This window comes from Gordonia sp. NPDC003376 (genome assembly GCF_053589235.1).
In genome coordinates this window covers 118,636-176,306 of record NZ_JBSFRM010000008.1, presented here as the reverse complement: position 1 = coordinate 176,306, position 57,671 = coordinate 118,636, and the positions used below count along the sequence as shown (strand labels likewise).

Genomic DNA, 57,671 nt, shown 5'->3' with positions numbered 1-57,671 from the left:
GCGACAAGCGCGAGATCTGCGGAACTGTCTGTCGCATGGATGACGGGTGCGGTCGGAATACCGGGGGGCCGTCCGGCGTTGCTGGCAGACGGTGTCTGCGCCACGAGATCTGCTGCATCGAGGGATCTGTTGTATCGAGAGATGTCTGGCATCGAGAGATATCTGGCATCGAGAGATATCTGGCACGGAGAGATACGTGGCATGCAGAGATGTGCGGCATGGAACAGCCGGGCGGGCGACCGGCGTGCAGTGGTGAGAGGGCAGGAGCGAGAGTGCTGAGAATCGGCCAGGAGTTGGTGGACGCGATGATCGCGCACGCGCGAGCCGATCACCCCGACGAGGCATGCGGGGTGATCGCCGGGGCCGAGGGTTCCGACGACCCACAGCGGTTCATCCCGATGGTCAACGCGGAGCGCTCGCCGACGTTCTACCGCTTCGATTCCGTCGAACAGCTCACGGTGTGGCGCGAGATGGACCGTCAAGATGAGGAACCGGTGGTGGTCTACCACTCGCACACCGCCACCGAGGCGTATCCGAGCCGCACCGACATCTCGTACGCCGGCGAACCGAACGCACACTACGTACTGGTGTCCACCCGTGATCCCGAGGTTGCCGAGGTACGCAGCTATCGGATCGTCGACGGCGTGGTCACCGAAGAACCGATCGAGATCAGGAGCTGAGAATCCATGACGGTAACCGTGTCCATCCCGACCATCCTGCGCACCCACACCGGTGGTGAGAAGCGGATCGGCGCAACGGGTTCCACATTGGCCGAGCTGATCGACAACCTCGAATCCACCGCGCCGGGCATCCGTGACCGCCTGGTGGCGGACGGCAAGCTGCACCGGTTCGTCAACATCTACGTCAACGACGAGGACGTCCGGTTCTCCGGTGGCCTCGAGACCGCGATCGACGACGGCGACGAGGTGACCATCCTCCCGGCGGTGGCCGGGGGTGCCGTGGATGTCCGTGCCCTGGATGTCACGGCCCTGGATGTCACGGCCCTGGATGTCACCGCGGGATTCTGAGCGGTGGCACGGTATGAGTCGCTGATCGCCTCGGTCGGCAACACGCCCCTGATCGGCCTGCGGCGGCTCTCCCCGCGCTGGGACGACACGCCCGACGGACCGCACGTGCGGCTGTGGGCCAAGCTCGAGGACCGCAACCCCACCGGGTCGATCAAGGACCGCCCGGCGCTGCGGATGATCGAACAGGCCGAACGCGACGGTCTGCTCAGCCCGGGGTCGACGATCCTCGAACCGACCAGCGGCAACACCGGTATCTCGCTGGCGATGGCCGCCAAGCTCAAGGGCTACCACCTGATCTGCGTGATGCCGGAGAACACCTCCGAGGAGCGCCGCTCGCTACTGCGCATGTACGGCGCCGAGGTGATCTCGTCGCCGGCGGCCGGCGGGTCCAACACCGCGGTCCGGGTGGCGAAGGAACTGGCCGCCGAGCATCCCGACTGGGTGATGCTCTACCAGTACGGCAACGAGGCCAACGTCGCCGCCCACTACGAGGGCACCGGCCCCGAATTGTTTGCCGATCTACCCGAGATCACCCATTTCATCGCGGGGCTCGGCACCACCGGCACCCTGATGGGGGTGGGCCGGTACCTGCGCGAACGCAATCCCGACATCGAGATCGTCGCCGCCGAACCGCGCTACGGCGACGAGGTGTACGGATTGCGCAACATCGACGAGGGGTTCGTCCCGGAGCTCTACGACCCTGCGGTGCTCACCCGCCGCTTCTCGGTGACGGGCGTCGACGCGATCGCCCGGGTCCGTGAGCTCATCGACACCGAGGGTGTCTTCGCCGGGGTCTCCACCGGGGCGATCCTGCAGGCCGCGCGCGGGGTCGGGCGCGGTGCTCTCAAGGCGGGGCGACGCGCCGACATCGGCCTGGTGGTTCCCGACGCGGGGTGGAAGTATCTGTCGACCGGGGCGTACGACGGTAGCCTGGAGGACGCCGAGCAGGCCCTCGAAGGTCAGCTCTGGGCCTGACCCACGCAGTGGTGGGGCAGCCCGTCGAGAACGCGACCGGGTCGGGGAGCATCGCGAACGCCCCGGGCCGGGAACGACCCGAACCGAGAACGAAGAGGACATGACCGTCACCCCGCCGCCCACGAACCGACCGGCTCCCCGTCCGTTGTGGCAGCGGTCGATGATCGTGATGGCGTCGATCGTCGCGCTGCTGGTGGTGATCGAGGCGATCGACGCCGCGACCCGTTTCCGGCTCGACGACAACGGCATCGAACCGCGTCAGGTCGACGGCCTCGACGGCATCGTCTGGGCGCCGCTGCTCCATGCCGATTGGGAACACCTGTGGGCCAACCTGATCCCCGGTGTGGTGCTGGGCTTCCTGCTGTTGCTCACACGCCGGTTCCTGATCGTCACCGCGATCGTGTGGGTGGTGTCGGGGCTGGGGGTGTGGCTGTTCGCACCGCCGTACACGGTCACCGTGGGCGCCTCCGGGATCATCTTCGGGTGGCTGGCGTTCCTGCTCGTCCGCGGCCTGTTCAACCGTGACTTCTGGCAGGTCCTCGGTGGTGTCGTCCTGTTCCTGATCTACGGCTCGATCTTGTGGGGTGTGTTCCCCGGGGCGGTCGGCGTCTCGTGGCAGGCGCACCTGTTCGGCGCGATCGGGGGTGTGCTGGCCGCCTGGTCGTTGGCCGGCCGCGACCGTAAACGCAAGTCCGCACCCGCTGTCGGCGGGCCCACCCCGGGAGTTCCGTCATAACCGCATCCATCCGCCCCGACGCCCCGATCGGTATCTTCGACTCCGGCGTCGGTGGTCTCACCGTGGCCCGCGCCGTCATCGACCTCCTTCCGGACGAGGACATCATCTACATCGGCGACACCGGCAACGGTCCGTATGGGCCGTTGACGATCCCCGAGATCCGCAAGCATGCCCTGGCGATCGGTGACGAGCTCGCCGAGCGTGAGGTCAAGGCGATCGTCATCGCCTGCAACACCGCCTCGGCGGCCTGCCTGCGCGATGCGCGCGAACGGTATGCGCCGATCCCGGTGGTGGAGGTGGTGTTGCCCGCGGTGCGACGCGCGGTGGTCGCCACCAAGACCGGCCGGATCGGGGTGCTCGGCACCGAGGCCACCGTCTCCTCACGCGCCTACCAGGATTCGTTCGCCGCTGCGCGCGACGCCGAGATCACCGCGGTCGCCTGCCCCCGGTTCGTCGACTTCGTCGAGCGCGGCATCACCAGCGGCAGGCAGATCCTGGGCCTGGCCCAGGGGTACCTCGAACCGCTGCAGGAGGCCGACGTCGACACAGTGGTGCTCGGCTGCACGCACTATCCGTTGCTGTCGGGGGTGATCCAACTCGCGATGGGCGACCAGGTGACGTTGGTGTCGAGCGCGGAGGAGACCGCCAAGGATCTGTTCCGGGTGCTCACCGAGGCCGATCTGCTGCACCCGCACTCCAACCGCGACGCCCGCCGCGTCTTCCAGGCGACCGGTGACCCGGAGATGTTCGCCAGGCTCTCGCACCGGTTCCTGGGGCCGACGATCGGGACGGTCGGTCATCTGTGAGCGTCGACCTCACATCGCACCGATGACACAGTGAAGGACTTGTGACCCATACGTGGTCGACAGTGACCACGCGCATGGCAAGGTAGGGCTCATGCGTGTCACCGTCCTGGGTTGTTCGGGAAGTGTCGGCGGGCCGGGGGTCGCCTGCTCCGGCTACCTGTTCACCGTTCCCGGCGAGCAGCCGGTGCTGGTGGACTGCGGACCCGGTGTGTTCGGTGAACTCCAGCGGGTGGCCGACCCGGACTCGGTGGCGGTGGTGCTCAGCCACCTGCATGCCGATCATTGTCTCGACCTGCCGGCCATGCTGGTGTGGCGGCGCTATGCCCCGCCCGGACCGGCACCGGTGGCCGCGCCGCTCTACGGGCCGTCGGGGGTGGCCGCCCGGATCGGTGCCGCGTCGTCGGAGTTCCCCGGCGAGATCGACGACATCGGCGACACCTTCGATGTGCGCGAGTGGAGCGACGGCATGGAGGTGACACTCGGCGGGATGACCGTCCGGGCATTCCAGGTGGATCACCCGCCCGAGACCTACGGCCTGCGGATCACCTCGCCGGAGGGCAAGGTGGTGGCCTACTCCGGTGACACCGCGCTGTGCGACGAACTGATCGACCTCGCCGCCGACGCCGACGTCTTCTTGTGCGAGGCGTCGTGGTCACACGACCCGCCCGCCCGGCCCGAGCACCTGCACCTGTCCGGGATCGACGCGGGGGAGGCCGCCACCAAGGCCAACGTCAAGGCACTGGCGATCACCCATGTGGCGCCGTGGACCGACGCGGAGCTGATCCTGGCCGAGGCGCGCTCACGGTTCGGCGGGCCGGTGGAGCTGGTGCGACAGGGTCAGGTGTTCGATCTCTGAACCCGGCTGACTACAGTTGGCACGGTGACCACACGCGCTGACGGCAGGGCCGATGACGAACTGCGACCGATCTCCTTCACCCGCGGATTCACCTCACATCCCGCGGGCTCGGTGCTCGTGGAATTCGGTCAGACCAGGGTGATGTGCACCGCCAGCGTCACCGAGGGCGTGCCGCCGTGGCGGCGTGGTTCCGGTCTGGGCTGGCTGACCGCGGAGTACTCGATGCTCCCCGCCGCCACCCACGAACGGTCCCGGCGCGAATCGGTCAAGGGCAAGATCGGTGGCCGCACCCACGAGATCAGCCGCCTGATCGGCCGCTCGCTGCGGGCGTGTATCGATCTCGGTGCGCTCGGGGAGAACACCATCGCCCTCGACTGCGACGTGCTGCAGGCCGACGGCGGAACCCGCACCGCGGCCATCACCGGCGCCTATGTGGCCCTCGCCGACGCCGTCACGTGGCTGGGGGCGGCGGGCAAGCTCAACGATCCGCAGCCGCTGTCGTGCATGATCGCCGCGGTCAGCGTGGGCGTCGTCGACGGCCGGGTGCGGCTGGACCTGCCCTACGAGGAGGACTCGCGCGCCGAGGTCGACATGAACGTCGTCGCCACCGATGCCGGCACGCTGGTGGAGGTGCAGGGGACCGGCGAGGGCGCCACCTTCCCGCGCGCCACCCTCGACAAGCTCCTCGACATCGCCGAGGTGGGCACCGCCAAGCTGTTCGAGGCGCAGCGTGCGGTGCTCGCCGACCCGTACCCCGGCGTGCTGCCGACCGCGAACTGAGTCCGTCGCCGATGACGACACAACAGATCCTGGTCGCCAGCCGCAACGCCAAGAAACTCGCCGAGCTGCGGCGGGTGCTCGACGCCGCCGGGATCGTCGGACTCGACGTGGTGGGTCTCGACGCCGTGCCGGAGTATCCGGAGGAACCCGAGACCGGCGCGACCTTCGAGGAGAATGCGCTGATCAAGGCGCGCTCCGGTGCCGCCGCGACCGGACGGGTGTGCCTGGCCGACGATTCCGGGCTCGCCGTGGACGCGCTCAACGGCATGCCCGGCGTGCTGTCGGCGCGGTGGAGCGGTGGTCACGGTGACGATGCGGCCAACAACGAGCTGCTGCTCAACCAGCTCTCGGATGTGCCCGACGAGCGTCGCGGGGCGGCCTTCGTGTCGGCATGCGCATTGGTCGACCCGAGCGGCGACGAGACCGTGGTGCGCGGCGAGTGGCGCGGCGTGATGCTGCGGGCGCCCCGCGGCGACAACGGCTTCGGCTACGACCCGCTGTTCGCCCCGGACGACGCCGAGGCGGCCGGCCGGGCGTCGGCGGAGCTGTCGGCGTCGGAGAAGGATGCGCTGAGCCACCGCAGAAAGGCTCTGGCCCAGCTGGTTCCGGCGTTGCGGGTGCTCGCGGGACAGTGATGCCCGCCCGCTGATCCACCCGTTCGGGAACGGCCACGATACGAGAACACCGCCCTTCGGTCATCCCGGAGGGCGGTGTTCTCGGATTCGATCGGACGACCGGTGCGACTTGCTCAGAGGCTGCCGCCGGTCAGGCCGAACTGCTCCTTGACCTCCCTGGTCCGGATGTGTTCGACGTAGAACGACAGGAACGGAATGGTTCCGGCGATCGCGGTGAGGATGATCTTGCCGACCGGCCAGCGCACCTTGATCGCGAGGTCCACGGTCAGGATCAGGTAGATGAAGTACACCCAGCCGTGCGCGATCGGCACGAAGTCCAGCGAGTTGATGCCGAAGCCGTACTTCAGGATCAGCTCGACGACGAGCAGCAGCAGCCACAGACCGGTGATCCACGCGAGGACGCGGTAGCGCAGCAGAGCGCCCTTGACCTTCTCGATGGGCACGGCGGTGGTGGGCTGGGCGGTCTCGGTCACTGAGAATCCTCACTGGTCGGGGAGTCGGGGCGAGTCGATCCGACCCGGGCCCGGTGGTCGTGATCTGCCTCGGCGTGATCGGCTGCCTCGAGGTCGGCGAGGAAGCGGTTGTACTCACGCAGCGATGCGTCGTCGGGGGATGAGCCGTCGCTCGCCGACGAGGCACTCGGGGTGGACGGCCGGTCCGGGAGCAGGCCGGCGGGGATCTCGGTGATGCCGGTGTCGGCAGCCTTGGCGGCCTCGTCCGGGTTGCTCTCGAGAACCACGAAGCGCCGGTAGGCCCAGATCACGGCGAACGCGAATGCGGGCCACTGCAGTGCATAACCGAGGTTCTGGGCGGTGCCGGCCGAGGACTCGTAGGTGTCCCACTGCCACCATGCCAGGCCGAGGCAGGCGACGGCGGCGATCGCCACCAGCACCAGGAGCGCGGGCCGATGCCGGCGACGTACAGACTGCGGGGACATACCCTCGACGGTACCCAATCGGGGGGATCCGATCCCCGCCCGGGCCGGTGATCTGCGGTAACGGTCACATCGAGCGGGGGTCGGGGCGGTGGCGCGGGGATGGCCGACGGGCGGGATGGTGGTATAGGGCGGGTCGGTGGTGGCCGTCGGCGCGCGGTAGGGTTGTGCACGCACGCGCGAGTGGCGGAATTGGCAGACGCGCTGGATTTAGGTTCCAGTGTCTCAGGACGTGGGGGTTCAAGTCCCCCCTCGCGCACCACAGATGCCCTCCGGGAATCAGCACGTCCGTGGACGGATTCGAGAGGGTCATCGATCAGCGGTTCGGTACCGCCTGGCCTGGCGGAGTTGCGCCGCCGAGGTCGGCGGCACTGCGACAAAGTGCGTGCCGGACGCGTGCCTCGGTGTTCGACGCGTGCCTCGGTGTTCGATGCGTGCCTCAGTGTCCGGCGAACGCCTCCGCCAACCACCACGACCCGCCGTCGGCGGCGATCTTCGCGTCGATCAGCAGTGGGCCGACATCGCCACCGGTGGCGGCGGTGGCGACCCAGTCGGCGACCGCGGACAGGTCCGTCACCGACCGTACGGTGACGCCGGTGGCGCCATGACCCCGTGCGATGGAGGCGATGTCGACCTCGGGGAAGGTCACCGTCGTCATGTCGGCGTCGCCGAAGTGGTGCACCTCGGCGCCATAGGCGGAGTCGTTGTAGACCACGACCACCAGCGGAAGCCGCAGGCGCACCGCCGTTTCCAGCTCCGAGATGGCCATCAGGAATCCGCCGTCCCCGGTCCCGAGCACCGGCATCCGGTCGGGCCGTGCGGTGGCCGCGCCGATCGCGGTGCCCAGGCCCAGACCGATGGACTGGAAGGCCTGGGTGAAGCAGAAGCCGTTCTCGTCGGGAACGCTCAGATGCGTCGACGGATACCCCATGAAGTTGCCCGAGTCGATGGACACGATGCGCTCTGCGGGTAACAGATCGTCGAGCGCGATGGTGAGTGTGCGCGGGTCGATCCGGTCGGCGGTGGAGATGTCGTCGACAGGGACGTCCCGCCAGCGCGACGACGCCGCGATCCGTGCGGCGACATCGGGGGTGCGGTAGCCGGCGGTGCCCGGGTGCCGGTCGGCCTGGAGGGCGGCGACCGCGTCCGCCGCGGTCAGCGCACAGTCACCGATGACGCCGAGGTCGACGGTCCGATGCGCACCGATCGCATCGACATCCACATCCACCTGCGCGACAACGGTATCCGCACCGATCAGCTTGCCGTGACGTATCGTCCACATGTTCAGCGCGCAGCCCCAGCCGACGATCAGGTCGGCGCCGGCGACGAGTTCGGCGGTGGTCGCCGACGAGAATCCGCCCGAGATGCCCAGCGCGAACGGGTCGCCGGCGAACAGGCCGTTGGCCACCGCCGAGGTGGCCACCAACGCACCCGTCGCCTCGGCCAACGCTCCGATCTGCGGCCCGGCCTCACGAGCACCGCGACCGGCGATGAACACCGGGCGCTGCGCCGCCGCGAGCAGGCGCAGCAAGCGAGTCACCGAGTCCTGATCCGGGCGGACCCGTGGGCGCACGATGTCGGCGGTCACCGGGCCCGGGACCGACGCGGGGGATGCGGCCACGTCGATCGCGACGTTGATCACCACGGTCCTGCGCCGGGTGATCGCCGTCCGAACGGCACGGATCACGTCGGCCACGACGGTCGATGCACCGTAGACGCGCTCGCTGACCGCCCCGACGCCGGTGACCAGGGCGTCCTGGTCGATCCGGAAATTGGAACGCAGGTCGGCGGCCGGGGCGTCGGCGGTCAGGACCACCATCGGGGTGCGGCTCTTGGCGGCCTCGCCGATCCCGGTCATGGCGTTGGTCAGCCCGCATCCCTGATGCAGCGACACCACCCCGACCCTGCCCGACATCCGGGTGTAGGCGTCGGCCATGGTGGCCGCGCCACCCTCGTGCCGCGCGGCGGTATATCCCACGCCACCGGCGCGCAAGGCGTTGGTCATGGTGAAGTTGCCGCTGCCCACCACGCCGAACACATGGCCGACGCCGAGGTCGGCCAGCACCCGGCCGACGACATCGGCGACGGTGGGCCCGTAGGTGAGCGGGGCTGCGGCAGAACCGGATTCGGTTGTCGGAGTGGCTACTGCAGGAGTGGTCATGAGAAGAACCTCGTGGTCGGGTTACGGAAGGGCGGGCCCGCGGCGGGCTGGAGCGGCCCCACCGCACCGCATCCCGGCGAAAAACTCGGGCGCGAGCTCACCCGCCCGACTCGACCAGCGCGAGCACGCGGCACGGGCTGCCGGTACCGCCCACGATCGGCAGCGGCGCGACCACCAGCATGGCCCCGGTCGCCGGGAGCCGGCCGAGGTTGCGCAGCGAGGTGATGCCGTATTTGTCGTTGCCGAGGAAGTGATAGTGGACCGGGAAGGCGGGTTCGAAACCTCCGGCCATCCCCGCATCGACGCCCACGGTTTCCACACCCAGTCCGGCGATGGGGCGCCGGGTGGCGAGCCACTCGGCGCACTCGACCGCGACTCCCGGTGTGTGCGAACCGGTCTCGTCGGCGTTGAGGAACTCCTCCTGCGATCCGCCGCGCGCCTCCCAGCCGGTGCGCAGCAGTAGCCATGCCCCGTCGGGAAGGGCGCCGTGCTCGGCCTCCCACTCCTCGACGTCGGCCACCCCCAGCAGATGGTCGGGATCGGCGGCGACCTTGTCGGTGAGGTCGATCACCGCGGCGGGCCCGATCAGCCGGCGTGCGGGGATCTGTGACACATCGTGTCCGTCGCGTCCGCTGATCCAATGGATGGGTGCGTCGAGGTGGGTACCGATGTGCTCACCGGTGTGAATGTTGTTGTGCCGCCAGTAGGGTCCCGGCTCGTTGTAGGCACTGACCTCCTCGAGGCTGAAGTCGATCAGGTTGACGAACGGGTCGGGCAGGACGAGGGCGGGTGTCGCACTGCTCAGGGGAGTGGTCAGATCGATCACGGCCACCGAGCCGTCGATGAGTGCGCCGAGGAACGGTGCGACGGCGCCGGATGCGGGGGTGAGTGGCTCGGTCATGGAGAAGGCCTTTCGTCCGGTCGGGGAGTCGGATGCAGTGATGATCTGGATCGATTCCAGGTGCGTCCGGCGCGCCGACCTCGCGCTCGGGTTCTCTTCGCGTGGTCACGCGGATCATGGTCGGCGCGCGTACCCGCGAGGCCCACCTGGGCCTCCTCGATCACTCCGCGGCAGGTGCCCATACCGCGAGTTCGTTTCCGCCAGGCTCGCGGAACTGGAAGCGGCGACCGCCCGGGAAGTCGAACGGCTCGACGGTGATGACGGCCCCGGCAGCCGTGACGGCGTCGCGTGCCCGGTCGAGGTCGTCGACCTGGAAGATCGCCAGCGGTGGCGGCGGGACGTCGGCGGTGGTCGTCTCGAACGCGACGGTGAACCCGCCGCCCACATGGACGTCGACGTAGGAGTCGCCGTAGAAGGTGTGCTCGTGATGGAAGGCCTCGGCCATGAACCGGGCCGATGCTGCCGCGTCCGACGAATACAGCTCGACGGTGGTGAATGTCGCCATGACCACAACGGTAGCGGTGTGCTCGGATGATCGGCTGGTGTTCGGCGGGCCCACGACCGCGGCCCCGTGCGGTCGCCGCGCCGCCGGCCGGGTCGGTGTGCGGCCACGCCGTCGAAGAACGTGTGTCGGCCGACATCTCGGCTCGCGGACACCCACGGTTCGATCACGACCGCGAATTCGCTCCTCGGGTGACGTCGTGCACGGAAATCGGGAATGTCAACCAGAGACTGTTCACCGTCAATGAAATAGGGATAAACGCGGTATCGGCGTGGTTCGAAATGAACACAAATCTGGATGGTTTACCCCGCGAATACACGAACGCACCGCGGGCGAAATGCCGGCCCGCGGTGCGTTCGAATATCAGGTGATGCCGTCGAGAATCAGGCCTCGGCCTCGTAGGCCTCGATGATCTCCTTGGGTAGACGCCCACGTGGGGAGATCTCGTAACCCGCCTCGGTCGCCCACTGTCGGATCGCCGCGGTATCGCGACGTGCGCGATCACCGGAATCCTGCGGGGCGGTCGAACGAACCCGAGGTGCCGTCGACTGACGCCGACCGCCGATCCGGGTGGACACCTCGAGCAGCTTCGACACCGGAACCTTGCCGTTCTCGATCTTCTCGAGGTTGGCACTGGATACGTCGAGCTGGTAGTCGACGCCTACCCACGACCACGAAATGGTGTGCGCATCGTCCAGATCGAGCTCTTTGCCGTCGAGGTCGTCGACGAATGAGATCACTTCAACTTTGGCCACGTGTTTGACGATAGCTTATGCGCCGCGAAGTTTCGTGAAACGGGTCTCGTCACCGTTTCGTCAGGTGTGATTTTGCCCGAAATTCGCGGCCGCTGCCATATTCTCCGGAAGTTCTCAGGAATGGCCCGTCGACCTCGCTCAATTCACCCCCGGAATGCGGATCGGAAGACCGGGAACCAGTGGTGCCGGCGTCGAGGTGCTGGTCGACGGTGCGCCACTCGCCCTTGTGCGTCGGGTCGGCGTGGCCGGGCTGCCCGAACTCGGACGGGTCGAACCGGGGCGCGCCGCGGGCGGTGTGGTGGTGCTCGCCGACGGCAGGACCGCCCGGTCGCGGTTGTTCTGTGCGCCGCGTCCGGTGCCGGCGGTGTCGTCCTCGACGAAGCACATCGAGCGCACCACGTTGTGGAAATTGACGAGTCCGTACGTGAGCGGGATGTTCGCGAGGGTTCCGATGGCGCGGATGGGGGAGAGGTAGCCGACCTCCTGGCCGTTGGTGAGGATCTGTCCCTCGAGCAGCCCGCCGATGGTGGTGAACATGTGCAGCGACAGGTAGTACGTGAAGTATGCGGCGGTCAGCGACTTGGTGACGGTCAGATCCGCCAGCGGGACGGTCTCGAACATGTTGTCGCCCTGGCCGATGTTGTGGCTGAGACCCAGGACGATGTCGAGGGGTGCGCCGCCGATGTAGGGGATGAGGCCGCCGAAGGTGGACAGGAGTGACTCGGCCTGGGTGAAATCGGCCGGGTCGGCCGGGATCAGGTTGTGCGGCACCCGGGTGCCACGCAGGCCTGCCAGGATCTTCTTGGTCTCGGCGGCGATCGCCTTCTTCTCCTGCGGCGTCTGCACCAGGTTCTGGGCGTAGTCGCCGGTGCGGGTGACGATCCTGCTCAGCGGCACGTTACCGACGGCCGAGCAGTTGTCGTTGTCGGCGAGGGCGAGCTGGTTGGCCGTCTCTCGGACGATCGCCGGGATGTCCACGGGGTAGGTGACCGTGTCGCTGGGGCGGCCGGCCTGCGCGCGCTGTTCCTCGGTGACCCGCGCGATGCACTGGCCGACGATCGCATTCGAGATCGACTGGTACAGGTACTGCCCGCCCATGGTGGAGCCCTGCACCATCAACTGCAGGATGAGGTTGTAGGTCACCGAGTTCAGGGCGTCGGTACCCTCGAACGGGCGGCCGAGGAAGGGCGTCAGACCCACACCGATCTTGGCCGGGGTGAAGATCGTCGCGAAGAAGTAGAGCCAGACCGTCTCGACCGCCTGGGCCATGGTGATGTTGCCCAGCGGGATCGCCTCGGCCTCTTTGCCGTCACGGATCTTGAGCAGCTGGACGACCATCCACTGCGAGATGGCGCCGCGGTAGGTCAACGCGGGATCGTCACGATCGGCGCCGAGTGCCATCGGATGATCGGAGATGGCGAGGGTCGAGACGTTGAGCCGGTCCATGTCCCGGTGTGCGGCGGCTCGCGCGGCGTAGGCGTTCTGGTGCAGCTGCTCGGGCAGCGACGGCAGCACCGACTCGAACAGTGAGTCGTAGACGACGCGGAGGGTGGTGAACTCGCCACTGACGCAGACGGTCGGTTGGTCCCTGTTCTCCTCGAGGGTCGGCAGCATGGCCCGCGGGCTCTGCGCGATCCGGTCGATCCGCTCCTGGTAGGTCTCGGCCGGCTTCGGGGTCTGCGGCTTGGGTTTGGCCTTCTGTGCGATCGGCACCGGAGTAGGTGCCAGAGCCGGATTCAACACGGCCGCAGAGCCGTTCGTGCTCATCACGCTTGCCGAGAACGCGGTCAGCGTGGCTACGGCGGTGACCCGCACGAACCAGACCCGCCCCCTGTGCGACCCATGACCATCCGACGACCCGACCCTCATCGCACTGCTCCTTGACCCCGCTGTGTTGGACGTTGCGCCCGCCCTGAAACGAAGTGAGGTTAGCATACCCTTTGCATGCCCTCGTTGTGGGAACGGTCACTCGCGGAGATGGTAGCCGCTGGGCGGTCGGCACGTGCGTTTGACGCCCCCTTCCGAAATCGGGCACCATGAGCGGAAACCGGTGTCCTGCTGTGGATTCGATGCAGTACAGTGCACCGTCGACAACCGATGGGTGAGCTGATGGACGCGATGCCGCTGCGGAACGAGGCGGTCGTCACCGCGCTGGGGGTCGATCTCCGTGGTGCGGACTACACCTCCGACGGGGTGTCGGCGTTACTGGGTGACCAGGCGAACGAGGCTCTGGGACGCGGGACCTGGTGGCCCGCGCTGCGGGCCACGCAGGCGGCCGACCGGTCTGCGCTGGCCACCCTGGTCCGACTGTTCCTCCTCGGTTCGGACGAGACGGAGGCGGCGGTCGCCGCCGCGTTCCCGACCGTCGGGGTGCCCGCGCTCCTCGAGCAGGGAGTGCTGGCGCGGACCGCCGACGGCGTCCTGCGGGCGAACCTCGACATCCGGCCACATGCCGACGACGTGCGTGACCACCTCGTCGTCTCCGATCAGGACGCCGCGATGCGCAGCGGCGCCGTCGCCCATGATCACGTGCTGGGGATCGGTGGCGCATCGGTGTCCCTGGCCCGTCTGGTGATCCGCGACAAGGTCGGTGCCGCACTGGATCTCGGCACCGGGTGTGGGATTCAGGCGGTGCACATGAACTCGCACTGTGAGTCGATCGTCGCCACCGACACCAATCCCCGCGCCCTCGCGCTGGCCGCTGCCACCGCGCGGCTCAACGGGATGTCGTGGGATCTGCGCGAGGGCTCTCTGTTCGAGCCGGTGGCCGGTGAACGCTTCGACCTGATCGTGTCGAACCCGCCGTTCGTGGTGGGGTCGGGTGGGCAGGACTACATCTACCGGGACTCCGGGATGGCCGGGGACACGATCTGTGCCGACCTGATCCGGCACCTGCCCGAGCACCTCACCGACGGCGGTACCGCGCAACTGCTGGCCAACTGGATCGTCCGCGAGGGCGAGGACTGGCGCGACCGGGTGGGCGGCTGGCTGGCCGGTACCGACCTCGACGCCTGGGTCGTCCAGCGTGAACTCGCCGATCCGATCAGCTACATCTCGTTGTGGCTGTCGGACGCCGGTGAGGAGCCCGACGAGATCGCCGCACGTGGGACCGCCTGGCTGGACTGGTTCACGCAGGAGGGCATCGTCGGAATCGGGATGGGGTCTCTGACGCTGCGCCGCCGCCGCACCGGCACCCCCGATCGCGTCCTCGAGGAGATCACCGGGGCCGGCGAGGAGGTCACCGGCCACGAGGCGCGGGCCTTCCTGGACCGCCGGACCTACCTCCGCGACACCACCGACGAGCGCCTGCTCGGTGCACGGCTCGCGACCGCGCCGGTGTTCCTGGAATCGCAGTCGCTGCCCGGCGAGGACGGATGGCAGGAGGTCGGCGCCTCGGTGCGCCGGCCCGGCGGCCCCGGTGCCGTGCTCGGTGTCGACGAGGTGTCGCGCGCCCTGTTGGCCGGATGTCGTGGCACCGTGCCGCTCGGTGTCCTGATCGAACTGCTCGCCGGCTTCCACGGCGTCGACACCGAGGCCCTTGCACAGGCTGCGCTGCCGGTGGTGCGAGAGGCGATCGGTCGCGGAATCCTGTTCGAGGTCAGGTGAATTCGCGTTGCCGACGATGATCTGGCCGGGTCGCCCGGTGTCGGTCGGGGCCGGTCGGACCGGTCATGCGAACGTCGCGTCGAGTGCCTGACGCAGATCTGCGGCGAGGTCGTCGGCATCCTCCAGGCCCACCGAGAACCGTAGATGCCCGAAGGTGCGGAACGGGTCGGGGTAGGCCGCCACCCGCGGACCGTCGGTGCCGACGTGCACGATCAGCGTCTCGTCGTGGCCCAGCGACACCGCCGACGTGATCACCTTCAGATGCGACACGAAACGGTTCTGCGTCGCGGGATCCCCATCGACGGCGAACGCCATCATCCCGCCGAATCCGCGGCCACCGAACTGGCGGTGGGCGAGCTGATGCTGCGGGTGGTCGGGCAGGCCCGGATAGGTGACGTAGGCGATGCGTTCGTCGTCGGCGAGCATGCGTGCCAATGTCTCTGCGGTCGCCTGGTGCTGGGCCAACCGCAGCGGCAGGGTGATCGAACCGCGCGCGATCAGCCAGGCGTTGAACGGTGAGATCACCCCGCCGACGTCGACCATCGCCTGCCCTTTGATCTGCCCGATCAGCTCGGCGGCACCGATCACCGCGCCGCCCATCGCGTCGCCGTGTCCGTTGATGTACTTGGTCAGCGAGTGCACCACGAGGTCGGCACCGTCGGCCAGCGGCCGGTACAGCGGGGGCGGGGTGAACGTCGAATCCACCATCAGCAGCAGGCCGGCGCCGTGGGCGATCGCGGCCAGTTCGGCGATGTCGGCGACCTTCGTGGTGGGATTGGCGATTGCCTCGGTCACCATCATCTTCGTCGTCGGGCGGATCGCCGCACGCACCGCGTCGGGGTCGGTCACGTCGACGAAGGTGGCCTCGATCCCGTACTTCGCCGGCATCAGATCCGACCACAGCTTCCAGGTGGCCTCGTAGGTGACGTCGGAGACGACGACGTGGTCGCCGGTGGCCAGGAAGGTGAAGAACACCGCATGCAGGGCGGCCACCCCGGATGCCAGCACCACGGCGTCCTCGCCGCCCTCGAGTACCGCGAGCTTGTCCTGCAACGCAACCTGATTGGCGCCGGTGTTGCGTGTGTAGAACAGCTGCGCGGTACCCGACCAGTCGGCGGCCTCCGGCTCCGGCGGCAGATGATACGAGTTCGCCATGGTGATCGGCGTACGCACCGACGGACCGCTCGAGTCGTTGCCGGCGTGCACGCTGACGGTCATGTCCCCGGCCGAACGCAGGATCTCGGGCAGGTCGGCGTCGCTCATCGGGGCACTCCTACGGAAAGGTCCTCGGCGGACCGGGTGTCAGGGGGTGGTGGAACGGGATCCTCGACTCCGCGCGGCGGCGGGACCGGTGTCGCGGTCGCGATGTCGCCTGTGGTCCGGGAGTCGGCGGTGGTCCGGGAATCAGCGGTGGTCCGGGAATCAGCGGTGGTCCGGGAATCAGCGGTGGTCCGGGAATCGGCGGCGGGATACTGCCTTCCCGGGAGCGCGGCGTCGACGACGATCATCGGTAACCGGTGCAGCTTGTCGATCTCGCAGGCCCGTCGGAACTCCGCCCACACCCAGCAGCATCCGAACACCGTGACCGCGACCGCCGACATCGTCAGCGGGGTCCACGGCCGATGCGCCACGTGGATCGGGACGACGATCAACGCGATGGCCTGGATCACGTAGGAGTCGAGACTGCGGGTGCCGGTCATCACCAACGGTCGCAGCCAGTCGTGATGGCAGAACCTCAGCACCAGACGGAAGACGCCGTACACCGCCGGCACCAGCACCCACGCCCCGAGCGCACGCGCCGGACCGAACTCGAGTTTGTCGGCCAGCGTGACCAGATGCGGTGTCCACGGCCCGTCCTCGATCAGCAGGTGGAACGAGAGCGCCACTCCGAAGGCCGACGCCACCAGCAGTGGCAAGAGGCGGCCGATCCGCGCGGCGACATCCCAGCGTTGCCAATTCCAGCCGATCACCATGGCCGGGACGAACATGATCTGCCATCCGGCCCAGTTCTGAATGCGCGGCCCGGCCATGTCGGCAGTGAGGTAGAACCAGTCCGGCGCGGCGGCCTGGGACGTGACGTAGAGGGTGAGGGAGGCCGCCAGGACGAGCCACCACCCGCCCCGCATCAGCACCGGGAACAGCACGAATGCCGACGCCATGAACACCATGTACATCAGCAGGATGTTCCCGCCGCTGGGCAGGTAGGTCAGGCTCAGTGATCGCAGCAACCCGTCACCCCATCCGTCGACGGGCAGCAGCAGGGTCAGCCACCGGTGCCCGGCGAGCGCGGCGGCCACGGCGACCGCCGCGAGCAACACCTGGCACAGGTAGAGCACGACGAGCCGTCGGGTCAGGCGGCGGTACGCGAAGCGGAGGCCGTGACGGTCGATCCAGCGGTGGTACACCAGGCCGAGGACGAATCCGGACAGCAGGACGAACGCGCTCATCCCGTCCACGTACGGGAAGGCGTGTGTCGGTGAGGCGATGGCCGCGCCGGTGGCGAAGTGGGCGGTGATCATGCTCCAGATCGCCAGGCCGCGTGTGGCGTCGATCGCGAGATCCCGGTTCATCGAGAGAGAGCCTAGGGTGTCACCCACGGGTCAGGCACACCGACGCGCAGCCGAGTCCCAATTGTCACATAAGAAACACCCGTCACATGCCGGTGCATGCGACGGGTGCTCTCGACGTGGTCGTGTGGTGCCGGTCGGGTACCGGCCCGATCAGATGTACAGGTCTGCGATCGCCTGCTTGTAGGCATCGCCGACGACGTTGCGCTTGAGCTTCAGTGTCGGCGTCAGCTCACCGGATTCGATGGTGAAGTCGGTGGCCAGGACGGTGAACTTCTTGATCGCCTCGGCCTTGGAGACCTTGCCGTTGGCCTCGTCGACCGCGTCGCCGATCTCGCTCCGCAGGGCGGCGTTGTCCACGAGGTCCGCGATCGGGGTGTCCGCGGGCAGGTCATGACGCTCGAGCCAGCCGGGGACGGCCTCCGGATCGATCGTGATCAGGGCGCCGATGAACGGCTTGTTGTCGCCGACCACCATGCACTGGCTGATCATCGGATGGGCGCGGATCGCATCCTCGAGCGGCGCCGGCGACACGTTCTTGCCGCCGGCGGTGACGATGATCTCCTTCTTGCGGCCGGTGATGAACAGGAAGCCGTCGTCGAGGCGACCGATGTCACCGGTGTGGAACCAGCCGTCGCGGATCGCCTCGGCGGAGGCCTCCGGGTTGTGCCAGTATCCGGTGAAGACCACCGGCCCCTTGAGCAGCACCTCGCCGTCCTCGGCGATCGCGGCCGACACCCCGGGCACCGGGCGACCCACCGAGCCGACCTTCTGGCAGCCCTCGTAGTTCGCGGTCACCGCGGCGGTGGTCTCCGACAGCCCGTACCCCTCGTACACCGGGATGCCCACACCCCGGAAGAAATGTCCCAGACGGGCGCCGAGCGGGGCGCCGCCGGAGATCGCGCCTTCGCAGTTGCCGCCGAGCGCCGCACGCAGCTTCTTGTAGACCAGCGCGTCGAACAGGGTGTGCTTGAGCTTGAGTCCCAGTCCCGGGCCACCGTTCTCCAGGGCGGTACTGTAGGCGATCGCGGTCTCGGTGGCCTTGTCGAAGATCGAACCCTTGCCGCCGTCGTAGGCCTTCTGCTTGGCCGAGTTGAACACCTTCTCGAAGACGCGTGGCACCGACAGCACGTAGTTCGGCTGGAACACGGCGAGATCGTTGATCAGGTTCGGGATGTCGTTGGTGTGTCCGAAGATGACGCCGTTCTCGACGCAGCCGACCGCCACCACGCGTGCGAAGACATGCGCCAGGGGCAGGAACAGCAGTGTCGACTTGCCCTCCTCCAGGCCGGCGCCCACCGCGTCGCGGGTGGCGGCGCACTCGGCGAGGAAGTTCGCGTGCGTGAGGACCACGCCCTTCGGGCGTCCGGTGGTGCCCGAGGTGTAGATCAGGGTGGCGGCGTCGGTGGACAGCTGGTTGGCGTGGCGGTCGTCGAGCCGGTCGTCGCCGACGTCGGCACCACGCTTGGTCAGGTCGTTGATCGCGCCGTCGCCGGGGCCGCCCTCGATCACGAGGGTCTCGCGCAGCGCCGGTGCGGCGTCGAGTACCTCGCGATGCCGGGCGTGGTGGGTGTCGTTCTCCACGAACAGCAGCGTGGTTCCGGAGTTCTCGACGATGTAGCCGACCTGATCGGGGGCGGAGGTCTCGTAGATCGCGACGGTGACCGCGCCGGCGCGCCAGATCGCGTAGTCCAGCACGGTCCACTCGTAGCGGGTGGAGGAGAGCAGGCCGACCCGGTCACCGGCCTGGACGCCGGCGGCGATCAGGCCCTTGGCCACGGCGTCGACCTCATCGGCGAAATGCTTGGCGGTGACGGTGATCCACACGCCGTTGGAGCGTTTCTTGAACAGCGGCATCGTCGGTCGCTCGGCCCGGTACCGCAGGATCGCGTCGACCGTCGTGGCCTTGTCGTCGATGTTCAGGTCGGACGGGGTGGTGTAGTGCTGCAATGTCGCTCCTGATCCGAAAAGCGGGCAAATCGGGCGGACGTCGCCGTGCTGCGACGTCCCGGGTTTTTGCTGCGACCGAGAGTAGCAGTAATCGAGTGGTTTTGATCACACCATGGAGGCAGGGTGATGCCAGGAGCGGCGAACGGGGGTGCGCGTTGTGTCACATCGCGGTGCTCGCGTGACCGGTCGGGGCTCGGATGCGGCTTTCACGCGGTCCGCGCATTACAGTTGTCCTCGATGAATGGGAGACACAACGCATGACCGGACCCACAGACGCGGGTGATCCGTCGGCGATCACCTTCGACGATCTCGACATCGCACCCAAGGTGCGCAGCGCGATCGCCGAGGTCGGATACGAGAAGCCGTCACCGATCCAGGCGGCCACGATCCCGCCCCTGATGGCCGGCCGTGACGTCGTCGGTCTCGCCCAGACCGGCACCGGCAAGACCGCTGCCTTCGCGATCCCGATCCTGTCCCGGATCGATCCCTCGGTGCGGCGTCCGCAGGCGCTGGTGCTCGCGCCGACCCGTGAGCTCGCCCTGCAGGTGTCGGAGGCCTTCGAGAAGTACTCCGCACACATGCCCGATGTGCGGATCCTGCCGATCTACGGTGGGCAGAGCTACGGTGTCCAGCTCGCCGGGTTGCGACGCGGCGCCCAGGTCATCGTCGGGACCCCCGGTCGCGTGATCGACCACCTCGACAAGGGCACCCTCGACATCTCCCAGCTCGAGTACCTCGTCCTCGACGAGGCCGACGAGATGCTCACCATGGGTTTCGCCGAGGACGTCGAGCGCATCCTCTCCGACACCCCTGAGAGCAAGCAGGTCGCACTGTTCTCGGCCACCATGCCGTCGGCGATTCGCCGGCTCGCGCAGCGCTATCTGCACGACGCCGAGGAGATCACGGTCAAGGCCAAGACCGCGACCGCGCAGAACATCTCCCAGCGCTACCTGCAGGTGTCCCACCAGCGTAAACTCGACGCGCTGACCCGGTTCCTCGAGGTCGAGACGTTCGACGCGATGATCGTGTTCGTGCGCACCAAGCAGGCCACCGAGGAACTCGCCGAGCGGTTGCGTGCCCGAGGATTCTCCGCGGTCGCGATCAACGGTGACATGGCCCAGGCCCAGCGTGAGCGGACGATCAACCAGCTCAAGGACGGCACCATCGACATCCTGGTCGCCACCGACGTCGCCGCCCGCGGCCTCGACGTCGACCGGATCTCGCACGTCGTCAACTACGACATCCCGCACGACACCGAGTCCTATGTCCACCGGATCGGCCGCACCGGCCGTGCCGGACGGTCGGGCAACGCGCTGCTGTTCGTGTCCCCGCGCGAGCGTCACCTGCTGCGCGCGATCGAGCGGGCCACCCGTCAGCCGCTGGCCGAGATCGGTCTGCCCTCGGCCGAGGACGTCAACGCCCAGCGTGTCGCGCGCTTCGCCGACTCGATCACCGAGAACCTCGCCTCGGAGTACCTCGACACCTTCCGGAAGCTGGTCGAGGACTACGCCCAGGACAAGGACGTGGCGATGGCCGACATCGCCGCGGCCCTGGCCCTCGAGACCCGTGACGGCGGCTTCCTGATGGCCCCGGACCCGCCCGAGGGGCAGCGTCCCGAACGCCGCGACCGCGACCGTGATCGCGCCCCGCGCAAGTCCGGCGGCAACTTCGCCACCTACCGGATCGCGGTCGGCCGCAAGCACAAGGTGTCACCGGGTGCCATCGTCGGCGCGATCGCCAATGAGGGCGGCCTGACCCGCGGTGATTTCGGCAACATCAGCATCCGCGACGACTTCTCGCTCGTGGAACTGCCGGAGAACCTCGACCGCGACACCCTCGACCTGCTGCGCAACACCAAGATCGGCAAGACCCCGATCGACCTCCGTCGCGACATGGGACCGCCTCGTGCACGCGGTGGTGCAAAGCGCGCCGGTGGTCGCGAGGGTGGCCATCAGCGCAGTGGCGGCGACTGGGGCAAGCGGGGGACCCGCAGGGTCGCCGGGCGCGGACGCGGCTGACACCCGTACCCGCGGACCGACCTGCTCGAGGGTCGGCCTACGCTCTCCTCTGTCGGCCGACGTGCCCCGTGCACGTCGGCCGGCGGCGTTTCTCGCTGCGGGGCATGTCGGCCGATACCGGGTGTTGTCCCAGGTGGCAGCGGTTTGTCTCACTCTGAGAATCACTGTTGGGCGTTTCGACATTTTTCCGTAACCTCTGCGGTGGGTGTGAACGACATACCCATCGGGACCCGCCGACAGTCGGTCCCACCTGCGAACGATCGACCAGCAACTTCAGGAGCGTCACCAGTGTCAGTGGTGGATCCCATCTCGGCAACCGAAGCCCTCGCCCACACCAGTGCCGTCGTCGTCGACGCCCGACCGCAGGTGGTCCGCCACCAGGGCAGCCTGCCCGGAGCGGTCGTCGTCGACCCCGCCGACATCTCCGCACGATTCACGCCGACCCCATCGGGTACGTTCCCGGTGATCGACGACCCCGACACCGAGATCAACGTGGTGTCCGTGTCGTCGGAGGCGCCGCGGATCGCGGAACAGATCGCCGATCTGGGTTACACCAACGTGCATTACGTGGACGGCGGTTTCCGCGCCCTCCGCAGCGGTACCCGCTGACCTGCTGACCGGCAGCATTCGGCCCTCGACATGGCGTCTTGGTAGCGTGATACATCGAGCTCGACCGTAGGTCGAGCCGATCACCGCTGGTCGGACACAGGAGGGCGGCCCCATGGACGAGGGGGAGAGTCGCGACGTTCGTCGCGATCAGGTCTTCCGTCTGCTCGGGTACCTCCGCGATCTCGTCCGATTACGGTCGGTCACGGTCCGCGATCTCGACCGGCATCCCGCGCACGTCCCGGTGGGTTCGGGTACCCAGATCCCCATCCGAACCGGGGCGGTCGGCGGGCAGCTGCTTCTCACGGTGGACGCCGATGCAGACGGGCACGCGCAGTTGTCGACGCTGATCGACGAACTGCACGCTCGTCCCGAATCCCGGCAACTCGTCCTCGCCGCCGGGCTGGTCACGGTGGCCGCGCCCGGTTCCGATTCCGGCCCCGTGGTCCGCGATCATCTGCTCACCCAGGAGGTCGTCGCCGACCGCGACGACGAGACCGGCACCATCCGGATCACGCTGGGCACCGGGTCGGTCCCGGTGCTGCAGGATTCCCATCTCCTTGCCTCGACAGCCGGCATCGACCTCGAACCGGTGGTCCGGCTGCGCGCCAAGGTCGACGCACTGCCCAACGCGGCGCACGCCAAGGCGGCCGAACTCGTCGACGAGTGGACCAGGCGCGTCAAGGTCGACACCGGCCTGGTGCACCTGACCACCACCACATCGACCGCGCTCGTCGTCCGTGAACGCGGTGCCTCGGCCGTGCTCGACTTCTACGACGGCATGCTGGCGGCGCTCCGCGACTCCGACGACGTGCCGATCGGACTCGCCCAGCTGATCGCCCCGGTCGAATCAGACGAACGCATCGCCGCACTGGCCGACGCGGGCGCGATGCCCGCCGACGAACTCGTCGCCGACGCCCTGTATCCGCTGCCCGCCAACGTCGAACAGCGCGACGTCTTCGCACGCCTCGGCGTCGACAGCGGTGTGGTGGTGGAGGGGCCGCCGGGAACCGGTAAGACCCAGACCATCGCCAATATCGTCGCCGCGCTACTCGCGAAGGGTCAGCGTGTCCTGGTCACCAGCGAGAAGGCGCACGCCCTCGACGTCGTGCGTGACATGCTCCCGCCCGAGCTCCAGGAGCTGACCGTCTCCACCGCCGACGTGTCCCGCGACCGGTTCTCCGCGCTGGTCTCCGGCGTGGAGGCGATCGCCGAGCGCAAGGCGACCTACACCGAGAGCGTGGCCACCGCCGAGATCGCCGACCTCGCCGACCGTCGGGAACAGGCGATCGAGCGGCGCGAGCGCGCCCTCCGTGGCCTGTGGGATCTGCGTCGCGCCGAGACCGAGGTCCACGACTGGGTGGCCGGTGACTACCGGGGCACCGCCGCCGAGATCGTCCGCCAGACCACCGCCGACGCCGACGAGTACGACTGGCTACCCGGACCGATCGACGGCGCCGTGCCACCGCTGGACACCGCGGAGTTCGTCCGGCTACTGGATCTGTTGCGCCGCACCGAGGGACAGCCCGATCGGCTGGCGCAGCGATTCGTCGACCTCGAGGCGCTGCTACCGGACGCGGCCACCACCGATCGGATCTGTGCGCGCATCGCGCGCCGCCCGGCCGGGCCGGTGCGTCCGGGGGGATCGCTGCTGTCGATCCTCGCCGGTGTCGACAGCGATCGGTTGGTGCGGCTGAAGGAGATCTGTGATCATCTCGCGATCGCCGCCGGGGAGGTCCGGATGTACCCGCCGACCATGGTGGACATGGCCGATCGGTTGCTCGCCGGGCAGGCGGCACACCTGTGGTCGCGGGTGGCCACGCTCTCGCCGGTGATCGCCGACGCGGCCGGCCGGGATCGGGAGCTCGGCGCCCACGCGGTCGGCGTCGACGGTGCCGGACCGGGTGACGGCGCGATCTTTGCGGCAGCGGCCCACTACCTTCGATCCGGCGGCAAGTGGCGGGGACGGCTGCGCCGTTCCGAAGAGCAACGCGCGGTGGAGGATTCCGCAGTCACCGCCACCGTGGACGGGCGGACGCCCACGGATGCCGCGGGCCTGCAACTGGTGGCCGATCACCTCGCGGTGGTCGACGCGATCCATCAGGTTCACCGCGTTCTCGCCGACCTGCACGTGCCGATCGACACCTCGGGTTCCCGCTCCTCGCAGCTGAACCGGCTGGTGCAGCTCGACGGCCAACTCGGCTGGATCTCCACCCTCCTCACCGAACGCGACGCGCTGGTCCGTGAACTGGAGGCGATCAGCCCGGCCGGACCACGGCCCCGCAGCGTCGACGAGGTGGCCGCCGTCGCCCACGAGGCCGGTGCCGTCGCAGCGGCCAACGACGGGCTGCTCGCCGAGGCCGAGCTCGCCGACCACACCCACGCCCTGGCCGTCGAGTTCGAGAAGGGTCCCTCACCCGAGGGCGACGCCCTGCTCACCGCGCTGTCGGCGGGCGACGCCGTCGCGATCCGCGCCGCGCGTCGGGCGGCGGTCACCGCACATGCCCAATGGCAGGATCAGACCGCACTCGATCTGCTGCGACTTCGGTTGCACGCCAAGGCCCCCGCACTCATGATCCTGCTCGCCGACACCGCCGACGACCCCGCATGGGACACCCGACTGCGATCGGTGAGTGGTGCGTGGGCGTGGCGCCGCGCACGGGTCTGGGCGGCCGAACGCAGCGATCCGCGTGGCGAGGTGGTGCTTCAGGCGGCACTCGACGAAGCCGAGGCCGACATCGCGCAGCTCACCACCCAGCTCGCTGCGGCGCGGGCCTGGCGGGCCTGCCTGTCGCGCGTGACCGTCGGCCAGGTGCAGGCGCTGCAGGCCTACCGCGACCACATGATCAGCCTCGGTAAGGGCTCGGGTAAGCATGCGCCACGATTCCGGGCTGCGGCCCGTGAGGCGATGGCCGAGGCCCAGGATGCCGTCGCGGCGTGGGTGATGCCGTTGTCGCAGGTCGTGGACACCGTTCCGGCCCATCAGAACAGCTTCGACGTGGTGATCGTCGACGAGGCGAGCCAGGCCGATGTCACCGGTGTCCTCCTGCTGTGGCTCGCGCCACGGGTGATCGTCGTCGGCGACGACAAGCAGTGCGCGCCCAACGGATTGACCGCCACCACGCTCGACGAGGCATTCGCCACCCTCGACTCGCATCTTCCGGATCTCCCGCACTACCTGCGTGATGGTCTGACACCGCGGTCGAGCCTGTTCTCTCTGTTGCGCAGCCGATTCGGGCATCTCATCCGCCTCCGAGAGCATTTCCGATCGATGCCCGAGATCATCGGCTTCTCCTCCGCCCAGTTCTACGGCGACGCCCCGCTGATCCCGGTGCGTCAGTACGGTGCCGATCGGCTCGACCCGCTCCGGACGGTGTCGGTGGACGGTACCGCGACCGGGTCGGGTGCATCGATCGCCAACGAGGTCGAAGCCGAGGCCATCGTGAGCGCGTTGTGTGATTGTCTTACCGACCCCGCTTACGACGGAAGGGATTTCGGCATCGTCGTGCTGCAGGGAAACAAGCAGGTCGATGTGATCGAGCGGATCGTGGCCGACCGGATCGACGAGGCCACACGCCGTGCACGGCGGATCCGGGTGGGCAGCCCGCCGGACTTCCAGGGCGACGAACGTCGCGTGATGTTCCTGTCGATGGTCGTTTCCGATCCCGGAGCCATCGCTGCGCTGACGCGAGCCGAATCCCAGCGCCGGTTCAACGTCGCCGCCTCGCGGGCGATGGACCAGATGTGGCTGTTCCACTCGATCGCCCTCGACGACCTCGGTTCCGGTGACCTGCGTCGGTCGCTGCTGGGCTACATGGTGGCCAACGCCGGTCCGGCTCTGCCGCCGATTCCGGTCGACGTGCCGACCGACGTTCGCGTGGAACCGTTCTCGAGCCTGTTCGAGCAGCAGGTGTTCGACTGTCTGGCCGCGCGCGGCTATCACGTCACCCCCAAGGTGGTGGTCAACAATCGGACCATCGACCTCGTGGTGACCGGCGCCGACGGCCGCATGGCGGTCGAATGCGACGGCGACGAGTTCACCTCGACCGGAGCACAGGCACGTTCGGACATGGAACGCGAACGCGAACTGCGCCGCTGCGGTTGGGAATTCTGGCGGATCCGGGAGTCGGAGTTCGAGCTCGACCCGGAGTCGGCGCTCGCCGGTCTGTGGATCGCCCTGCAGGCTCGCGGTGTCGAGCCGGGATCGGTGGTCGTGTCCGAAGCCGCCGAGCAGATCGCCTGGGCGCCTGTCGATCTGGGTCCGGGGGAGTAGGGGTTTCGACTTGGGTCCTCGCCCTTCGGGCTCGGTCCCGGCTCAACCATCGAGAGTGGTTGTGGTAGTGGGTGGTTGAGCCGACGAGGAGCGTAGCGAGGAGGCGTGTCGAAACCTCTGTCGGCCGGGTGCTGGTGGTGGCCACTTCGAGGGGTGGGTGGGGGCGTTGGTGTGTTGCGGGGTTTCGACTCGGGTCCTCGCCCTTCGGGCTCGGTCTCGGCTCAACCATCGAGAGTGATTGCGCGCGTTGTGTGGCGGTTGATCGGTTCGGGATCAACCATCGGAAGTGGTTGTGCGCGTTGTGTGGCGGTTGATCGGTTCGGGTTTAACCATCGGAAGTGGTTGTGGTAGTGGGTGGTTGAGCCGACGAGGAGCGGAGCGAGGAGTCGTGTCGAAACCTCTGTCGGCCGGGTGCTGGTGGTGGCCACCTCGAGGGGTGAGTGGGGACGTTGGTGTGTTGCGGGGTTTCGACTCGGGTCCTCGCCCTTCGGGCTCGGTCCCGGCTCAACCATCGGAAGTGGTTGTGCGCGTTGTGTGGCGGTTGATCGGTCCCGGCTCAACGATCGGAAGTGGTTGCGCGCGTTGTGTGGCGGTTGATCGGTTCGGGTTCAACCATCGGAAGTGGTTGTGCGCGTTGTGTGGCGGTTGATCGGTTCGGGTTCAATCATCGGAAGTGGTTGCGCGCGTTGTGTGGCGGTTGATCGGTCCCGGCTCAACGATCGGAAGTGGTTGTGGTAGTGGGTGGTTGAGCCGACGAGGAGCGGAGCGAGGAGTCGTGTCGAAACCTCTGTCGGCCGGGTGCTGGTGGTGACCACAAGGCAGACTGACGGTGGAACTGGCTGCTCATCCCCGACGACGGATCGCGTCCACGAGCGCCGGTAGGGCGGTGGCTGCGCCGGCTCGGATGCTGTGGGTTGCCACCTCGGTCAGGGCCGACGGCTCGGGATTGATCTCGATCACCGGCACACCGGATGCCGCGGCACGTTCGGGCAGCGACGCGGCCGGGTAGACCACGCCGCTGGTGCCGACCACGAGGACGACGTCGGCTCCGCGAAAGGCGTTCTCGGCCCGCTCCCACGCGTCGGCGGGTAGGTGCTCGCCGAACCAGACGATCCCGGGCCGGACGGTGCCACCGCAGACCGCACACGTGGGCGGGGTGAGGCGCGGATTCTGCTTCGAACCCTCGGGTTCGACGGCCGAATCGGCGTCGGGCCCGTCGTAGGGTGCATCGCACACCGAGCAGCGGGGCGCGAACAGGCTGCCGTGGAGATGGCTGAGCACCGGCGTTCCGGCACGCTCGTGCAGGTCGTCGACGTTCTGCGTCACCACCATCAGCGCGCGCTCGTCGTCGCCGGCGCCCACTGTGGACAGGTCGGCCAGCGCGAGGTGCCCGGCGTTGGGTTGGGCGGCCCGGACCAGGTGTGCACGCCAGTGATACCAGCCCCACACCAGCGCCGGGTCGGCGTCCCAGGCCTCGGGGGAGGCGATCGTCGACGGATCGAAGTTCTCCCACAGCCCGGTCTGGGCGTCGCGGAAGGTGGGCACCCCGCTCTCGGCGGACATCCCTGCGCCGCTGAAGACCGTGATCCAGTCGGCGTCGGCGACGGTGGCCACCACCTCGTCGGGGATGGTCGGCACGCCCGCGGTCATGAATGGTCCTCTGCGGTCAGGGCATCGCGCAGGATGCGTGCGGTGGTGTCCGGGTCGGGATCACGGCGAACCACCAGGCCGCGGACGAATCGTGCCCGGTCGCCGTCGGTGCGGGGCACGACGTGCAGATGTGTGTGGAACACGGTCTGGAATGCGGCACGACCGTCGTTGATGGCCAGGTTGATCCCGTCGGCGGACAATTCCGACGATCGCATCGCTGCGGCCACTCGCTGGCCGGCCCAGAGTATGCGGGCGCCGTTGTCGGGATCGAGATCGGCGAGTCCGGAGGAATGGGTCCGGGGCACGATCAGGGTGTGTCCCCGCACGATGGGCCGAATGTCGAGGAAGCCGACGACGTGATCGTCGGAGTAGACGATCCGGGCCGGCGATGCCCCCGACACGATGTCGCAGAAGACACAGTCGGTCATGTCCGATGACCTTACGTGGGAGTAGGCCACGGTGTGTGCGGCGGCTCGCCAGGAACGCGACTGTTAAGTGCTGTACGTCACATAACGATTGGATAACGAACCATCTCTGACCTGCGGAGCGATCGCTCGGTGGCGGAAAATGCGCCGTGAACTGCCGTGATTCTCGACAGGTGGAAAACGGCTTCGGAAAAGGCATTTGTTACCCGCGGGGATACTCACGGGTATACCGCGCGGTCAGGTCTGAACATGAGGAATCCCTCACTTTTATGTGCCATGATGGTCCTCACGAACACGTCGATGGTGCCTCGAAGTCGAGGTGCGATCCCTGAAGTGCTTGTCCGACAGGCGTGTTCGCAAACAGTGCAACCAGAGGGCCAGGCCGGCGATCACCCGGATGAGGTCGCGATGCCACGCGTCCGGGGTCGGCTCGGGTTGCCACACATCACGAAGCCATCAGGAGGCCATGTGACCGTCGATCACCACCGCACCGGAGCCGGCGCAGCCCACAGTGGGCGCGCCACGCAGACACTGATCGACCGCCTCACCGGCGGCGAACCGTACGCCATCAGCTTCGGCGGTCAGGGTGCGGCATGGCTGCCGACCCTCGCGGAACTGGTGATCGACGCCGACCTCGAACATCGCATCAGTGCGATCGTCGATGCTGCCGAGCGTCTCGTGGAGCCGGTCGCCGAACAGGTCACCATGGCCCGCCCCGACGGCTTCCACCCGCTGAGCTGGGTTCACGCGCTCGATGCCGAAGAGGCCGTTCCGGCCGACGCCGAGCTCGCCGACTTCACCCTGTCCGGCCCCGGCGTCCTGCTGACCCAGCTCGCTGCGATCGAGTCCCTCAAGAAGCAGGGTCTCGACACCGCGCAGATCACCCCGGCCGCCGTGATCGGCCATTCCCAGGGCACCCTCGCGACCGGTGCCGTCGGCGCCAACGGCGAGATCGCCGAATCGGGCCAGGGCGGTCTCCTGGCGATCGCGCACCTGATCGGCGCCGCCGGAACCATCGTCGCCCGTCGGCGCGGTCTGGCCACCGCGGGCGACGGCACCCCGATGCTGGCGGTCACCGGCATCCGCCCAGAGCGTATCGATGCCCTCCTCGCGGACTACCGCGCCGGCCTCACCGGCGCCGAGCTCGAGACCGCCCCGGTGGCGGCGATCCGCAACAGCCGCACCTCGGTGGTGCTCTCCGGCGCGCCACGCCACCTCAAGGGCTTCGCCGCCCACTGCGAGAAGGTCGCCGCAGACGAGGCCGACGAGCGTAAGCGCAAGGTGACCGGCGGTGCGCCGTTCGCCCCGACCTTCGACCACCTGACCGTCAGCGTCGCCTTCCACCACCCGGCGATGGCTCCCGCGGTGGACCTGGTCTCCGAGTGGGCCCGGATCTGCGGCATCGACGTCGAGCTCGCCGCCCGCTTCGCCCGCGAGATCCTGGTGGAGACCGTCGACTGGGTCGGTACCGTCGATTCGGCCGTCGCCGCCGGCGCCACCTGGATCCTCGACCTCGGCCCCGGTGACCTCGCCACCCGTCTGGCCTCGCCGCTGGTGCGCGGTCAGGGCGTCGGCCTGGTCGCCGCCGCGACGCGTGGCGGACAGCGAAACCTGTTCAGCCCCGGCGGGATCCCGGAGGTGGCCCGCCGCTGGAGCGAGTTCGCCCCCAGCCTCGTCGAGCTGCCCGACGGCCGCCAGGTGGTCGAGACCGCCTTCACCCGACTGACCGGGCGCTCACCGATGCTCCTGGCCGGCATGACCCCGACCACCGTCGATCCGGCGATCGTCGCCGCCGCGGCCAACGCCGGTCACTGGGCCGAGCTCGCCGGCGGTGGCCAGGTCACCGAGGCGATCCTCGCCGACAACGTCGCCAAGCTCACCGACCTGCTCGAGCCCGGCCGGCAGGCCCAGTTCAACTCGCTGTTCCTCGACCCCTACCTGTGGAAGCTGCAGCTCGGCGGTAAGCGCCTCGTGCAGAAGCACCGTGCCCAGGGCGCGCCGCTGGACGGCGTGATCGTCACCGCCGGAATCCCCGAACTCGACGAGGCCGTCGCGCTGGTCGATGAGCTCGTCGAGGCCGGCCTGCGCTACGTCGCCTTCAAGCCCGGCACCGTCGAGCAGATCCGCTCGGTCATCCGGATCGCCGCGGAGGTCCCGCACCACCCGGTGATCGTGCAGATCGAGGGCGGTCGCGCCGGTGGTCACCACTCCTGGGAAGACCTCGACGACCTGCTGTTGTCGACCTACGGTGAGCTGCGCGCCCGCCCGAACGTCGTCCTCTGCGTCGGCGGCGGCATCGGCACCCCCGAGCGTGCCGGCAGCTACCTCACCGGCGCCTGGGCCACCGCGCACGGATTCCCGGCCATGCCGCTCGACGGCATCCTGGTCGGCACCGCCGCGATGGCCACCAAGGAGGCCACCACCGCCCCCGAGGTCAAGCAGCTGCTTGTCGACACCGCCGGTTGTGACGAGTGGATCGGTGCCGGTCGCGCCACCGCCGGAATGGCCTCGGGCCGCAGCCAGCTCGGCGCCGACATCCACGAGGTCGACAACGCCGCCTCGCGGTGCGGACGCCTGCTCGACGACGTCGCCGGTGATGCCGACGCCGTCGCCGAACGCCGGGACGAGATCATCGCCGCGATGGCACCGACCGCCAAGCCCTACTTCGGCGACATCGCCGACATGACCTACCGCGCGTGGCTCGACCGCTACGCCACCCTCGCCGTGGGCGACGCCAACGACGACCAGCTGCCATGGGCCGACATCACCTGGCAGCAGCGTTTCGTCGACATGCTGCGCCGCACCGAGGCCCGGATGAACCCGCAGGACTCGGGTGAGATCCCCACCATGTTCGCCGACGCCACCGCCGTCGCCGATCCGCACGCCGCGATCGATGCCCTCGTCGGTGTCTACCCGGCGGTGGAGGCGGACCTGCTGCACCCGGCCGACGTCGCGTTCTTCCTCGACCTGTGCCGCACCCCGGGCAAGCCGGTCAACTTCGTCCCGGTGATCGACAAGGACGTCCGCCGCTGGTGGCGCAGCGACTCGCTGTGGCAGGCGCACGACCCGCGCTACTCGGCGGACGCCGTGTGCATCATCCCCGGCCCGGTGGCCGTCGCCGGCATCACCCGGGTCGACGAGCCCGTCGGCGACCTGCTCGACCGCTTCGAGGCCCGCGTGGTGGCCGACCTGTCGGCCGCGGGGGAGACCCCGGTGCCGGTGGAGTCCCGCAAACAGGCCGGACTGGTCGAGGCCGACGGCGCCCTGACCACCGTCCTCGAGGCCGACGACGTCAACTGGGCCGGCCGCATGGTGCCGAGCCCGATCGCCCGACTCGGCGACCGCGATCGCTGGACCGTGATCTCCGGCGAGCGTGCCGAGCACGAGCCGTCCGGTGCGGTACTCGAGCACGTCACCGAGGATCGCTTCGACCTGGTCGTGCCGATCTCCGGTGCGTCCGTGCGTATCCCGCTGCTGGTCGACACCTCCTTGCGGGACGGCGGTGCCCCACGGGTGCTCGCCGACGATGCCTCGACCGCGATGCGCGAGATCCTCACCGTGGCCGCCGGTGGTTCGCTCGCCCCGGTCACCGGGGGAGTGTCCACCACCACCGTCGCCTGGCAGCCCGACTCGGTCGCCGACCACGCCGCGGTGACCGGCTACACCCTGCCGGCGCACCTGCACCCGACCACCCCGGCGCAGCCCTACGGCTTCGCCGTCCCCGACACCCTGGTCCGCTCCTGCTGGCCGAGTGTCTTCAGCGTCATCGGTGCCGCCACCACCGACGCCGGACTGTCGGTCGTCGAGGGGCTGCTCGACCTCGTCCACCTCGACCATGCCGTCGAGGTGACCGGCCAGATCCCTTCCACCGCAACCGAACTCGTCGTCACCGCCACCCTCGGTGCGGTCGCCGACACCGAGGTCGGTCGAGTCGTGGAGGTGTCGGTCGACATCCGCGACGGCGACACCCCGGTGGCGGTGATGGCCGAGCGGTTCGCCATCCGCGGACGCCTGGGCGAGGCCGAACTCCTCGATCCGGCGCGTGCCGGTGGCGCCCTCGGCGACGAGCGGTCGGCCACCCGCAAGCCGCTGCGCATCGCCACCATCACCGCCCCCGCGCGGATGCACGGTTTCGCCGCGGTCTCCGGTGACCGCAACCCGATCCACACCGACGCCTCGGCCGCCAAGCTGGCCGGTCTCGGTGACCCGATCGTCCACGGGATGTGGCTGTCGGCGGCGGCGCAGCAGGTGCTGACCGCCACCGATGCCAAGAACGCGCTGCCGTCGCCGCGTCCGCTGCTCGGCTGGACCGCCCGCTACCTGGGTATGGTCCGCACCGGTGATCAGATCACCATCCGTGCCGACCGCGTCGGTCTCGACGCCGGCCGCGAGGTGGTCGAGGTCACCTGCAAGGTGGGCGACGACCTGGTGATGAGCGCGACCGGTCTGCTCGCCGCCCCGCGGACCGTCTATGCCTTCCCCGGACAGGGCATCCAGCACAAGGGCATGGGCCTCGACGCCCGGTCGCGGTCCAAGGCCGCCCGCGAGATCTGGGATCGTGCCGACAAGCACACCCGCGCCGCGCTCGGCTTCTCGATCCTGGCCGTCGTCCGCGACAACCCGACCACCCTGGTCGCCGGTGGCACCACCTACCACCATCCCGACGGCGTGCTGTTCCTGACGCAGTTCACCCAGGTCGCCATGGCCACCCTGGGTGTCGCGCAGATCGCCGAGCTCAAGGAGGCCGGCGGCTTCGTGGAGGGTGCCATCACCTGTGGCCACTCGGTCGGTGAGTACAACGCGCTGGCCGCCTGTGCCGGTGTGCTGCCGCTCGAGGCCGTCCTCGAGGTGGTCTTCCAGCGTGGCGAGGCGATGCACCACCTCGTCCCGCGAGATGCCAAGGGGCGCAGCGACTACCGTATGGCCGCCATCCGTCCGAGCCAGTTCGGCCTGGATGACGCGCAGGTCACCGACTTCGTCGCCGAGGTCGGCGCCGAGGTGGGCGAGTTCCTCGAGGTGGTCAACCTCAACCTGCTCGGTTCGCAGTACGCGATCGCCGGCACGGTCAAGGGCCTGGAGGCCCTCGAGGCCGAGATCGAGCGTCGCCGTCTGGAATTCGGTGGCCGCCGTTCGTTCATCGTGGTGCCCGGTATCGACGTGCCGTTCCACTCCACCGTGCTGCGCGCCGGTGTGCCGGAGTTCCGCGGCAAGCTCGACGCCCTGCTGCCCGAGCACATCGACCCGGAGATCCTGGTCGGCCGCTACATCCCGAACCTGGTGCCGCGCCTGTTCAACCTGGAACGCGCCTTCGTCGCCGAGATCGCCGCGCTGGTCCCGTCCGACCCGCTGGATGCCGTTCTCGCCGAGTGGGATTCGTGGGAAGCACGGCCGAGTGATCTGCTGCGCGTGGTGCTGATCGAGTTGCTGGCCTGGCAGTTCGCCAGCCCGGTCCGCTGGATCGAGACCCAGGAACTGCTGTTCGCCGGCCCCGAGCGCGACGGGCTGGGCGTGCAGCGCTTCGTCGAGATCGGGGTGAAGGGCGCCCCGACCCTGGCGGGTCTGGCCACCAACACCCTCAAGCTCGACCAGTACGGATCGGCGACCACCGAGGTGGTCAACGTCGAACGCGACAGCGACGTCATCCTGGCCCAGGACTCCGCGCCCGAGCCGGAGGCCGACGAGTCCGCCGCCGACGACGCTCCCGCTGCCGAGACCGCCACCGCCGCACCGACTCCGGCCGCCGCACCGGCTCCCGTTGCCGCGGCGGCCGCGGGTCCGCGCCCCGACGACATCGCCTTCGGACCGGCCGATGCGGTCAAGTCCGTGATCGCCTTGTGGACCAAGATGCGGACCGACCAGATCGGTGCCGCCGACACGATCGAGGCGCTGTGTGACGGTGTCTCCTCGCGACGTAACCAGCTGCTGCTCGACATCGGCGGCGAGCTCGGCCTCGGCGCCATCGACGGTGCCGCCGAGGCCGACATGGCCGCACTGGCCTCCACCGTCAGCAGCCTCGCCCGCGGGTACCGCCCGCTCGGTTCGGTGCTGACCGACGCCGTCGGCGACCAGATCCGCAAGGTGATCGGCCCGACCGGCAAGCGTCAGGGGTACATCGCCGACCGCGTCACCGGCGTGTGGCAGCTCGGCCCCGGCTGGGGTCTGCACACCACCGTCGCCCTGGCCCTGGGAACCCGCGAGGGTGCCAGTGTCCGCGGCGGCGACCTCGGTGACCTGCTCGACGGAGCGGTCGCCAACACCGAGGCCCTCGACGCCCTGATCGACCGTGCGGTCGCCGCAGCCGGTGCCGCCCGCGGGATCGCGGTGGCCAAGCCGGCCGCCGAATCCGGTGGCGGGGCCACCGTCGACGCGGCCGCGCTGGGTGAGTTCACCGAGCAGATCACCGGTCGCGACGGTGCCCTGGCCTCGGCCGCCTACACCGTGCTGTCCAAGCTCGGCCTGGCGGAGGAGCTCTCCACCCCGGAGAACGTCGAGGACCCGAACGCGGTGGTCGCCGCACTGGTGAGCGACGAGCTCGGCTCCGACTGGGCCCGTACCGTCGCCCCGGTGTTCGACGAGGCCACGGTGGTGCTGGTGGACGACCGCTGGGCCACCGCCCGTGAGGATCTCGCCCGTATCTGGCTGGCCGACGCCACCGAACTCGAGGCCGACGGCGATGCCCGCGTCACCGGCTTCACCGGCACCGGAGCCACCGTCGCCGAGCACGCCGGATGGTGGCAGGCCAAGGCAGCGGCTGCCGGGAACCCGGTGCACGAGCGCATCTTCGGTGCCATCGTGACCGCCGCGCAGGAACCCGGTACGGGTCGCTGGAGCGACGAGGTGGCCGTGGTGACCGGCGCCAGCAAGGGCTCGATCGCCGCATCGGTGGTCGGCGGCCTGCTGGCCGGTGGCGCGACCGTCGTCGCCACCACCTCGCGTCTGGACTCCGGTCGCCTGGCGTTCTACAAGGAGCTCTACCGCACCCATGCCCGTCACGACGCCGCCCTGTGGGTGGCCCCGACGAACATGGCCTCCTACACAGACATCGACGACCTCGTCGCCTGGCTGGGCGGCGAGCAGACCGAGAACCTCGGCGGCACCACCGCGGTGGTGAAGCCCGCGCTGAAGCCCACCCTGCTGTTCCCGTTCGCCGCCCCGCGCGTCGCCGGTGACCTCACCGACGCCGGCGGTCGCGCCGAGCTGGAGATGAAGGTGCTGCTGTGGTCGGTCGAGCGGCTGATCGCCGGCCTGTCCGACATCGGCGCCGACCACGATCTCGCGGCCCGGCTGCACGTCGTGCTCCCCGGATCGCCCAACCGCGGTCTGTTCGGTGGTGACGGCGCCTACGGCGAGTCCAAGGCCGCCCTCGACGCGCTGACCAACCGGTGGGCCGCCGAGGACTGGGGTTCACGGACCACGCTGGCCCATGCCCTGATCGGCTGGGTCAAGGGCACCGGCCTGATGGGTCACAACGACGGACTCGTCGACGCCGTCGAGGCGGCCGGGGTCCGCACCTGGACCACCGAGGAGATGGCCACGAACCTGCTGGGTCTGTGCGAGGCCAACACCCGCGCCACCGCCCGGGAGACCGCGGTCACCGCCGACTTCACCGGTGGGCTCGACCCGTCGATCGACCTGAAGGCCCTGGCCTCGCAGGCCGCCGACGCCGCCGGCCCCGACACCGACGAGGCCGTCGACGCCGACGAGCAGATCACCGTCGCGGCGTTGCCGGCACCGGCCCGCGCCAAGCGGGGACTGCGTCCGGAGTGGGCGCCGATCGACGCCCGCCCCGAGGACCTCGTGGTGATCGTCGGCGCCGGTGAGCTCGGGCCGTACGGCTCGGCGCGTACCCGCTTCGAGATGGAGGTCGACGAGAAGCTCAGCGCCGCAGGTGTTCTGGAACTCGCGTGGAACACCGGCATGATCCACTGGGACACCGCGCCCAAGCCGGGCTGGTACGACACCGAGTCCGGTGATCCGGTCGCGGAGTCGGAGATCGCCGAGCGGTACCACGATGCGGTGGTCGAGCGCTGCGGTATCCGCCGCTACGCCGACGACGGCGCGATGATCGACAACACCTCGCCGCTGATGACCTCGGTCTTCCTCGACGAGGACCTCACCTTCACCGTCGCCTCGGAGGCAGAGGCCCGGGCCTTCGCCTCGGCCGAGCCGGGCAAGACCCGCGTCGTCGCCGACGAGGAGACCGGTGAGTGGAAGGTGACCCGCCTGGCCGGCACCGAGATCCGCGTGCCGCGCAAATTCGAGCTCACCCGCACCGTCGGCGGTCAGATCCCCACCGGCTTCGACCCCACCCGCTGGGGCGTGTCGGCCGACATGGTCGAGTCCATCGACCGGGTCGCGCTGTGGAACCTGGTCGCGACCGTCGATGCCTTCCTCTCCTCGGGCTTCACCCCGAACGAGCTGATGCGGTGGGTGCACCCGGGCCTGGTCGCCAACACCCAGGGCACCGGCATGGGCGGCATGACCTCGATGCGCGAGCTGTACATCAACACGCTGCTCGGCGAGGCCAAGGCCAACGACATCCTGCAGGAGGCGCTGCCGAACATCGTGGCCGCACACGTCGTGCAGTCCTACATCGGCAGCTACGGCGCGATGATCCACCCGGTCGCCGCATGCGCCACGGCCGCGGTGTCGGTCGAGGAGGGTGTCGACAAGATCCGCCTCGGCAAGGCACTGTTCGCGGTGGCCGGTGGGTTCGACGACCTCGGCATCGAGGGCATCGTCGGATTCGGTGACATGTCCGCCACCGCCGAGTCGGCCAAGATGGCCGCCCGCGGGATCGACGAGCGACGCTACTCGCGGGCCAACGACCGTCGCCGCGGGGGCTTCGTGGAATCGCAGGGCGGTGGCACGATCCTGCTGGCCCGCGGTGACGTGGCCGCCCAGATGGGTCTGCCGGTCCTCGGTGTGGTCGCCTGGGCGCAGAGTTTCGGTGACGGTGTGCACACCTCGATCCCGGCCCCGGGTCTCGGTGCCCTGGGTGCGGCCCGCGGTGCCGCCGACTCGCCGCTGGCCTGCGCGCTGAGCGCGCTCGGTGTGGGGGCCGACGACGTGGCGGTGGTGTCCAAGCACGACACCTCCACCCGCGCCAACGATCCCAACGAGTCCGAGCTGCACGAACGGCTGGCCGGTGCGATCGGACGTGGTGACGGTGCGCCGCTGTTCGTGGTCTCGCAGAAGTCGCTGACCGGCCACGCCAAGGGTGGCGCCGCGGCCTTCCAGCTGATCGGGCTGTGCCAGGTGCTGCGCGACGGCGTCATCCCGCCGAACCGCAGCCTGGATTGCGTCGACGAGAAGATGCGCGAGTACCCGCACCTGGTGTGGCCGCGTGAGACCCTGCGGATGGGGGAGCGGTTCCCGCTCAAGGCCGGTCTGCTCACCAGCCTCGGCTTCGGGCACGTGTCCGGGCTGATCGCGGTGGTCCATCCGGAGGCGTTCATCGCCAGCCTGCCCGAGGCCCAGCGCGGGACCTACCGTGCTGCGGCCGCCGAGCGTGAGCGCAACGGCAACCAGCGACTGCTGGAGGCCATGTGCGGTGGCGAGGCCGCCTACCGTCGCCCGGCGAACCGCCGGTTCGACGAGGCGCTCGACGAGCACGACGCCGAGGCCGGGCTGCTGCTCGACCCGTCGGCACGCCTGTCGGCCGCCGACGCCTACGCCACCCCGGGATACGCGGGCTGACCATGGCAGTGCTGGGAATCGGGATCGACATCGTGTCCGTCCCCGAGTTCGCCGAGCAGCTCACCCAGCCGGGTACGACGTTCGCCGACCGTTTCACGGTCGGCGAGCGTCGGGACTCGGCGGCGGGCACCGGCGAGGACGCGCGGCATCTCGCCGCGCGGTGGGCGGCCAAGGAGGCCGTGATCAAGGCGTGGTCGGTGAGCCGGTTCGCGCGGACCCCACTGCTGCCGTTGATCCGGCACAGCGACATCGAGGTGGTCACCGACAACTGGGGCCGCCCGGCCGTCCGGTTGGCCGGCGAGATCGCCGAGCACCTCCGGGACACCCGTGTGCACGTCTCGCTGACGCATGACGGCCCCAGCGCCGCGGCCGTGGCGATCCTCGAGGAGTGATGCGGGCCTGTGGGAGGCCTCGGCCGAGTCAGGCGGAGGCCTCCTCCAGGAGGAGGTAGCCGGCGAGCATCCGTTTGAGTTCGGCGACGGTCTCGTCGTGGTCGTGCCCGTCCTGCACCGAGAAGCTCAGCAACGAGTAGGCGGTGTGCACCAGGACCTGCGACATCATGTCGCGCCGGTCGCGCTGGGACGGGGTCAGCGGCGCGATCAGACGTGAGACCTGTTGCGCCAGGACGAGTTCGTTCTCCGAGGCGGTGGCCCGGGTGGCCGGGGTGGACTGTACTGCCAGCCACACCGCGCGTCGCGACGGGTCGTCGCGCCAGAGGGCGGCGAGGTGGTCGAGGAACTTCTCCAGCAGCGCCGGCCACTCCAGTGACGGCACCTCGGTGGCGAATGCGGTGAGTTCCTCGCGCACGGCCACGGTGTCCTGCCGGTCGAGCTCACACACGATCACGTACTTGTTCGCGAAGTATTGATAGAGCGTGCCGATCGGCACCTCGGCGCGGGCGGCGATCTCCTCGCACGTGAGGGACTCGAATCCGACGTCGATCAGCAGTTCCCGCGCCGACGACAACATCGCCGAGAACTTGCGTTTGCTGCGTTCCTGCGTCGGTCGTTTACGGGGGACCAGGGGTTGGGGGGTCATGTGACTGGCGGGCTCATCCGATGGGAAGGGTGCGCGGTCGGGGGGTCAAACCGACAGGTCGCGGCGCAGTTTGGCGACGTGGCCGGTGGCGCGGACGTTGTACTGGGCCTCGGCGATGGTGCCGTCCTCGGCCACCAGGAACGTCGAGCGGATCACGCCGGTGACGACCTTGCCGTACAGCTTCTTCTCGCCGAACGCACCCCACTCGGTGAGCACGGTCTTCTCCGGGTCGCTCAGCAGCGGGAAGGTGAGGCCCTCTTTCTCGATGAACTTCTCGAGCTTGGCCGGCTTGTCCGGCGAGATACCGACAACCGCGATCCCGGCGTCGTTCAGGTCGGCCAGATTGTCGCGGAAGTCGCAGGCCTGCTTGGTGCATCCGGGGGTCGATGCGGCGGGATAGAAGTAGACGATCACCCTCTGTCCGGCGTAGTCGGACAAGGAGACCGGGTTGCCGTGGGCGTCCGGCAGGGTGAACGCCGGGGCGTGATCACCCGCCTCGAGACGCTGAGTACCTGACATGACGCTCAGGCTAGCCCATCGGAGACCGGCCACGGTTGCGGTCATGGCGTAGCCTTGTGATGCATTTCGCTGTGCCGTACCTCGAGCCGGGTATCTTCGCCCGGCCCTTGGTGTGTCGGGCGGATGTGACAGGGCGTCTCGCCAACCTTTTCATCTCTCTGGGAGGACCACGTGGCCGGGGATACCGACCGTATCGAGCAGGACATCGCGAAGGCCCGCGAAGACCTGGCCAACACACTCGACGAGCTGGCCGCACGCGCCAACCCGCAGCGACTGGCCGACGACGCCAAGGCCACCGTGCTCGCGACCCTCAACAAGCCGCCGGTGAAGTACGCCCTGGTCGGGGTGGGAGCCGTCGTCGCGCTCCTCGTCCTCCGCAGGATCATGGCGTGATCCCCGCGCGGGGCCATCGTGCCCGAAACGCGCTCCTCCTACTCACCGTCGGCGCCGCTGTGACCGTTATGCCAGGTTGCACGGCGTCGTCGTCGTATCCGGATACGGTCGGTGACGTGCCGGCGTTGAGTTCGCTGGGGCAGCCGACGATCGATGTGACCGGGTGGGGCAACCGTCCGGTGCGGGACGACGCAGTGGGAGTGATGCCCGGTGCACCGCTGACGGTGACCGCGCATGAGGGAGGTCTGTCGTCGGTGACCGTCACCGGGCCCGACGGTCCGGTCGCCGGAACGATGTCGGCCGACGGTGCCACGTGGACCGCCACCGACGTGCTCGACTTCGGCACGCACTACACGCTGACCGCCGCGGCCGACGGCGTGCAGGGCGCCGGGGCACGCAAGCTCGGATTCTCGACCGCCTCTGCGGATTCGACGGCGAGCGCGACCAGCGTGACCGACGATGGGGAGACCGTCGGCATCGGTCAGCCGGTGATGATCAACTTCGATCAGCCGATCACCGACAAGAAGAACGCGCAGCAGGCGATCACCGTCACCACCGATCCGCCGGTGCAGGGGGCGTTCTACTGGGTCAACGACTCGATGGTGCGGTGGCGACCGGAGCACTTCTGGAAGCCCGGCACCAAGGTGAGTGTGAAGGTGAACACAAAGGGCATCGACCTCGGTGACGGTGTGTACGGCGACAACACGCTGAACACGCACTTCACGGTCGGTCGCAGCTTCGTGGCGGCCGGTGACGACAAGACCCACATGATCACCATCACAGTCAACGGCAAGGTGGTGAAGACCATGCCGACCTCGATGGGCAAGGACTCCACCCCCACCAACAACGGCACCTACATCGTGGCCGAGCGGGAGCCGAGTGTGATCATGGACTCATCCACCTACGGTGTCCCGGTGAACTCGGCCGGCGGCTACCGCGAAGTGGTCTACGACGCCACCCGGATCTCCTACAGCGGTATCTATGTGCACTCCGCGCCGTGGTCACTGGGTGATCAGGGGGTCGACGACGTGAGCAACGGGTGTCTCAACGTGAGCCCGGACAATGCCGCATGGTTCCTCTCCCACGCCCTGCGCGGCGACGTCGTGACCGTCAAGAACGCCGTCGGACCCACCTTGCCGGGCGACGACGGGCTCGGTGACTGGAACGTCCCGTGGTCGGTCTGGTCGAAGGGCAATGCCTGAGCCGATACCACGGATTGTGCCCAAAACCCGTCCTGACCAGGCGATTTCATATCTCGGCAAACTGTCATGTAATGTTCTTCTCGGCTCGAGGAGCGGAACACAGAGCCAAGGCCGAGCGCCATTAGCTCAATTGGCAGAGCAGCTGACTCTTAATCAGCGGGTTCGGGGTTCGAGTCCCTGATGGCGCACCGACGGGTAACCCCCGCCACCGGAGATCACCGGCGGCGGGGGTTTTCTCGTCTTCCGATCCGCTGGACCGGTGTCGACACCGGGTGGGCTCCGATCCCCGTCTCGGCCTTGCGAACTCGCTGAAGTCGCCGACCGTCCACGCGGCACCGGCCGCACCCTCCAGACCCCGGGGCCCACGTGCCCGGCCCGCCGCCGACGGGCCGACGGGTATCGGAGATCCGGGCACCGGACCGAGGCCGCACAGGAACCACAACGGTCATCACCGGCGCGCGCAGTGGCGCAAACCGTCGCGGCTGACAAGGATGAGGGGTCATGGGAGCTCTCGACAAGGCAGGGTCAACACCGCCACCACCACCACCACCACCGGCGAAGGTTCAGACCGGCTGGCCGTCGTGGGCCAAGAAGACGGTCTGGACGATCATCCTCATCGCGGTGGTCGTCGCGGCCTACTTCATCCTGGCCGCGTTCCTGCCGAGATGGTGGGCGCAGCGAGTGGGGAACATGGCCTCGGAGAGCATGGGACAGGGGATTCTCACCGGACTCGGGTTCGGTCTGGTGTGCACACTGCTGACGCTGCTGTTCCTGTTCCTGGCGTTCGGTGCCAGACGCTGGTCGCGGCGCTCGTTCTTCGTCCCGGTGTTCCTGATCCTGGCCATCGTGGCGTCGATCCCCAATCTGCTGACCCTGGGCATCGTGCTCGGTGCCGGCAACGGGGCGCATGCCGGCGAACGGATTCTCGACGTCCAGGCTCCCGGCTTCCGGGGTGCGACGTTGATCGGCGTGATCATCGGCGTGGTGATCTTCGTGGCGATCGCGTTAGTCGGATTCCAGATGCGTCGCCGACCCGCCAAGGGTGCCGCCGCACCGGCGCCGACCCCCGGGGCCGACGGGCCCGCCGACACTCCGACGGCACCCTAGGGCCCGCCCGGTATGTCGGACTGGTTCTGCGAAATCTCCTGGTAGCATCATCGTCAGGCATGGACGCCCCGCGAGTTCGGGGCGTCCATTCATGTCGGCATCACGTCATCTGATCCGCGCCGGGAACACGGTGCGGGCGTCAGATGTCATGCGGTCGACCGACTCGGGCATTTCCGAGTTCTCGTACACTCTGGGTGCGAGGCAGCGCGTCAATGGTGGGCCAGGCAGTGGTGGCTCTGTGAGGGAGTGACATGGGGAGCAATCGGACTCGGCATCGGTCGCGGTCGGTGGTGGTGGTCGGCGGGGTGCTGATGGCGATCGTCGCCCTGGTCACCGGCTGCTCGCAGGAAGCCTCCTATTCCAACGACGTCTCGAGCTCAGTGCTCTTCGACGACCTGCTCAAGCCCGGTCTGGCCATCACTGAATGGGGTGAGAAGCCACTCGTCGACGACGCCGTCGGTGTGCAGCCGGGCGCCCCCATCACGGTGAACGCCAGCGAGGGTGCGCTGACCAACGTGCGCATCAACAAGGCCGACGGATCGCAGCTGACCGGCACCATGTCCGACGACGGCGCCAGCTGGACCAGCGCCGAGGCACTGGGCTACAACCGCACCTACACCCTGACCGCCGACGCGGTCGGTGTCGGCGGTGCCAGCACCAAGAAGGTCAGCTTCACCACCCGTGCCCCCAACAGCCTCACCCAGGCGTACCTGACGCCCAGCAACGGTGAGACCGTCGGTATCGGCCAGCCGGTGGCGGTGAAGTTCGACGAGTCGATCCCGGATCGCAAGGCGGCCCAGCAGGCCATCCGGATCACCACCAATCCACCCACCGAGGGAGCCTTCTACTGGATCAGCGACTCCGAGGTGCGCTGGCGTCCCCAGGAGTACTGGAAGCCGGGTACCACCGTCAGCGTCGCGGTGAACACCTACGGCATCGACCTCGGTGACGGTCTGTTCGGGCAGGAAAACGTCAAGTCGACGTTCAAGGTGGGGCGCTCGATGATCATCACCGCCGACGACAAGACCAAAGAGGTCGTGTTCGTTCAGAACGGCAAGACCATCCGCACCATGCCGACCTCGATGGGCAAGGACTCGACGCCCACCGACAACGGCGTGTACCTGGTGTCGGACAAGCACGACAACATCATCATGGACTCGTCCACGTACGGCGTGCCGGTCGGTTCGGCCGACGGCTACCGCACTCCGGTCGACTATGCGACCCGAATGTCCTACAGCGGCATCTTCTTCCACTCGGCCCCGTGGTCGGTGTGGGCGCAGGGCAACACCAACACCAGCCACGGATGTCTGAACCTGAGCCCGGAGAACGCGCTCTGGGTCATGAACAACACGCTGCGCGGTGACCCGGTGGTCGTGAAGAACACCGTGGGCGGGGATCTGCCGGGAACCGATGGCCTCGGCGACTGGAACATCCCGTGGGAGAAGTGGTCCAAGGGCAACGCCTGATCGCCGGGGGCGACATACTCGGCCGCGATCGACGCGGCGACGATTCGCACAGACGACAGGGGCGCGACCGGAAAATCCCGGACGCGCCCCTGTCGTCTTGGTCGGTGGGGGAACGACTACTACTTTTTCTTCTTGGCGTCCTTGATGATCGCCGCGACCTCGTCGGCATCGATCTTCTTCGCGACCAACTTGCCGCTCTTGGCCTTTCGGACCGAGTAGGTGTCCTTCTTCTTTCCGGGGGCGACGTGAAGACCGACCTTCTCGGCGGCCTTGTTCAGTTCCTCGAGCATGGATCGAGAGAGTAGGTGACGAAGGTGAACACCGACGAATCGTCTGCGTGTCGCAGTGGCCGGTTTCGCAGGATCCCGCTCGGGTGACGTGGATCCGACCTACCCGACCGGTCAGGACGCGGGGCCGGCGACCCGCGGAATGGCCCCGCGGGTACAGCCGGTGGGTCGGTCTGATCTACCGGCGGGTAGCAAATCTGGTGGCGCGGTGCTGTGCCGAGGTGATGCCCAGGATCGCGGTGCCGGTGAGTTCGCCGCGACCATACATCGGGAGCGGCGTATCGGCACCGGACATGGTGTCTTGGCTGCCGGACACCTGTTCGGTTGGGCGCTCGACGATCTCGAGCGTGTTGTCGACATGGTGTGAACGCTGAATGCCCCGGAGGTTTCGATCCTGGTCCGGCAGTCGTGGTGGACGGCCGAGCGTACGAGCAGTGGCCGGCGGGTCGGCCGGCCGCGTGCCTTGCGCGGGCGCATACGGCAGGTCGGCGGGGTCAGGCCTCGGGTCGGGCCGACAACTCCCGGTAGGTCACGACGAGAGGTGCGTGGTCGGAGAGTCGGTCGTCCGGTGCGGCCTCCTTGTCGACGGTGACGTCGGTCGCCAGGCGTGCGAGACCGGGGGTGGCGAGCTGATGGTCGACCCGCCAGCCCACGTCCTTGGTGAACGACTGGCCGGCCCAGCTCCACCACGTCAGGGGGCCGGGGCGATCGCCGTGGGTCTGCCGGACCACGTCGACGAGCCTGCGGTTGCCCAGCACGGTGTCGAACCACTCGCGGTCCTCGGGGAGGAAGCCGTCCATCTTCTGAGCCGGCCGCCAGTTGGTGACGTCGTGCCGGGTGTGTGCGATGTTGAGGTCACCGACAAGGAGGAACTCGCGGCCCGCTCGGATCGCGGCGAGGCGACTGCGATTCACCTCCCGGGTGAAGGCGGCCAGGAAGCGTTGTTTGCGTTCGTATCTGGCGCCCCCGTCGGGCGCCTCCCGCATCGATCCGGGCCGTTGCAGGTGCGCGGGAAGGCCGCCCTTCGGCAGATAGAGGGAGGCCACCGTGAGCGGCCGGTCGGCCAGATCGACCTCGACGTAGCGCCCGTGCCGGGCGAACTCGCCGAGCCCGCGGGATCGGGGCGGATGACTCACCCAGGTGCGTACGGCGACCGGTGGCCGCCGCGTGAGCAGCGCCACGCCGTTGCGGCCGGGCACCGAGCCGACGTCCACCGCCGCCGAGTATCCGACGAAGTCGCCGACCTCGGCAGCCGGGCACCGCAGTTCCTGGAGTGCCACCACGTCGGGGCCCCGGGTGGCCAGCCATTCGTCGAAGCCACGGCGACGTGCCGCCCGGATGCCGTTGACGTTGAACGACGCGACCGTGAACGAGCCGATGTCGGTCGGGCCTGTGGCAGTCATGTCCGATACTGTGCCGCATCGCCGCGGCATCGACGCTGGGGGATCGGGTGCGGGACGCGGGCAGGGGATCGTCTCGGCAGCGAACAGGTGCCGAAACCCGAAGTGGGAGGCCCCGTTCGGGACCTCCCACTTGTTCGGGGTGAGTGACGGGACTCGAACCCGCGACAGCCAGGATCACAACCTGGTGCTCTACCAACTGAACTACACTCACCATCGGCATCTGGGGCCCGGGGTTTTCACCGGGTTCCAGAGCCAGGAACATACTCTAGCGAATGGATGACATAAAACGCCAATCGCCTGCCTACCAGCGGGTTCAGGCCGGTCCGAGGTCGTCGACGATCTGGATCAGCGCATCGGCGTCGGGACCGGGGACGGGGACGAACGCCGCGGCCCGGTAGTACTTGAGCTCGCGGATGGACTCGCGGATGTCGGCGAGGGCCCGGTGGGCGAGTCCCTTCTCCGGCTGGCCGAAGTAGATCTTGGGATACCAGCGCCGACACAGTTCCTTGATCGAGCTGACATCGACCATGCGGTAGTGCAGGAAGGCGTCGAGCTCGGGCATGTCCCGGCTGATGAACCCGCGGTCGGTGGCGATGGAGTTGCCCGCCAACGGCACCGTCCCGGCACTCGGGATGTGCCTGCGCAGATACTCCAGCACGAGCTCCTGCGCCTCGTCGAGGGTCACGGTGGAGCGTCGGACCTCGTCGGTGAGCCCGGAATTCGCATGCATCTTCTGCACCACGTCGGGCATCCCGGCCAGCGCATCGTCGTCGGCATGGATCACGACGTCCACACCCTCGCCGAGGATGTTGAGTTCACCGTCGGTCACCAACGCCGCGATCTCGATCAGTTTGTCCGACTCCAGACGGAGTCCGGTCATCTCACAGTCGATCCACACCAGTTTGTCCTGCACCCGTCAACTCTAGCCAACCGCAGGTCCCACGCCCGGCGAAGTCGGGCGGCTATCGTGATCGAGTGCATTCGTGACGCGGCATCGTTCGCCGGTCGCGCCGGCGCCACCCACCCGACGGAAGGAACCGTTGCAGTGACCGATCCCGCTCAGGCGGCCGCGACGATCGCGGCCGGTTACGCGTTCTCCTCGACCGCGCTCGAACTCGGCTCGGTGTCGGTGGACGGCCAGGTCAGTGCAGATGCGCGGGTGCGGATCCCGCTGTCGATGATGAACCGGCACGGACTGGTCGCCGGGGCCACCGGCACCGGCAAGACCAAGACCCTGCAGCTGATCGCCGAACAGCTCTCGGCCAACGGTGTGCCGGTGATCATGGCCGACATCAAGGGCGACCTGTCCGGGCTGAGCAACCCCGGCGAGTCCAACGACAAGATCACCGAACGCGCGGGGCAGACCGGCGACGACTGGCAGCCCACAGCGCACCCGGTGGAGTTCGTCTCCCTCGGCGATTCAGGGATCGGTGTGCCGATCCGGGCCACGATCACCTCCTTCGGGCCGATCCTGCTCGCAAAGGTGCTCGGACTCAACGAGACCCAGGAGTCGGTGCTCGGCCTGATCTTCCACTGGGCCGACCAGCGCGGCCTGCCGCTGCTCGACCTCAAGGACCTGCGGGCGGTGATCGGCTACCTGACCAGCGACGAGGGCAAACCCGAACTCAAGGCGATCGGCGGGGTCTCCACCCAGACCGCCGGAGTGATCCTGCGGGCGTTGACCAATCTGGCCGCCGACGGTGGGGACACCTTCTTCGGTGAGCCGGAGATCGAACCGACCGATCTGCTGCGCCTGGCCGCCGACGGACGCGGCGTCATCACCCTGTTCGAGCTCGGCGCGCAGGCCGCCCGCCCGGCCCTGTTCTCGACCTTCCTGATGTGGATCCTGGCCGATCTGTTCGAGTTCCTGCCCGAGGTCGGCGACCTCGACAAGCCCAAGCTGGTGTTCATCTTCGACGAGTCGCATCTGCTATTCGCCGACGCATCGAAGGCGTTCAAAGAGCAGGTCGTGCAAACCGTCAAGCTCATCCGGTCCAAGGGCGTCGGCGTGTTCTTCTGTTCGCAGCTGCCCACCGACATCCCCAACGACGTGCTCTCGCAGCTGGGTTCACGGATTCAGCACGCGTTGCGCGCCTTCACCCCCGACGACCAGAAGGCCCTGGCCAAGACGGTCAAGACCTACCCGGTCTCCGACGTGTACAAGCTCGACCAGGCACTCACCGCGCTCGGCACCGGTGAGGCGGTGGTGACGGTGCTCTCCGAGAAGGGAGCTCCCACACCGGTCGCGTGGACGGTGATCCGCCCGCCGCGGTCGTCGATGCAGGCGGTCGGGGCCGAGGGCATCACCGCCGCCGCGACGGCGAGCCCGCTCTATGCCAAGTACGGCCAGTCGATCGACCGGGAATCGGCCTACGAGAAGCTCGCCGCCAAGACCCTTGCGCCGGGGGAGTCGCCCGACGCGCCGGCCCCCGTTCCGGTCCCGGCTCCCGCCCCGGCCCCGAAGCCCGCGCCGGCCCCGAAGCCCACGCCGGAGGAGCCCGGCATCCTCACCGAGGTGCTCACCAGCAAGCCGATGCAGAACTTCCTGAAGTCGGCGGCGACCGCCGCGGGCCGCGAGTTCAGTCGCGCGATCTTCGGTACCGGCCGACGCCGACGCTGAGGCGTCGGCGGTGCCCGCCGGGGCGGGCTGGACCGGGTGGGCAGGCGCGGGGGCTACTGCTCTCCGTCGCCGAGCCTGCGGTAGAAGGTGCCGACGATGGGGGCGACCACCGCGCGTGGACTGTAGCCGCCGGCCACCGACATCGCCTTCGACAAGGTGCCGGGCACCACGCGCATCTTGTTGTGCTCCAACGCCTCCAGGCTCATCTCGGCGACCTTGTCGCTGGAGTGCCAGAGGAAGTCGGGGACCAGCCTGTCGACGATCGACGCCTCGTCGGCCGCCGGAGTGTGCGTGCGCACCGGCCCCGGCGCGAGCAGGGTGACGTGCACGCCCTGCCCCGACACCTCGCCACGCAGTGACTCGCTGAAGGTGTTCACGAACGCCTTGCTCGCCGCGTAGGTGGCGTTGTTGGGGATCGGCATGTTGCCCGCCGCCGACCCCACCATCAGGATGCCGCCGGAGCGTCGGGCCACCATCTGCGGCAGCACGGCCAGGGTGAGGTCGTGAACCGCGTTGACGTTCAACAGGACCTGGGCGCGCTCGTAGTCGGCGTCGAGCTCGGCGACCGGGCCGAAGGTGGCGATCCCGGCGTTGTTGGCCAGGATCGAGATCTCGCGTCCGGCGAGTTCGGCGGCGAGGACCGCCACCGCCGTCGGATCCGACAGGTCGGTGGGCCGCACCTCGACGGCCACACGCTGCGCGGTGCGCAGGTCCTCGGCGAGTTCCTCGAGGATCTCGCCACGGCGGGCGACCAGGATGAGGGAATGGCCGCGGTGGGCGAGGTTCCGGGCGAGGGCCATACCGATGCCGGACGAGGCTCCGGTGACGACGGCACGGGCGGAGGCGGACGGTGCGGGGACTGCCATGCCGCTCATCGTAATCAGCGGTCCACACCGGTGATCGATCCGCGTCCCGGTGTCACCTCTTCCGGCGACACCGGGACCCGGTGGGATCAGACGCGGTGGGATCAGACGCGGTGGGATCAGATGCGGTGGGATCAGATCCCCGCGGCCACCTCGGTGCCCTGCCGGATGGCGCGCTTGGCGTCGAGTTCGGCCGCGAGGTCGGCGCCACCGATCACGTGGGTGGTGACCCCGGCCAGGGTGAGCGGATCGACGAGCTCCCGCACCGACTCCTGCCCGGCGCACAGCACCACGTTGTCGACCTCGAGGATGCGGGTCTCGGTGACGGTACCGTCGGCGTCGTGGAAGCTCAGGTGCAGCCCCCGATCGTCGATCCTGTCGTAGGTTGCGCCCGAGATCTGTTCCACGCCTTTCATCTTCATCTGTGCGCGGTGGACCCAGCCGGTGGTCTTACCGAGTGTCTTGCCCTGCCTGCCGGGCTTGCGCTGCACCAGGTACACCTGCCGGATCGCCGGCAGCGGTCGCGGCTTGGTGACGAAGCCGGGTGTCTCCGGGTCCTCGGTGACACCCCATTCCTGCTCCCATTCCTTGAGATTGAGCGTCGGTGACTCGTCGGTGGTGAGGAACTCGCTGACGTCGAAGCCGATGCCGCCGGCGCCGATCACCGCCACCCGTTTGCCGATCTCGCGGCGTCCGAGCACGGCATCGGCGTAGGACATCACCATCGGATGGTCCACCCCGGGGATGTGTGGGACGCGCGGGATGACGCCGGTCGCGACGATCACGTCGTCGAACTCCTCGGCGATGATGTCGTCGGCACTCACCCGGGTGTCGAGGTGAACGGTGACGCCGAGCACCTCGAGGCGGCGGGTGAAGTAGCGGATGGTCTCGGCGAACTCCTCCTTGCCCGGGATCCGGGAGGCGATCGAGAACTGGCCGCCGATGCTGCTGCCGCCCTCGTACAGGTCCACCCGGTGGCCGCGTTCGGCGGCCGACACCGCCGCCGACAACCCGGCCGGTCCGGCGCCGATCACCGCGACCCGCTTGGCCCTGCGGGTGGGGCCGAGGATCAGTGTGGTCTCGCGTCCGGCACGCGGATTGACCAGGCACGAAACGTGTTTGCCCACGAAGGCGTGATCGAGACACGCCTGGTTGCATCCAATGCAGGTGTTGATCTCGTCGGCGCGACCCTCGCGCGCCTTGTTTGCCAGGTGCGGGTCGGCCAGGAACGGGCGGGCCATCTGGATCGCGTCGACCCGCCCGCGGTCGAGGATCTCCTCGGCGAGTTCGGGGGTGTTGATCCGGTTGGCCGCGATCAGGGGGATCGACACCTCGTCACGCAGCCGTTCGGTGAACTTCACGAAGGCCGCGCGCGGGACCGAGGTGACGATGGTCGGGACCTGCGCCTCGTGCCAGCCGATGTCGGTGTTGATCGCGTCGACGCCGAGCGCCTCGGCCTTGCGGGCCATCAGGGCGATCTCGTCCCAGGTCTGTCCCTTGCGGACCAGGTCGGCGATGGACTGACGCAGGATCACCGGGAAGTCGCGTGGCACCTGCCGGCGGATCTCGGTGATCACCTCCACCAGGAAGCGCTGCCGGTTCTCGGTGGAGCCGCCCCACCTGTCGGTGCGGTCGTTGGTGTGCGGGCACAGGAACTGGTTGATCAGGTAGCCCTCGCCACCCATGATCTCGATGGCGTCGTACCCGGCCTCGCGGGCGAGCTTGGCGGACTGTCCGAACGAACTGATCACGTGCCGGATGATCGGCTCGGTCATCCGCAGATGCTTGAACGGGTGGATCGGGGACGGCTCTGTGCCCGGTGCCACCTTGAACGGCGTGTAGCCGTACCGGCCGGCATGGATGAGTTGCATCGCGATCTTGGCGCCCTCGGTGTGGACGGCCTTGGTGATGCGCCGGTGGCGCCGCATGTCGACGACGTTGGTCATCTTGCCGCCGAAGGCCATCAGCAGGCCGGTACGGCTGGTGCCGAAGCCGCCGGTGACGATCAGGCCCGCGCCGCCGCGCGCGCGTTCGGCGAAGTAGGCGGCGAGCTTGTCGGTGTCCCACAGCCGGTCCTCGAGGCCGGTGTGCATGGAGCCCATCACGATCCGGTTCCGGAGGGTCATGCCACCGATGTCGAGGGGCTCGAACAGATGGGGGTAGTAGGGGTTGCGCTCGGTCGACGGGGCTGTCATCGAGTCACCTCTCTCTGTGGACGTCGCGTGCGGACGTCGGAGTCTGTGGGAGTTCAGGAGTTCTCGTCGAGTTCTCGCTGGAGTGCGGTGAGCACCTCGTCGCACCAGTCGATGAATCCCTCCTCGATCCGGACGCCGCCGCGCAGCACCAGGTACTGATGCAGACGCCGGCCGGTCAGCCGGTCGGGATCGGGATAGTCGTCCTTCTCGAATCCCCGATACAGGTCGAGGCGGGCGACGTGGAGTTCGCGGTGGCGGTGCAGCTCGGTGATCACCTCGGGCAGGTCGGCGATCTGGGCGGCCCGGATCTTCAGGCCGAGATCGTCGCGCAGCTTCTGGATCGGGGTCGGGGTGGCGACCCACTCCCGCAGCGCTTCCCGACCGGCGTCGGACAGGGTGTAGACCTTCTTGTCCGGTCGGCCCTCCTGCACCACCGGCTCATAGCTGACGAGGCCGTCGGCGTGGAGCTTGCGCAGCGTCCGGTAGATCTGCTGATGGGTCGCCGACCAGAAATGGCCGATCGACCGGTCGAATTGTCGACCGAGCTCGTAACCGGTGCCCGGTCGTTCGGACAACGACACCATGATCGCGTGTTCGAGTGCCACGAATCACACGCTAGCAGTGCAACAACGCACTATGCAACGGTGACACTATGCGCGCAGGTGCATAGGGCGAGGTTTCGTGGCGGCCGGTTCGATGATCTGGCGGGAGGCGAGCTCTTCCGGGAGAATCCACCGTGCCTGCTCCTGCAGGTGCCCGTCGTGGAGTTCGACGACGATGTCGGCGATGTCGGCGACCCGCTGGTCGTGGGTGATCAACAGGGTGGTGCGCCCGGAGGCGATGCGCCGCAGCGGTTCGAGGATGCGGGAGACGGTCCGGTCATCGAGTCCCGAGGTGGGCTCATCGAGGATCAGCACCGGCGTGTCGCGGATCATGGCACGGGCCATCGCGATCCGCTGACGCTGCCCGCCCGACAGGGTCAGGCCGCCGTCGTGCAACTCGGTGTCGTAACCGTCGGGCAGCGCCCGGATGAACTCGTCGGCGTCGGTGGCCTGGGCGGCCCGGACGATCGCCGCGCGGTCGGCGTCGGGCCGGCCGTAGGCGATGTTGTCGGCGACGGTCGCCCCCTTGACCACCGGCGACTGCGGTAGCAGGGTCACCTGGTCGCGGATGGCGTGGCCGGTCAGGGTGTCGTAGTCGCGGTCGCCGAGTGAGATGGAGCCCGAATCAGGATGCTCGAATCGGCACAGCAGCGACGCGAGGCTGGTCTTGCCGGTACCGCTGGGGCCGACGAGGGCGGTGATCTGCCCGGGGGTCAAGGTCAGGTCGATGCCGTCGAGGACGGCGATGGCGTCGCGGCGCAGCGAGACCGACCGCAGGGTGACCGGTACGCCGGCGGTGGGGGCCGACGAGGGGTCGGCGATGCCTGCGGCAGGGGAGTCGATGATGCCTGCGGCAGCCGGGGAGTCGATGGTGCCTGCGGGTGCGGCGGCTCGATCGGTCGCGGCGGCGAGGGCGCAGGCCTCGTCGGAGTCGTGCTCGGTGGGTTGCAGGTCCAGCACCTCGGCGACACGCTCGGCGCTGACCACCGCGGCGGCGACGGCGAGACGGACGTCGGCGATCTCCTGCATCTTGGGGTAGAGCATGCCGAGATAGCCGGTCAGGGAAAGCAATTGGCCGATGCTGAGGTTGCCCTGCCGGACCTGCCAGACACCGGCGACGGCGATCGCGAGGGTCACCACCACCTGGCCGAAGCCCATCACGGCACCGAAGCCGGCCTCCACCCGGGTCTGGGCCAGGCGGGCGTCGCGCCAGGCGGCGCCGTGGCGATGCAGGCGGGCGTGCTCGCGGGACTGCTGGTTGTAGGCGACGGCGGTCTCGTGGCCGACCAGCGCGCTCTCCACGGCATCGGCGATGTCGCTGTTGGCGCCGCGCTCGTCGCGGGTGGCGGCCACCTGCCTGCGGGCGAAGAACGACGAGACCGACCAGAGCAGCGGCACCGCGGCCAAGGCGACCAGTGCGACCTGCCAGCTCATCAGGAGTGCGGCGATCACCAGTCCGACGGTGTTGAGGACGGCGATGATCAGCTGCATCACCCCGGACCCGACGAGGTATTCGACGGCCTCGAGGTCACTGGAGTGGCGGCTGACGAGATTGCCCAGACCCAGCCGGCGGTGCAGGACCGGATGCAGTCGCTGGACGTGAGCGAACAGGCGGTCCCGCAGGCGCAGGACCACACCCTCGGAGACCCCGACCGAGATGATCTGGCCGTAGTAGTCGGCGACGGTGGAGATGGCGGTGATACCCAGCCAGATCGCCGCCAGCTGTGCAAAGGAGGCGATGCTGTCGGAGTTGAGGGCCCCGTCGATGACGTCGGCGAGCACGAACACCGCATAGATCTCACAGATCGCGGCGACGGCGAGCAGGATGCCGGCAAAGGCGAAGCGTCGGCCCATCCCGTGCAACACGGGGGCGAAACGTCGGAGGGCGGTCATCGTCGTCATCGGGCAACTCCACGGGGTGTGTGCAGAACGCGGCCGGACCCGGTGTGGCGAAGGGCGCCACACCGGGCCTGCCGGTCCGTACCCGGTCAGGGGCGCACAGGGCGGTGCGGTGTGACCGGACGAAAGAGGGGGATCGATCGGGTGTGACCTACTGCCAGACCCAGATCCAACGGAAGGTGCGCCAGTCCCACACGCGGACGCGACGACGGCGACGCGGCTGCTGTTGCTGCTGCGGGCGGTTCTGCGGGCGCTGCTGCTGTTGCTGCTGCGGTCCAGGCATTGTCTTCTCCTTGTCGATGGACACGTCGGCATCGATGCCGACACCGAAGAAACTATGACCGTCACCTTCGGCCGAGCTGGCCCCTTCCTGTACGCCCGCTGTCAAACGAAAACTGTTGATCACCTGGGTATTTCATGGGATGCTGATGTCCGTCGGCGTGGTCTTCGCACATGCCCGACGAGGGGTGCACCGGGGTTTGTGCGCGCCGGACCTCCCCGTCGCGCACACTGATGCGCATGACAAACGGCGACGACCGCGGATTACGGATGCTCAGCTGGACCAAGGTGGACGACGGGGTGGTGATCGCGCCGGGCGAGCGGCTCAGCTGGCCGCGCACCGTCGGAATCGGGCTGCAGCATGTGGTCGCGATGTTCGGTGCCACCTTCCTTGTCCCGGTGCTCACCGGGTTCCCGCCGTCGACGACGCTGTTCTTCTCCGGCATCGGCACCGTCCTGTTCCTGCTGATCACCCGCAACCGCCTGCCGAGCTATCTCGGGTCGAGTTTCGCCATCATCGCCCCGGTGACCGCTGCGGTGGCCTCGCACGGCCATTCGTCGGCACTCGGCGGCATCGTGGTGGTGGGCGCGCTGCTCATCGTCATCGGTGTGATCGTCAATTTCGTTGGGACACAGTGGATCGAGGTGACGATGCCGCCGATTGTCACCGGCACCATCGTCGCGTTGATCGGCCTCAACCTCGCTCCGGCGGCGAAGAACAACTTCGAGCAGGGTGCGGTCACCGCGACGGTCACCCTGGTGTTGCTGCTGGCCTCGATCGCATTCTTCCGCGGTCTGCTCGGACGTCTTGCGATCTTTCTCAGTGTGGTGCTCGGCTACCTGTTCGCCTTCGTCCGCGGTGAGGTGGACACTTCCGGCATCGCGTCGGCGGGATGGATCGGGTTGCCGGACTTCACCAGTCCCACCTTCTCGTTGTCGGTGATCCCGACCTTCCTGCCGGTGGTGCTCGTCCTGCTGGTCGAGAACATCGGGCACGTCAAATCGGTCGGCATGATGACCGGCGCCGACTACGACGACCGGATCGGTCGCGCGCTGGCCGCCGACGGCCTGGCCACCGTGCTCGCCGGCAGCGGCGGCGGATCGGCGACGACCACCTACGCCGAGAACATCGGTGTGATGGCAGCGACAAAGGTGTACTCGACCGCCGCCTATTGGGTGGCCGGTGCCGCAGCGATCATCCTGGGCCTGTGTCCCAAGGTCGGTGCGGTGATCGCGGCGATCCCGGCCGGCGTGCTCGGCGGCGTGACCACCGCCCTCTACGGTCTGGTCGGCATCATCGGTATCCATATCTGGGTCACCAATCGAGTGGACTTCGGCAGACCCATCAACCAGTTCACCGCGGCCATCCCGTTGGTGATCGGTATCGCCGATTTCACGTGGACGGTCGGCGGGCTCAGCTTCGGTGGCATCGCGATCGGTGCGATCGCCGCGCTCGTGATCTACCACAGCCTGCGGCTGATCGGCGGGTGGCGCGGAACCGCCGGCGTCAGGGGGTGAACGGGACGTCGGACGGTGAGATCCCCCGACCGTCCCACCCCGCCGGTGGTCGTGGAATGGGTGCTTCGGGGAACAGCGGTCGGGAAATCGGCGGTTCGGGTGGTATCGGTTCGGGGATCGGCGGTGTCGGGTTGGGTGGCACGTCGGGGTGGTTGCCCTTGATGATCTCCACGGTGTTGCGGAACGGCGTCGATTCCGGGTCGTCCCAGTAGGCGCCGTGACCGTTCGGCCCGGTGATCGGTCGTCGGCCGTCACCCCAGGTGCCCATCTCGAGGTGCACCACGCCCGGCGCCTCGTCGGGGTCGTCGCCGTGCGGCCCGAACGGAACGCCCTGGAAATACTCCATGAAATCGCCGGGCGCCGTGAACGAGTATCGCCGGACGTGTTCGGCGGGGTTGTGCCACGGACCGTCGTGCACACCGGTCCCAGCCGAGGACGCATAGATGACATTGTCGGCGCGCAGCCCGAGTTGCTCGGCGGTGCCGAGGACCGAACCGCCATAGGAGTGGCCGATGTAGGTGGTGGCGGCGCCGGGTGCCACCGCGTCGAGTTCGGCGTCGAGGGCCTGCCCGAATGCCTTCAGCCGCGGGGCCATGTCGGCGGCGAAATGCGGGTCGAGGGCACTCTCGTCGGCGGCGTCGACGAGATGTCCCGGCACTCCGGCGAGCCCGGGACCGAGACCGATGACGAAGCCGCGGGGGATGGCCTGCAGCGGTTCGGTGCGCACGATCTCCTGGGGCAGATCGCCGTCGAGGTACATGAAGACCGGGCCGCCGGTTCGTTTCGCCAGATTCCAGGCGACCGTCCGGTTGCTCCCGCCGACCGAGTCGAGGTTGGTGCCGGTGCCGGGCACGAACACCGCCGCGTTACGGGTGCCACGACCGAGAGGGCCGACCATCTCGATGGAGCGGCCCAGGCGGGTGTTGTCGAAGGCGATGATCACGCGTTCGGCCTGCATGTCGTCGGGGTCGGCCTGGTCGGCGGGTGAGTCGTGGGCCGCGGCCGCGGTGGTGTTCCGCTGGCCCAGCATGTCGCAGAGCGTGCGGGCCCGAGCGGAACCGTCACCGTTGACACGGATCTCGGCGGCCAGTGCATTGCGTATGTTGATCTCGTTGGCGATACCGCGCTGTTCGAACGGGACGCCGTCGAGATTCCCGACCATCTGCGGATCGGCCTGGACGAGTCGGCGCATGTCGGTGGGGGAGAGGCGATCGAAGAGTGCGCGGCGCTCCTCGATCGTCATCGCCTGCAGCCGCCGGACGGCCTCGTCGGCGTCCACGAGCCCTATGCCCGGGATGGTCACCGGGGGTTGGCCGTCGATCATCGCCGCCAGATCCGCACGCAGGTCGTCGAGCCGGGAACCGTACGTCTCGTCGGTGCCGTCGATGAACGTCAGTCCACGGTCGATCGCCGCCGCGATCGTCGCGGCCTCACGGGCCCGCGAGGCGGAACGATGCGAGACCTGGCCGGTGTCGGTGACGGTGAACCCGGCGCCGACCGCGGCGTCGACCTCGCGGAGCACCACCGCCCGGGCATGACTCAGGTCGGTGCCGGCGTCCTTGGCCTCATCGGCGATCTGTTGCAACACATTCCGGACTTCTTGGATGTGGTCGGTCTCCTGCCGGACGCGGTACGACGCGGCATCCTTGGTCATCCCGTGCCAGTGCATCGGGAGCTGGGCCGCGAGGGCCACCGTTCCCGCCGCGCGATCGAGCACACCGGCGCCCTGCTGGGCCGAGTCGCCGGCCCCGGTGATCGTATCCGGACGCGACGACCGCAGTTGGGAGATGGTCGGGCGCATCAGCGGTCGGTCATCAGGTCGAAGACATGGGCCACCGAGGCGTCCGCGGTCTCACTGGTGGTGCTGAACGCCTCGAGCGCGACCGCCATCGAGATCAGCCGGTCGGCGATCGACTCGGTGGCAGCGAGCGCCGGTTTTCCGGTGGCGCGCAATGCGGTGATCACCCGGCTGCCCTCACCGCCGACGGTCAGTGCGTCGAACCGGATCCTGCCGACCGCGTTCCCCTGGGACCGCCAGGTGTCCGACAGCGCGGCGATCTCGTCCGGGTCCACCCCGAACCGGCCCGAGTCCGATCCGAACAGTCCCGAGAGCGGGCTGAACAACGATGACGGCGGGATGGGGGCCAAGGCGGACTCCTCGGTCGCAGGAATGCTGACGAAGGATTAGACGCAGCGACGCCCCGCTGCGGTTCCCTCCGATCGGGTTCCATCCGGCGTCGATCTTGTCGGAGTGGTCGACGGGAGTGGGGCGTTCCGAGGCGCCTGCGGAGGTCTCGACTCGGGTTCTCGCGCTGCTCGGTCCCTGCTCAATCGCCAAGTTGGGGTTGGTGGTTGAGCCGATGAGGAGCGGAGCGACGAGGCGTGTCGAAACCTCTGTCGGCTGGGTTTGGGAGGTG

Annotated in this window: 44 protein-coding genes and 3 tRNA genes; 22 read left to right on the top strand and 25 right to left on the bottom strand. The window is 68.6% G+C overall.

Annotated features, from left to right (window positions below; all coding sequences use genetic code 11):
- Positions 1-272 precede the first annotated feature (272 nt).
- The 8 genes from ACWDUA_RS11075 (at position 273) to rdgB (ending at position 5,816) form a co-directional block, all read left to right on the top strand.
- Positions 273-680 (top strand): Mov34/MPN/PAD-1 family protein, encoded by a 408-nt coding sequence (locus tag ACWDUA_RS11075; protein WP_449751062.1) that lies wholly within the window; start codon positions 273-275, stop codon positions 678-680.
- 6 nt (positions 681-686) lie between these two features.
- A complete protein-coding gene (locus ACWDUA_RS11070; protein ID WP_449751061.1) occupies positions 687-1,028 on the top strand; it encodes a MoaD/ThiS family protein in 342 nt (113 codons plus the stop codon).
- Positions 1,029-1,031: 3 nt separating this feature from the next.
- Positions 1,032-2,003, top strand: a complete 972-nt coding sequence (locus tag ACWDUA_RS11065; RefSeq protein WP_449751060.1) for a PLP-dependent cysteine synthase family protein — start codon at positions 1,032-1,034, stop codon at positions 2,001-2,003.
- A 100-nt stretch (positions 2,004-2,103) separates the two neighbouring features.
- Entirely contained in the window at positions 2,104-2,739 is a 636-nt protein-coding gene (locus ACWDUA_RS11060) for a rhomboid family intramembrane serine protease (RefSeq protein WP_449751059.1), read from the top strand.
- Entirely contained in the window at positions 2,736-3,545 is an 810-nt protein-coding gene (gene murI, locus ACWDUA_RS11055) for a glutamate racemase (RefSeq protein ID WP_449751087.1), read from the top strand. The genes ACWDUA_RS11060 and murI overlap by 4 nt, the downstream gene beginning before the upstream one ends.
- Positions 3,546-3,636: 91 nt before the next feature.
- Positions 3,637-4,401 carry a cyclic nucleotide-degrading phosphodiesterase gene (locus ACWDUA_RS11050; protein ID WP_449751058.1) on the top strand — a complete coding sequence of 255 codons (765 nt, stop codon included), beginning with the start codon at positions 3,637-3,639 and terminating at the stop codon, positions 4,399-4,401.
- A 24-nt stretch (positions 4,402-4,425) separates the two neighbouring features.
- The gene (gene rph, locus ACWDUA_RS11045) at positions 4,426-5,181 is read left to right on the top strand and encodes a ribonuclease PH (protein WP_053776111.1); all 756 of its coding nucleotides are present in this window, start codon (positions 4,426-4,428) and stop codon (positions 5,179-5,181) included.
- A gap of 11 nt (positions 5,182-5,192) precedes the next feature.
- Positions 5,193-5,816: an RdgB/HAM1 family non-canonical purine NTP pyrophosphatase gene (gene rdgB, locus ACWDUA_RS11040; protein ID WP_449751057.1), complete on the top strand. Its 624-nt coding sequence runs from the start codon at positions 5,193-5,195 to the stop codon at positions 5,814-5,816.
- Positions 5,817-5,929: 113 nt separating this feature from the next.
- Here the strand turns inward: rdgB and ACWDUA_RS11035 are convergent, their stop codons facing one another.
- Positions 5,930-6,289 (bottom strand): DUF3817 domain-containing protein, encoded by a 360-nt coding sequence (locus ACWDUA_RS11035; protein WP_449751056.1) that lies wholly within the window; start codon positions 6,287-6,289, stop codon positions 5,930-5,932.
- Entirely contained in the window at positions 6,286-6,753 is a 468-nt protein-coding gene (locus ACWDUA_RS11030; RefSeq protein ID WP_449751055.1) for a transcriptional regulator, read from the bottom strand. The genes ACWDUA_RS11035 and ACWDUA_RS11030 overlap by 4 nt, the downstream gene beginning before the upstream one ends.
- A 174-nt stretch (positions 6,754-6,927) precedes the next feature.
- Here ACWDUA_RS11030 and ACWDUA_RS11025 point away from each other — a divergent pair.
- Positions 6,928-7,012 (top strand) — tRNA-Leu (locus ACWDUA_RS11025).
- 177 nt (positions 7,013-7,189) lie between these two features.
- On the opposite strand, the gene ACWDUA_RS11020 is transcribed toward ACWDUA_RS11025, so the two are convergent.
- The 5 genes from ACWDUA_RS11020 to ACWDUA_RS11000 form a co-directional block, all read right to left on the bottom strand.
- Positions 7,190-8,911: a thiamine pyrophosphate-binding protein gene (locus ACWDUA_RS11020; protein WP_449751054.1), complete on the bottom strand. Its 1,722-nt coding sequence runs from the start codon at positions 8,909-8,911 to the stop codon at positions 7,190-7,192.
- A 97-nt stretch (positions 8,912-9,008) separates the two neighbouring features.
- A complete protein-coding gene (locus tag ACWDUA_RS11015; protein ID WP_449751053.1) occupies positions 9,009-9,812 on the bottom strand; it encodes a cyclase family protein in 804 nt (267 codons plus the stop codon).
- Between the two features lie 160 nt (positions 9,813-9,972).
- On the bottom strand, positions 9,973-10,317 hold the full coding sequence (locus ACWDUA_RS11010) for a VOC family protein (RefSeq protein WP_449751052.1): 345 nt from the start codon (positions 10,315-10,317) through the stop codon (positions 9,973-9,975).
- 380 nt (positions 10,318-10,697) lie between these two features.
- A complete protein-coding gene (locus tag ACWDUA_RS11005; RefSeq protein ID WP_449751051.1) occupies positions 10,698-11,069 on the bottom strand; it encodes a histone-like nucleoid-structuring protein Lsr2 in 372 nt (123 codons plus the stop codon).
- A gap of 138 nt (positions 11,070-11,207) precedes the next feature.
- Entirely contained in the window at positions 11,208-12,782 is a 1,575-nt protein-coding gene (locus tag ACWDUA_RS11000) for a hypothetical protein (RefSeq protein ID WP_449751050.1), read from the bottom strand.
- A 384-nt stretch (positions 12,783-13,166) separates the two neighbouring features.
- Here ACWDUA_RS11000 and ACWDUA_RS10995 point away from each other — a divergent pair, with 384 nt between their 5' ends.
- Positions 13,167-14,675: a DUF7782 domain-containing protein gene (locus ACWDUA_RS10995; protein ID WP_449751049.1), complete on the top strand. Its 1,509-nt coding sequence runs from the start codon at positions 13,167-13,169 to the stop codon at positions 14,673-14,675.
- A gap of 63 nt (positions 14,676-14,738) precedes the next feature.
- Here the strand turns inward: ACWDUA_RS10995 and ACWDUA_RS10990 are convergent, their stop codons facing one another.
- The 3 genes from ACWDUA_RS10990 to ACWDUA_RS10980 all read right to left on the bottom strand — a co-directional run bounded on the left by ACWDUA_RS10990 (position 14,739) and on the right by ACWDUA_RS10980 (position 19,192).
- On the bottom strand, positions 14,739-15,938 hold the full coding sequence (locus ACWDUA_RS10990) for a trans-sulfuration enzyme family protein (RefSeq protein ID WP_449751048.1): 1,200 nt from the start codon (positions 15,936-15,938) through the stop codon (positions 14,739-14,741).
- Positions 15,935-17,245, bottom strand: a complete 1,311-nt coding sequence (gene opgC, locus ACWDUA_RS10985; RefSeq protein ID WP_449751047.1) for an OpgC domain-containing protein — start codon at positions 17,243-17,245, stop codon at positions 15,935-15,937. Before opgC ends, ACWDUA_RS10990 begins: the two co-directional genes overlap by 4 nt.
- Positions 17,246-17,395: 150 nt before the next feature.
- Positions 17,396-19,192: an AMP-dependent synthetase/ligase gene (locus tag ACWDUA_RS10980; protein ID WP_449751046.1), complete on the bottom strand. Its 1,797-nt coding sequence runs from the start codon at positions 19,190-19,192 to the stop codon at positions 17,396-17,398.
- A 257-nt stretch (positions 19,193-19,449) separates the two neighbouring features.
- Between ACWDUA_RS10980 and ACWDUA_RS10975 the strand changes: the two genes are divergently transcribed.
- The 3 genes from ACWDUA_RS10975 (at position 19,450) to ACWDUA_RS10965 (ending at position 26,089) form a co-directional block, all read left to right on the top strand.
- The gene (locus ACWDUA_RS10975; RefSeq protein ID WP_449751045.1) at positions 19,450-21,210 is read left to right on the top strand and encodes a DEAD/DEAH box helicase; all 1,761 of its coding nucleotides are present in this window, start codon (positions 19,450-19,452) and stop codon (positions 21,208-21,210) included.
- A 288-nt stretch (positions 21,211-21,498) separates the two neighbouring features.
- Positions 21,499-21,819: a rhodanese-like domain-containing protein gene (locus ACWDUA_RS10970; protein WP_449751044.1), complete on the top strand. Its 321-nt coding sequence runs from the start codon at positions 21,499-21,501 to the stop codon at positions 21,817-21,819.
- Positions 21,820-21,931: 112 nt separating this feature from the next.
- Positions 21,932-26,089 (top strand): AAA domain-containing protein, encoded by a 4,158-nt coding sequence (locus ACWDUA_RS10965; protein WP_449751043.1) that lies wholly within the window; start codon positions 21,932-21,934, stop codon positions 26,087-26,089.
- Between the two features lie 843 nt (positions 26,090-26,932).
- On the opposite strand, the gene ACWDUA_RS10960 is transcribed toward ACWDUA_RS10965, so the two are convergent.
- Positions 26,933-27,739, bottom strand: a complete 807-nt coding sequence (locus tag ACWDUA_RS10960; protein WP_449751042.1) for an SIR2 family NAD-dependent protein deacylase — start codon at positions 27,737-27,739, stop codon at positions 26,933-26,935.
- A complete protein-coding gene (locus tag ACWDUA_RS10955) occupies positions 27,736-28,167 on the bottom strand; it encodes an HIT family protein (RefSeq protein ID WP_449751041.1) in 432 nt (143 codons plus the stop codon). Before ACWDUA_RS10955 ends, ACWDUA_RS10960 begins: the two co-directional genes overlap by 4 nt.
- Positions 28,168-28,632: 465 nt before the next feature.
- On the opposite strand from ACWDUA_RS10955, the gene ACWDUA_RS10950 reads away from it, so the two are divergent.
- Together ACWDUA_RS10950 and acpS are read left to right on the top strand one after the other, a co-directional pair.
- On the top strand, positions 28,633-37,863 hold the full coding sequence (locus ACWDUA_RS10950; protein WP_449751040.1) for a fatty acid synthase subunit beta domain-containing protein: 9,231 nt from the start codon (positions 28,633-28,635) through the stop codon (positions 37,861-37,863).
- A gap of 2 nt (positions 37,864-37,865) precedes the next feature.
- Positions 37,866-38,255: a holo-ACP synthase AcpS gene (gene acpS / locus ACWDUA_RS10945; RefSeq protein WP_449751039.1), complete on the top strand. Its 390-nt coding sequence runs from the start codon at positions 37,866-37,868 to the stop codon at positions 38,253-38,255.
- A 28-nt stretch (positions 38,256-38,283) separates the two neighbouring features.
- Here acpS and ACWDUA_RS10940 read toward each other — a convergent pair whose 3' ends face one another.
- Together ACWDUA_RS10940 and bcp are read right to left on the bottom strand one after the other, a co-directional pair.
- Positions 38,284-38,901 carry a TetR family transcriptional regulator gene (locus tag ACWDUA_RS10940; RefSeq protein ID WP_449751038.1) on the bottom strand — a complete coding sequence of 206 codons (618 nt, stop codon included), beginning with the start codon at positions 38,899-38,901 and terminating at the stop codon, positions 38,284-38,286.
- A 45-nt stretch (positions 38,902-38,946) separates the two neighbouring features.
- Positions 38,947-39,420, bottom strand: a complete 474-nt coding sequence (gene bcp / locus ACWDUA_RS10935; protein WP_449751037.1) for a thioredoxin-dependent thiol peroxidase — start codon at positions 39,418-39,420, stop codon at positions 38,947-38,949.
- A gap of 171 nt (positions 39,421-39,591) precedes the next feature.
- Here bcp and ACWDUA_RS10930 point away from each other — a divergent pair, with 171 nt between their 5' ends.
- The 5 genes from ACWDUA_RS10930 to ACWDUA_RS10910 all read left to right on the top strand — a co-directional run bounded on the left by ACWDUA_RS10930 (position 39,592) and on the right by ACWDUA_RS10910 (position 43,588).
- A complete protein-coding gene (locus ACWDUA_RS10930) occupies positions 39,592-39,813 on the top strand; it encodes a DUF3618 domain-containing protein (protein WP_449751036.1) in 222 nt (73 codons plus the stop codon).
- Complete coding sequence (locus ACWDUA_RS10925) at positions 39,810-41,015, top strand: L,D-transpeptidase (RefSeq protein ID WP_449751035.1); 1,206 nt, start codon at positions 39,810-39,812, stop codon at positions 41,013-41,015. Before ACWDUA_RS10930 ends, ACWDUA_RS10925 begins: the two co-directional genes overlap by 4 nt.
- Positions 41,016-41,130: 115 nt before the next feature.
- Positions 41,131-41,203 (top strand) — tRNA-Lys (locus tag ACWDUA_RS10920).
- Between the two features lie 313 nt (positions 41,204-41,516).
- Entirely contained in the window at positions 41,517-42,122 is a 606-nt protein-coding gene (locus ACWDUA_RS10915; protein WP_449751034.1) for a permease, read from the top strand.
- Between the two features lie 251 nt (positions 42,123-42,373).
- A complete protein-coding gene (locus ACWDUA_RS10910; RefSeq protein WP_449751033.1) occupies positions 42,374-43,588 on the top strand; it encodes a L,D-transpeptidase in 1,215 nt (404 codons plus the stop codon).
- Positions 43,589-43,707: 119 nt separating this feature from the next.
- On the opposite strand, the gene ACWDUA_RS10905 is transcribed toward ACWDUA_RS10910, so the two are convergent.
- The 4 genes from ACWDUA_RS10905 to orn form a co-directional block, all read right to left on the bottom strand.
- Positions 43,708-43,878, bottom strand: coding sequence for a hypothetical protein (locus ACWDUA_RS10905; protein ID WP_020793727.1), 171 nt, complete (start codon positions 43,876-43,878; stop codon positions 43,708-43,710).
- Positions 43,879-44,369: 491 nt separating this feature from the next.
- Positions 44,370-45,278, bottom strand: coding sequence for an exodeoxyribonuclease III (locus ACWDUA_RS10900; RefSeq protein WP_449751032.1), 909 nt, complete (start codon positions 45,276-45,278; stop codon positions 44,370-44,372).
- A gap of 138 nt (positions 45,279-45,416) precedes the next feature.
- Positions 45,417-45,489, bottom strand: a tRNA-His gene (locus ACWDUA_RS10895).
- Positions 45,490-45,591: 102 nt separating this feature from the next.
- Positions 45,592-46,191, bottom strand: coding sequence for an oligoribonuclease (orn, locus tag ACWDUA_RS10890; protein WP_449751031.1), 600 nt, complete (start codon positions 46,189-46,191; stop codon positions 45,592-45,594).
- Positions 46,192-46,323: 132 nt separating this feature from the next.
- Here orn and ACWDUA_RS10885 point away from each other — a divergent pair, with 132 nt between their 5' ends.
- Positions 46,324-47,898, top strand: a complete 1,575-nt coding sequence (locus tag ACWDUA_RS10885) for a helicase HerA-like domain-containing protein (protein ID WP_449751030.1) — start codon at positions 46,324-46,326, stop codon at positions 47,896-47,898.
- A 53-nt stretch (positions 47,899-47,951) separates the two neighbouring features.
- Here the strand turns inward: ACWDUA_RS10885 and cmrA are convergent, their stop codons facing one another.
- The 5 genes from cmrA to ACWDUA_RS10860 form a co-directional block, all read right to left on the bottom strand.
- The gene (gene cmrA, locus ACWDUA_RS10880; protein ID WP_449751029.1) at positions 47,952-48,764 is read right to left on the bottom strand and encodes a mycolate reductase; all 813 of its coding nucleotides are present in this window, start codon (positions 48,762-48,764) and stop codon (positions 47,952-47,954) included.
- 131 nt (positions 48,765-48,895) lie between these two features.
- Positions 48,896-50,956 (bottom strand): oxidoreductase, encoded by a 2,061-nt coding sequence (locus ACWDUA_RS10875; protein WP_449751028.1) that lies wholly within the window; start codon positions 50,954-50,956, stop codon positions 48,896-48,898.
- Positions 50,957-51,009: 53 nt separating this feature from the next.
- The gene (locus tag ACWDUA_RS10870) at positions 51,010-51,561 is read right to left on the bottom strand and encodes a PadR family transcriptional regulator (protein ID WP_449751027.1); all 552 of its coding nucleotides are present in this window, start codon (positions 51,559-51,561) and stop codon (positions 51,010-51,012) included.
- A gap of 45 nt (positions 51,562-51,606) precedes the next feature.
- The gene (locus ACWDUA_RS10865; protein WP_449751026.1) at positions 51,607-53,460 is read right to left on the bottom strand and encodes an ABC transporter ATP-binding protein; all 1,854 of its coding nucleotides are present in this window, start codon (positions 53,458-53,460) and stop codon (positions 51,607-51,609) included.
- A 148-nt stretch (positions 53,461-53,608) separates the two neighbouring features.
- Positions 53,609-53,740: a hypothetical protein gene (locus tag ACWDUA_RS10860; protein ID WP_449751025.1), complete on the bottom strand. Its 132-nt coding sequence runs from the start codon at positions 53,738-53,740 to the stop codon at positions 53,609-53,611.
- A gap of 236 nt (positions 53,741-53,976) precedes the next feature.
- Between ACWDUA_RS10860 and ACWDUA_RS10855 the strand changes: the two genes are divergently transcribed.
- Complete coding sequence (locus ACWDUA_RS10855) at positions 53,977-55,254, top strand: uracil-xanthine permease family protein (RefSeq protein ID WP_449751024.1); 1,278 nt, start codon at positions 53,977-53,979, stop codon at positions 55,252-55,254.
- Here ACWDUA_RS10855 and ACWDUA_RS10850 read toward each other — a convergent pair.
- Positions 55,244-57,055 (bottom strand): alpha/beta hydrolase, encoded by a 1,812-nt coding sequence (locus ACWDUA_RS10850; RefSeq protein ID WP_449751023.1) that lies wholly within the window; start codon positions 57,053-57,055, stop codon positions 55,244-55,246. The two genes, ACWDUA_RS10855 and ACWDUA_RS10850, sit on opposite strands and share 11 nt — an antisense overlap.
- Complete coding sequence (locus tag ACWDUA_RS10845) at positions 57,055-57,402, bottom strand: hypothetical protein (RefSeq protein ID WP_449751022.1); 348 nt, start codon at positions 57,400-57,402, stop codon at positions 57,055-57,057. The genes ACWDUA_RS10850 and ACWDUA_RS10845 overlap by 1 nt, the downstream gene beginning before the upstream one ends.
- Positions 57,403-57,671 lie beyond the last annotated feature (269 nt).

What these genes read in the sequence shown, in the direction of transcription:
- ACWDUA_RS11070 (WP_449751061.1), top strand. Translation starts at nt 687, where the DNA reads ATGACGGTAACCGTGTCCATCCCGACCATCCTGCGCACCCACACCGGT.
- ACWDUA_RS11060 (WP_449751059.1), top strand. Translation starts at nt 2,104, where the DNA reads ATGACCGTCACCCCGCCGCCCACGAACCGACCGGCTCCCCGTCCGTTG.
- ACWDUA_RS11050 (WP_449751058.1), top strand. Translation starts at nt 3,637, where the DNA reads ATGCGTGTCACCGTCCTGGGTTGTTCGGGAAGTGTCGGCGGGCCGGGG.
- rdgB (WP_449751057.1), top strand. Translation starts at nt 5,193, where the DNA reads ATGACGACACAACAGATCCTGGTCGCCAGCCGCAACGCCAAGAAACTC.
- ACWDUA_RS11030 (WP_449751055.1), bottom strand. Translation starts at nt 6,753, where the DNA reads ATGTCCCCGCAGTCTGTACGTCGCCGGCATCGGCCCGCGCTCCTGGTG.
- ACWDUA_RS11020 (WP_449751054.1), bottom strand. Translation starts at nt 8,911, where the DNA reads ATGACCACTCCTGCAGTAGCCACTCCGACAACCGAATCCGGTTCTGCC.
- ACWDUA_RS11015 (WP_449751053.1), bottom strand. Translation starts at nt 9,812, where the DNA reads ATGACCGAGCCACTCACCCCCGCATCCGGCGCCGTCGCACCGTTCCTC.
- ACWDUA_RS11010 (WP_449751052.1), bottom strand. Translation starts at nt 10,317, where the DNA reads ATGGCGACATTCACCACCGTCGAGCTGTATTCGTCGGACGCGGCAGCA.
- ACWDUA_RS10995 (WP_449751049.1), top strand. Translation starts at nt 13,167, where the DNA reads ATGGGTGAGCTGATGGACGCGATGCCGCTGCGGAACGAGGCGGTCGTC.
- ACWDUA_RS10990 (WP_449751048.1), bottom strand. Translation starts at nt 15,938, where the DNA reads ATGAGCGACGCCGACCTGCCCGAGATCCTGCGTTCGGCCGGGGACATG.
- opgC (WP_449751047.1), bottom strand. Translation starts at nt 17,245, where the DNA reads ATGAACCGGGATCTCGCGATCGACGCCACACGCGGCCTGGCGATCTGG.
- ACWDUA_RS10975 (WP_449751045.1), top strand. Translation starts at nt 19,450, where the DNA reads ATGACCGGACCCACAGACGCGGGTGATCCGTCGGCGATCACCTTCGAC.
- ACWDUA_RS10965 (WP_449751043.1), top strand. Translation starts at nt 21,932, where the DNA reads ATGGACGAGGGGGAGAGTCGCGACGTTCGTCGCGATCAGGTCTTCCGT.
- ACWDUA_RS10960 (WP_449751042.1), bottom strand. Translation starts at nt 27,739, where the DNA reads ATGACCGCGGGCGTGCCGACCATCCCCGACGAGGTGGTGGCCACCGTC.
- ACWDUA_RS10955 (WP_449751041.1), bottom strand. Translation starts at nt 28,167, where the DNA reads ATGACCGACTGTGTCTTCTGCGACATCGTGTCGGGGGCATCGCCGGCC.
- acpS (WP_449751039.1), top strand. Translation starts at nt 37,866, where the DNA reads ATGGCAGTGCTGGGAATCGGGATCGACATCGTGTCCGTCCCCGAGTTC.
- ACWDUA_RS10940 (WP_449751038.1), bottom strand. Translation starts at nt 38,901, where the DNA reads ATGACCCCCCAACCCCTGGTCCCCCGTAAACGACCGACGCAGGAACGC.
- bcp (WP_449751037.1), bottom strand. Translation starts at nt 39,420, where the DNA reads ATGTCAGGTACTCAGCGTCTCGAGGCGGGTGATCACGCCCCGGCGTTC.
- ACWDUA_RS10915 (WP_449751034.1), top strand. Translation starts at nt 41,517, where the DNA reads ATGGGAGCTCTCGACAAGGCAGGGTCAACACCGCCACCACCACCACCA.
- ACWDUA_RS10910 (WP_449751033.1), top strand. Translation starts at nt 42,374, where the DNA reads ATGGGGAGCAATCGGACTCGGCATCGGTCGCGGTCGGTGGTGGTGGTC.
- ACWDUA_RS10905 (WP_020793727.1), bottom strand. Translation starts at nt 43,878, where the DNA reads ATGCTCGAGGAACTGAACAAGGCCGCCGAGAAGGTCGGTCTTCACGTC.
- ACWDUA_RS10900 (WP_449751032.1), bottom strand. Translation starts at nt 45,278, where the DNA reads ATGACTGCCACAGGCCCGACCGACATCGGCTCGTTCACGGTCGCGTCG.
- cmrA (WP_449751029.1), bottom strand. Translation starts at nt 48,764, where the DNA reads ATGGCAGTCCCCGCACCGTCCGCCTCCGCCCGTGCCGTCGTCACCGGA.
- ACWDUA_RS10875 (WP_449751028.1), bottom strand. Translation starts at nt 50,956, where the DNA reads ATGACAGCCCCGTCGACCGAGCGCAACCCCTACTACCCCCATCTGTTC.
- ACWDUA_RS10865 (WP_449751026.1), bottom strand. Translation starts at nt 53,460, where the DNA reads ATGACGACGATGACCGCCCTCCGACGTTTCGCCCCCGTGTTGCACGGG.
- ACWDUA_RS10860 (WP_449751025.1), bottom strand. Translation starts at nt 53,740, where the DNA reads ATGCCTGGACCGCAGCAGCAACAGCAGCAGCGCCCGCAGAACCGCCCG.
- ACWDUA_RS10855 (WP_449751024.1), top strand. Translation starts at nt 53,977, where the DNA reads ATGACAAACGGCGACGACCGCGGATTACGGATGCTCAGCTGGACCAAG.
- ACWDUA_RS10850 (WP_449751023.1), bottom strand. Translation starts at nt 57,055, where the DNA reads ATGCGCCCGACCATCTCCCAACTGCGGTCGTCGCGTCCGGATACGATC.